General features: G+C 38.5%; 47 protein-coding genes and 1 pseudogene (1 of these 48 running past the window's edge). 47 read left to right on the top strand and 1 reads right to left on the bottom strand.

All coding sequences use genetic code 11. The annotated features are described in order from the left end of the window. From flgK to argH, 37 genes are all read left to right on the top strand, one after another. A protein-coding gene (gene flgK, locus QE450_RS17045) for a flagellar hook-associated protein FlgK (protein ID WP_273613757.1) crosses the window boundary here: on the top strand, nt 1-1,425 show its 3' portion. The gene continues 123 nt to the left of window position 1, outside the view; the window shows 1,425 of its 1,548 coding nt (coding positions 124-1,548); the start codon falls outside the window, past its left edge; it ends in the stop codon at nt 1,423-1,425. A 21-nt stretch (nt 1,426-1,446) separates the two neighbouring features. Next, nucleotides 1,447-2,355 carry a flagellar hook-associated protein FlgL gene (flgL, locus tag QE450_RS17040; protein WP_307300783.1) on the top strand — a complete coding sequence of 303 codons (909 nt, stop codon included), beginning with the start codon at nt 1,447-1,449 and terminating at the stop codon, nt 2,353-2,355. A gap of 77 nt (nt 2,356-2,432) precedes the next feature. After that, nucleotides 2,433-2,873 carry a flagellar assembly protein FliW gene (locus tag QE450_RS17035; protein ID WP_307300781.1) on the top strand — a complete coding sequence of 147 codons (441 nt, stop codon included), beginning with the start codon at nt 2,433-2,435 and terminating at the stop codon, nt 2,871-2,873. Further along, nucleotides 2,873-3,106 carry a carbon storage regulator CsrA gene (gene csrA, locus QE450_RS17030; protein ID WP_273613754.1) on the top strand — a complete coding sequence of 78 codons (234 nt, stop codon included), beginning with the start codon at nt 2,873-2,875 and terminating at the stop codon, nt 3,104-3,106. The genes QE450_RS17035 and csrA overlap by 1 nt, the downstream gene beginning before the upstream one ends. Before the next feature lie 154 nt (nt 3,107-3,260). After that, nucleotides 3,261-4,028, top strand: coding sequence for a flagellin N-terminal helical domain-containing protein (locus QE450_RS17025; protein ID WP_273613753.1), 768 nt, complete (start codon nt 3,261-3,263; stop codon nt 4,026-4,028). Between the two features lie 241 nt (nt 4,029-4,269). Further along, on the top strand, nt 4,270-5,037 hold the full coding sequence (locus QE450_RS17020) for a flagellin N-terminal helical domain-containing protein (RefSeq protein ID WP_273613752.1): 768 nt from the start codon (nt 4,270-4,272) through the stop codon (nt 5,035-5,037). A 239-nt stretch (nt 5,038-5,276) separates the two neighbouring features. Next, nucleotides 5,277-6,047 (top strand): flagellin N-terminal helical domain-containing protein, encoded by a 771-nt coding sequence (locus QE450_RS17015; RefSeq protein ID WP_273613751.1) that lies wholly within the window; start codon nt 5,277-5,279, stop codon nt 6,045-6,047. Nucleotides 6,048-6,289: 242 nt separating this feature from the next. After that, on the top strand, nt 6,290-7,057 hold the full coding sequence (locus tag QE450_RS17010) for a flagellin N-terminal helical domain-containing protein (protein ID WP_273613750.1): 768 nt from the start codon (nt 6,290-6,292) through the stop codon (nt 7,055-7,057). A gap of 241 nt (nt 7,058-7,298) precedes the next feature. Beyond that, nucleotides 7,299-8,066, top strand: coding sequence for a flagellin N-terminal helical domain-containing protein (locus QE450_RS17005; protein ID WP_273613749.1), 768 nt, complete (start codon nt 7,299-7,301; stop codon nt 8,064-8,066). A 173-nt stretch (nt 8,067-8,239) separates the two neighbouring features. Next, the gene (locus tag QE450_RS17000; RefSeq protein ID WP_307300780.1) at nt 8,240-8,620 is read left to right on the top strand and encodes a flagellar protein FlaG; all 381 of its coding nucleotides are present in this window, start codon (nt 8,240-8,242) and stop codon (nt 8,618-8,620) included. Nucleotides 8,621-8,632: 12 nt separating this feature from the next. Then, the gene (fliD, locus tag QE450_RS16995; protein ID WP_307300778.1) at nt 8,633-10,111 is read left to right on the top strand and encodes a flagellar filament capping protein FliD; all 1,479 of its coding nucleotides are present in this window, start codon (nt 8,633-8,635) and stop codon (nt 10,109-10,111) included. A gap of 16 nt (nt 10,112-10,127) precedes the next feature. Continuing rightward, nucleotides 10,128-10,511 (top strand): flagellar export chaperone FliS, encoded by a 384-nt coding sequence (gene fliS / locus QE450_RS16990; RefSeq protein ID WP_273613746.1) that lies wholly within the window; start codon nt 10,128-10,130, stop codon nt 10,509-10,511. Between the two features lie 2 nt (nt 10,512-10,513). Then, on the top strand, nt 10,514-10,861 hold the full coding sequence (locus tag QE450_RS16985) for a hypothetical protein (RefSeq protein WP_307300775.1): 348 nt from the start codon (nt 10,514-10,516) through the stop codon (nt 10,859-10,861). 119 nt (nt 10,862-10,980) lie between these two features. Further along, nucleotides 10,981-12,792, top strand: a complete 1,812-nt coding sequence (locus QE450_RS16980; protein WP_307300774.1) for a motility associated factor glycosyltransferase family protein — start codon at nt 10,981-10,983, stop codon at nt 12,790-12,792. 49 nt (nt 12,793-12,841) lie between these two features. Next, on the top strand, nt 12,842-13,861 hold the full coding sequence (locus QE450_RS16975; RefSeq protein ID WP_273613743.1) for a UDP-N-acetylglucosamine 4,6-dehydratase family protein: 1,020 nt from the start codon (nt 12,842-12,844) through the stop codon (nt 13,859-13,861). Then, a complete protein-coding gene (locus QE450_RS16970; protein WP_307300771.1) occupies nt 13,858-14,568 on the top strand; it encodes an acylneuraminate cytidylyltransferase family protein in 711 nt (236 codons plus the stop codon). Before QE450_RS16975 ends, QE450_RS16970 begins: the two co-directional genes overlap by 4 nt. Before the next feature lie 19 nt (nt 14,569-14,587). Next, on the top strand, nt 14,588-15,619 hold the full coding sequence (neuB, locus tag QE450_RS16965; RefSeq protein ID WP_307300769.1) for an N-acetylneuraminate synthase: 1,032 nt from the start codon (nt 14,588-14,590) through the stop codon (nt 15,617-15,619). Next, nucleotides 15,616-16,755 (top strand): UDP-N-acetylglucosamine 2-epimerase, encoded by a 1,140-nt coding sequence (gene neuC / locus QE450_RS16960; protein WP_307300767.1) that lies wholly within the window; start codon nt 15,616-15,618, stop codon nt 16,753-16,755. Before neuB ends, neuC begins: the two co-directional genes overlap by 4 nt. 12 nt (nt 16,756-16,767) lie before the next feature. Then, nucleotides 16,768-17,406: an acetyltransferase gene (locus tag QE450_RS16955; RefSeq protein ID WP_307300766.1), complete on the top strand. Its 639-nt coding sequence runs from the start codon at nt 16,768-16,770 to the stop codon at nt 17,404-17,406. Between the two features lie 6 nt (nt 17,407-17,412). Further along, complete coding sequence (locus QE450_RS16950) at nt 17,413-18,552, top strand: DegT/DnrJ/EryC1/StrS family aminotransferase (RefSeq protein WP_307300764.1); 1,140 nt, start codon at nt 17,413-17,415, stop codon at nt 18,550-18,552. A gap of 33 nt (nt 18,553-18,585) precedes the next feature. Continuing rightward, entirely contained in the window at nt 18,586-20,634 is a 2,049-nt protein-coding gene (locus QE450_RS16945; RefSeq protein WP_273613737.1) for a sulfatase-like hydrolase/transferase, read from the top strand. Nucleotides 20,635-20,686: 52 nt separating this feature from the next. Next, on the top strand, nt 20,687-22,285 hold the full coding sequence (gene aepX / locus QE450_RS16940) for a phosphoenolpyruvate mutase (protein WP_273613736.1): 1,599 nt from the start codon (nt 20,687-20,689) through the stop codon (nt 22,283-22,285). Further along, complete coding sequence (gene aepY, locus QE450_RS16935) at nt 22,285-23,418, top strand: phosphonopyruvate decarboxylase (RefSeq protein WP_307302739.1); 1,134 nt, start codon at nt 22,285-22,287, stop codon at nt 23,416-23,418. The genes aepX and aepY overlap by 1 nt, the downstream gene beginning before the upstream one ends. Further along, nucleotides 23,411-24,103, top strand: a complete 693-nt coding sequence (locus tag QE450_RS16930) for a class I SAM-dependent methyltransferase (protein ID WP_307300760.1) — start codon at nt 23,411-23,413, stop codon at nt 24,101-24,103. Before aepY ends, QE450_RS16930 begins: the two co-directional genes overlap by 8 nt. Continuing rightward, nucleotides 24,097-25,932 (top strand): 2-aminoethylphosphonate aminotransferase, encoded by a 1,836-nt coding sequence (locus QE450_RS16925; protein WP_307300758.1) that lies wholly within the window; start codon nt 24,097-24,099, stop codon nt 25,930-25,932. Before QE450_RS16930 ends, QE450_RS16925 begins: the two co-directional genes overlap by 7 nt. Before the next feature lie 220 nt (nt 25,933-26,152). Further along, on the top strand, nt 26,153-26,350 hold the full coding sequence (locus QE450_RS16920; protein ID WP_204827184.1) for a cold shock domain-containing protein: 198 nt from the start codon (nt 26,153-26,155) through the stop codon (nt 26,348-26,350). Between the two features lie 446 nt (nt 26,351-26,796). Beyond that, entirely contained in the window at nt 26,797-27,366 is a 570-nt protein-coding gene (gene hpf / locus QE450_RS16915) for a ribosome hibernation-promoting factor, HPF/YfiA family (protein WP_204827185.1), read from the top strand. A gap of 392 nt (nt 27,367-27,758) precedes the next feature. Further along, nucleotides 27,759-30,212, top strand: coding sequence for a preprotein translocase subunit SecA (secA, locus tag QE450_RS16910; RefSeq protein ID WP_273613733.1), 2,454 nt, complete (start codon nt 27,759-27,761; stop codon nt 30,210-30,212). A 199-nt stretch (nt 30,213-30,411) separates the two neighbouring features. Further along, a protein-coding gene (prfB, locus tag QE450_RS16905) for a peptide chain release factor 2 (RefSeq protein WP_273613732.1) occupies nt 30,412-31,525 on the top strand; the annotation gives its coding sequence in 2 pieces (ribosomal slippage) (nt 30,412-30,483 and nt 30,485-31,525; 1,113 coding nt in all). 255 nt (nt 31,526-31,780) lie between these two features. Beyond that, nucleotides 31,781-32,677: a YitT family protein gene (locus QE450_RS16900; RefSeq protein WP_137225366.1), complete on the top strand. Its 897-nt coding sequence runs from the start codon at nt 31,781-31,783 to the stop codon at nt 32,675-32,677. Nucleotides 32,678-33,457: 780 nt separating this feature from the next. Then, nucleotides 33,458-34,510: an N-acetyl-gamma-glutamyl-phosphate reductase gene (gene argC, locus QE450_RS16895; RefSeq protein WP_307300754.1), complete on the top strand. Its 1,053-nt coding sequence runs from the start codon at nt 33,458-33,460 to the stop codon at nt 34,508-34,510. A gap of 121 nt (nt 34,511-34,631) precedes the next feature. After that, nucleotides 34,632-35,858: a bifunctional glutamate N-acetyltransferase/amino-acid acetyltransferase ArgJ gene (argJ, locus tag QE450_RS16890; RefSeq protein ID WP_307300752.1), complete on the top strand. Its 1,227-nt coding sequence runs from the start codon at nt 34,632-34,634 to the stop codon at nt 35,856-35,858. A gap of 50 nt (nt 35,859-35,908) precedes the next feature. Further along, nucleotides 35,909-36,712: an acetylglutamate kinase gene (gene argB, locus QE450_RS16885; RefSeq protein ID WP_273613729.1), complete on the top strand. Its 804-nt coding sequence runs from the start codon at nt 35,909-35,911 to the stop codon at nt 36,710-36,712. Between the two features lie 607 nt (nt 36,713-37,319). Beyond that, nucleotides 37,320-38,573 (top strand): acetylornithine transaminase, encoded by a 1,254-nt coding sequence (locus QE450_RS16880; RefSeq protein WP_307300749.1) that lies wholly within the window; start codon nt 37,320-37,322, stop codon nt 38,571-38,573. 24 nt (nt 38,574-38,597) lie between these two features. Beyond that, complete coding sequence (argF, locus tag QE450_RS16875) at nt 38,598-39,566, top strand: ornithine carbamoyltransferase (protein ID WP_274171786.1); 969 nt, start codon at nt 38,598-38,600, stop codon at nt 39,564-39,566. Nucleotides 39,567-39,688: 122 nt separating this feature from the next. Next, nucleotides 39,689-40,939, top strand: a complete 1,251-nt coding sequence (locus tag QE450_RS16870) for an argininosuccinate synthase (RefSeq protein ID WP_307300747.1) — start codon at nt 39,689-39,691, stop codon at nt 40,937-40,939. Nucleotides 40,940-40,948: 9 nt separating this feature from the next. Next, nucleotides 40,949-42,355 carry an argininosuccinate lyase gene (gene argH, locus QE450_RS16865; protein ID WP_307300745.1) on the top strand — a complete coding sequence of 469 codons (1,407 nt, stop codon included), beginning with the start codon at nt 40,949-40,951 and terminating at the stop codon, nt 42,353-42,355. Between the two features lie 185 nt (nt 42,356-42,540). Here the strand turns inward: argH and QE450_RS16860 are convergent, their stop codons facing one another. Then, nucleotides 42,541-43,182 carry a pentapeptide repeat-containing protein gene (locus tag QE450_RS16860; RefSeq protein ID WP_307300743.1) on the bottom strand — a complete coding sequence of 214 codons (642 nt, stop codon included), beginning with the start codon at nt 43,180-43,182 and terminating at the stop codon, nt 42,541-42,543. A gap of 257 nt (nt 43,183-43,439) precedes the next feature. Between QE450_RS16860 and uxaC the strand changes: the two genes are divergently transcribed. The 10 genes and pseudogenes from uxaC to QE450_RS16810 all read left to right on the top strand — a co-directional run bounded on the left by uxaC (nt 43,440) and on the right by QE450_RS16810 (nt 57,597). Next, complete coding sequence (gene uxaC / locus QE450_RS16855) at nt 43,440-44,864, top strand: glucuronate isomerase (RefSeq protein WP_307300741.1); 1,425 nt, start codon at nt 43,440-43,442, stop codon at nt 44,862-44,864. A 238-nt stretch (nt 44,865-45,102) separates the two neighbouring features. After that, nucleotides 45,103-46,500, top strand: coding sequence for an MFS transporter (locus QE450_RS16850; protein ID WP_307300739.1), 1,398 nt, complete (start codon nt 45,103-45,105; stop codon nt 46,498-46,500). Between the two features lie 145 nt (nt 46,501-46,645). Further along, nucleotides 46,646-47,647, top strand: coding sequence for a LacI family DNA-binding transcriptional regulator (locus tag QE450_RS16845; RefSeq protein ID WP_307300737.1), 1,002 nt, complete (start codon nt 46,646-46,648; stop codon nt 47,645-47,647). A gap of 219 nt (nt 47,648-47,866) precedes the next feature. Beyond that, entirely contained in the window at nt 47,867-49,339 is a 1,473-nt protein-coding gene (locus QE450_RS16840) for a tagaturonate reductase (RefSeq protein ID WP_307300735.1), read from the top strand. Between the two features lie 57 nt (nt 49,340-49,396). Beyond that, entirely contained in the window at nt 49,397-50,902 is a 1,506-nt protein-coding gene (locus tag QE450_RS16835; protein ID WP_307300733.1) for a UxaA family hydrolase, read from the top strand. A 128-nt stretch (nt 50,903-51,030) separates the two neighbouring features. Next, a complete protein-coding gene (locus QE450_RS16830) occupies nt 51,031-52,581 on the top strand; it encodes an MDR family MFS transporter (protein ID WP_307300731.1) in 1,551 nt (516 codons plus the stop codon). Between the two features lie 485 nt (nt 52,582-53,066). Then, entirely contained in the window at nt 53,067-53,753 is a 687-nt protein-coding gene (gene ftsE, locus QE450_RS16825) for a cell division ATP-binding protein FtsE (protein WP_204827203.1), read from the top strand. Next, nucleotides 53,743-54,663 carry a permease-like cell division protein FtsX gene (gene ftsX, locus QE450_RS16820; protein WP_273613717.1) on the top strand — a complete coding sequence of 307 codons (921 nt, stop codon included), beginning with the start codon at nt 53,743-53,745 and terminating at the stop codon, nt 54,661-54,663. Before ftsE ends, ftsX begins: the two co-directional genes overlap by 11 nt. A gap of 141 nt (nt 54,664-54,804) precedes the next feature. Continuing rightward, nucleotides 54,805-56,100, top strand: coding sequence for a murein hydrolase activator EnvC family protein (locus tag QE450_RS16815; protein WP_273613716.1), 1,296 nt, complete (start codon nt 54,805-54,807; stop codon nt 56,098-56,100). Nucleotides 56,101-56,129: 29 nt separating this feature from the next. After that, nucleotides 56,130-57,597 (top strand): annotated as a pseudogene (locus tag QE450_RS16810) (S41 family peptidase). Nucleotides 57,598-57,671: the final 74 nt, after the last annotated feature.

Below are 57,671 nucleotides of genomic sequence, written 5' to 3'. Positions count from 1 at the left end.
GTGCACACAAGTGCTACAAATCCTTTAGAAGCAGTTGCTTTCAAAAATGCTACTTCTGCTGGTCAAATTGGTACTGGAGTCGAAGCAACTTCTGTACAGCGTGTACGTTCATTATTTTTGGATACTCAATTTCAAGGCGAAAATTCTTCATTAGGTAGTTGGGATATTCGTTCAGATACATTGAACAAATTAGAAACAATCGTAAATGAACCATCTGATACAGGTTTGCAAAAAGTAATCAATAATTTCTGGAGTTCTTGGTCTGACCTGAGCAATAATCCACAAAGTACGACAAACCAAAAGATTTTGAAAGAAAACACATTAGCTCTAACAGATGCTATGAACCAAATGAGCAAACAGTTAGATGCATTAAGCAACAACTTAACTTCAAGTGTAAGTTTAGACGCGACTACAATCAATTCTCTGCTATCTACAGTAGGGAGTCTGAATAAAAGCATTATGTCAGTGGAATCCCAGGGCAATGATGCCAATGATTTACGGGATAGCCGTGATTATGCTATAGATCAATTATCCAAATACGGAAATGTACAAGTTACTCAATTGTCAGATGGATACCAAGTAAACTTTGGTGGACAAAATGCGGTAACAGGTACTGCTGTAACTCAAGTAACAGCGGCTTCTTTGCAAGCTGCTTATGAAGGTGGCACACTTTCAAGTGGTGAAGTACATGGATATCTTCTTTCTAGAGATACGTATGTAGCTGATTACAAAACGCAATTGGATCAATTGGCTAATACATTAGCAAATGGTGATCTGACTGTTAAATTGCCTTCAGGATCTGTAATTCCAGAAGGAACGGTTCTGAATGGAGTTACTTATTCTACAGCTGCAGGTAATCGTACTCTAACATCTGACCTCACAGTTACCGTTAAAGGTATTAATGGGCTTCATCAATTAGGATACAACAGTGCAGGTAAAGCTGGTGGAGACTTCTTTGGTACAACTGACGGAAGTGGCACAGTCACAGCTGGAAATATTACAATGAACAAGACATTGCAAGATGATGCAAGTCAAATTGCTTTCTCTTTACGTACAACAGGCACAGGTACTAATGAAAAAGTAGTTACAGGTAATGGTGGTCTTGCATTGTTAATGACTGAACTTCAAAACACTAAAATGGATTTCGGCGGTACTACCCCTACAACAGTTCAAGATTATTTTAATGGTATTGTAGGTCAAATGGGTGTAGATTCTCAAGAAGCTACACGACAAGCGGCTAATGCAAAAACATTAACAGATCAAGTAGATGCAAGCCGAAAATCAGTTAGTGGTGTATCACTAGATGAAGAAATGACAGATTTAATTAAATTCCAACATGCCTATAGTGCTGCTTCCCGTTTTATGACTACTTTTGATCAATTGTTAGATAAATTGATTAACAGTACAGGTAGAGTCGGACTTTAATAATTAAGGAGTAGAGAATCTATGGGAATGCGTATAACATCAAACATGATGTCTTCACAGACAGTACGGAATCTGAATAACAATCTTTTAAATATGGATAAGCTCAGTAATGAGTCTTCTACAGGACGTAAAATTAACAAAGCTTCAGATGATCCTGTAGGTACAACGTATTCTCTTCGTTACCGTGCTGAATTGGCTGCTAATCAACAATATACAAGTAACACCGATGAAGCTAAAAGCTGGCTAGATTACTCGGATACAGTAATGGGTCAAGCAGGCGATGTAATGACTCGTATTAAAGAGTTAACTGTTCAAGCTGGTACAGGAACAACAGATAGCAGTGGACTAACAGCAATCAAAGATGAACTAGAACAGCTTAAAGGTCAGCTTGCTAATATTGGTAATAGTCAGCTTACAGGCAAATATATTTTTAATGGACAACAATTGGGTGAAGAACCTTATGCATTATCGGATACAGTTACAAGTCTAACTGATGTAGTAACAGATACAGGACAAGTGACTTACGGAGTGAGTGAGAATGTTTCACTAGGGGTAAGTACTTCTGGAAATGACTTTTTTGGTTCTAAAGCAGATAAAGATAATGTTTTTGCTACTATTGATCGCTTAACAGCTGCAATGGATGCTAATGATCATGCAGCGATTAGTGCAGAGCTACCAAACATTGAATCTAGAGCAACAAAAATGTCAGCTCTTCGTTCAGAAGTAGGAGCCAAAACTAACCGTATAGAACTAATCCAAAGTAGACTTGAAGATCGCGATTTGAATGTAACTACATTGCAATCTAAAGTTGAAGATGCGGATGTAGCTGAGACATTGATCAAAGCAACAGCTGCGCAAACAGTGTATCAAGCAGCACTTAAAACTTCAGCTTCAGCGTTACAACTATCTTTAGTTAATTTTATGGGATAAACTTATATATAACTCAAAAGGCTATGGACCATCCTGTCCGTAGCCTTTTTCTCAAAAAAAAGGAGGAATAGACTTACATGTCAGATTCACAGACGGCTACTAACCAACCTACTACTGAAAAAGAAGGAATATATACTTTTTCTAAAGGGATTCCTGGTTTTCATGAAATTACAGAATATATGGTTGTTCAACAAATTACACCATTTAGCTTATTGCAATCTGCTCTACATCCAGAGACTAGTTTTATTATGATTGATCCATTCGTATACTATCCTGATTACGAATTTGAATTGCCTCAAGAAGTTGTAGATGAACTAGCTATTACCAAAGAAGAACACGTTGTGATTCGTAATATTGTGTCATGGAATAAAAAAGCAGAACATCGTACTGTTAATTTAGTAGCCCCTATTATTTTTAATATCGATAATCATCAAGCCAAACAAATTATTTTACAAAATACGCAATATATAATTAGACATCCATTGCAACCAAATGTGGCAAAAGGGGGCGAATCCTAATGCTAGTATTATCACGTAAAAAAGGCGAGTCTATTATTATCGATGATCAAATCGAGGTTACTATTCTTTCTATTGACGGAGATACGATAAAGTTAGGAATTGCAGCTCCCAAAAATATTGATATCCATCGTAAAGAAATTTACGAAGCGATCCAATTAAGTAACCAAAGTGCAGCAGTAGGATCTGAATTTTTGAAAGATTGGTTAAACGAAAAGAGTACAGAACAAAAATAATGTAATAAAAGACTTAGAGCTATAATGAATTGTTAACTAAATGACGATATAAAGAGTAGAGCGAAAGAAGCACTCGAGGAGCGTACGGCCTTAAGCTTACTCGCCAAAAAAACCACATGGATGTGGGATAACCGAATTCAAGGAGGAAATAACAATGATTATCAATCACAATATTCCAGCTTTAAACACTCAACGTAACATGGGTCTGAACAGTGCAGCAGCCAGCAAAAACATGGAGAAACTATCATCAGGACTACGGATCAACCGTGCAGCCGATGATGCAGCAGGTCTATCGATCTCTGAAAAAATGCGTGGACAGATTCGTGGATTAGAGCAAGCACAACGTAACGTACAAGATGGTATCTCTTTCGCACAAACAGCAGAGGGTGCAATGAACGAAGTAAGTTCTATGCTTGGACGTATGAAAGAACTGAATGTTCAGAAAGCTAATGGAACATACAGCTCTGGCGATAAAGCAAACATCAATTCTGAGTTGAACCAATTGGGTACTCAAGTAGATAGCATTATGCAAAACACAACTTTCAATGGTATCAAAATTACAAGCAATGTTACAATTCAAGCAGATGATAAAGCATTCAAAATCACTGTTTCTGGTGTAAGCAGAACTGGCTTCTCTGGTTTGAATTCAAGCAGTACATTGTCTGCAATTAGTTCTGCAATCGAAAAAGTAGCAACACAACGTGCGAACCTGGGTGCTGTGCAAAACCGTTTGGAATACACTTCCAACAACTTGGGAACAACAGTAGAAAACTTAACAGCATCTGAATCACGTATTCGTGATACCGATATGGCTAAAGAAATGGTAGCATTGTCCAAAAACAATATTTTGGTACAGGCTTCACAATCGATGTTGTCCCAAGCGAACTCTTCACCACAGGGCGTATTGTCCTTGCTTCGTTAAGATTAGCTTCTGTTTTAAAGACCTTGCTCTAGCAAGGTCTTTTTTCTATTTAGTGAAGTATATAAATGAAAGTGAGCTAAAATATAACTTAAAATGATCCATATGCTATACACAATATTAAAACAGATGTCGATATAAAGAATAGAGCGAAAGAAGTACTTGAGGAGCGTACGGCCTTAAGCTTGATCGCCAAACTAAACCACATGGATGTGGGATAACCGAATTCAAGGAGGAAATAACAATGATTATCAATCACAATATTCCAGCTTTAAATACACAACGTAACATGGGTCTGAACAGTGCAGCAGCCAGCAAAAACATGGAGAAACTATCTTCAGGACTACGGATCAACCGTGCAGCGGATGATGCAGCAGGACTATCGATCTCTGAAAAAATGCGCGGACAGATTCGTGGATTAGAGCAAGCACAACGTAACGTACAAGATGGTATCTCTTTCGCACAAACAGCAGAGGGTGCAATGAACGAAGTGAGTTCAATGCTTGGACGTATGAAAGAATTGAATGTTCAGAAAGAAAACGGAACATACAGCTCTGGCGACAAAGCAAACATCAATGCTGAATTGGATCAATTAGGTACACAAATCGATAGCATCATGAGCAACACTACTTTTAACGGTATTCACATTACAAGTAGCGTTAAAGTACAAGCTGATGATAAATCATTCCAAATCACTGTTTCTGGTGTAAGTACAGGTGGTTTCAAAGGTTTAAGCTCTGGTACTAACCTTTCTTCAGTTAGCCAAGCGATTGAAAAAGTAGCAACACAACGTGCGAACTTGGGTGCTGTGCAAAACCGTTTGGAATACACTTCCAACAACTTGGGAACAACAGTAGAAAACTTGACAGCATCTGAATCACGTATTCGTGATACCGATATGGCTAAGGAAATGGTAGCATTGTCCAAAAACAACATTTTGGTACAGGCTTCACAATCGATGTTGTCCCAAGCGAACTCTTCACCACAGGGCGTATTGTCCTTGCTTCGTTAAGAATAAAAGTGCATTTTTTAAAAAGATTCTGCCATGGGCAGGATCTTTTTTTTGTATTGTTAATTAATATAACTTATATATTTTTAAAAATATAATCTAAAATACTATACATAAAACATAACCAAATGACGATATAAAGAGTAGAGCGAAAGAAGCACTTGAGGAGCGTACGGCCTTAAACTTACTCGCCAAAAAAACCACATGGATGTGGGATAACCGAATTCAAGGAGGAAATAACAATGATTATCAATCACAATATTCCAGCTTTAAACACACAACGTAACATGGGTCTTAACAGTGCAGCAGCAAGTAAAAACATGGAAAAACTATCTTCAGGACTACGGATCAACCGTGCAGCAGATGATGCAGCAGGACTATCGATCTCTGAAAAAATGCGTGGACAGATTCGCGGATTAGAGCAAGCACAACGTAACGTACAAGATGGTATCTCTTATGCTCAAACGGCTGAGGGTGCAATGAACGAAGTGAGCTCAATGCTTGGACGTATGAAAGAACTGAATGTTCAGAAAGAAAACGGAACATACAGTGCTGGCGATAAATCCAATATCAATGCTGAGTTGAACCAATTGGGTAAACAAGTAGATAGTATTCTAAGTAATACTACATTTAACGGAATTAGTATTGTAGGTAGTGGCGTTAAGATTCAAGCGGATGATAAAGCTTTTAGTATTACTGTTTCTGGTATCAAAACTAGTGGTTTTAAAGGTTTGTCTGCAGGTACTTCACTTACAGACATCAGTTCAGCGATTGAAAAAGTAGCAACACAACGTGCGAACTTGGGTGCTGTGCAAAACCGTTTGGAATACACTTCTAATAACTTGGGAACAACGGTAGAAAACTTAACTGCATCTGAATCACGTATTCGTGATACCGATATGGCTAAGGAAATGGTAGCATTGTCTAAAAACAACATTTTAGTACAGGCTTCTCAATCGATGTTGTCTCAAGCGAACTCTTCACCACAGGGCGTATTGTCCTTGCTTCGTTAAGATTAGTTATTACTTTAGAGACCTTGCCAATGGCAAGGTCTTTTTTCTATACACTTTTATAGCAGGAGCGAGAAAGATAAAATATATTTAATAAAGTACGAATATACTATACAGAAGGAAGATCAAGAAGTCGATATAAAGAGTAGAGCGAAAGAAGCACTTGAGGAGCGTACGGCCTTAAGCTTACTCGCCAAACTAAACCACATGGATGTGGGATAACCAAATTCAAGGAGGAAATAACAATGATTATCAATCACAATATTCCAGCTTTAAACACACAACGTAACATGGGTCTTAACAGTGCGGCAGCAAGTAAAAACATGGAGAAACTATCTTCAGGACTACGGATCAACCGTGCAGCGGATGATGCAGCAGGTCTATCGATCTCTGAAAAAATGCGTGGACAGATTCGCGGATTAGAGCAAGCACAACGTAACGTACAAGATGGTATCTCTTTTGCACAAACGGCTGAGGGTGCAATGAACGAAGTAAGTTCAATGCTTGGACGTATGAAAGAATTGAATGTTCAGAAAGAAAACGGAACATACAGCTCTGGCGATAAAGCAAACATCAATGCAGAATTAAGTCAATTGGGTAAACAAATTGACAGCATTATGAGCAACACAACATTTAACGGTATTCACATTACAAGTAGTGTTAAAGTACAAGCTGATGATAAAGCATTCCAAATCACTGTTTCAGGTGTAAATACAAGTGGTTTTACAGGTCTAGGTTCAAGTACTGCACTATCTTCAGTGAGTAAAGCAATTGAAAAAGTAGCAACACAACGTGCGAACTTGGGTGCTGTGCAAAACCGTTTGGAATACACTTCCAACAACTTGGGAACAACAGTAGAAAACTTAACTGCATCTGAATCACGTATTCGTGATACCGATATGGCTAAAGAAATGGTAGCATTGTCCAAAAACAATATTTTGGTACAGGCTTCACAATCGATGTTGTCCCAAGCAAACTCTTCACCACAGGGCGTATTGTCCTTGCTTCGTTAAGATTAGCTTTTGGTGTAAAGACCTTGCCTTTGGCAAGGTCTTTTTTATGTTTTATATCACAAATATAGTTGAGTATTACAATTAAAAAATAAGAAAATTATTAAAACTATAAAAAAATCATAAATTGATGACGATATAGATAATAGAGCGACAGAAAGACTCAAGAGTCGGCCGATCTTGAGCTTACTCGCCAAAAAAACCACATGGATGTGGAATAACTAAATTCACGGAGGAAATAACAATGATTATCAATCACAATATTCCAGCTTTAAACACACAACGTAACATGGGTCTTAACAGTGCGGCAGCAAGTAAAAACATGGAAAAACTATCATCAGGACTACGGATCAACCGTGCAGCGGATGATGCAGCAGGACTATCGATCTCTGAAAAAATGCGTGGACAGATTCGCGGATTAGAGCAAGCACAACGTAACGTACAAGATGGTATCTCTTTCGCACAAACAGCAGAGGGTGCAATGAACGAAGTGAGTTCAATGCTCGGACGTATGAAAGAATTGAATGTTCAGAAAGAAAACGGAACATACAGCTCTGGCGACAAAGCAAACATCAATGCTGAATTAAGCCAATTAGGTACACAAATCGATAGCATCATGAGCAACACTACTTTTAACGGTATTCACGTTACAAGTAGCGTTAAAGTACAAGCTGATGACAAAGCATTCCAAATTACTATTTCTGGTGTAAATACAGCTGGATTTAAAAACTTAGGTTCAGGTAGCAAATTATCTGCAATTAGTAATGCAATCGAAAAAGTAGCAACACAACGTGCGAACTTGGGTGCTGTGCAAAACCGTTTGGAATACACTTCCAACAACTTGGGAACAACAGTAGAAAACTTAACAGCATCTGAATCACGTATTCGTGATACCGATATGGCTAAGGAAATGGTAGCATTGTCTAAAAACAACATTTTGGTACAGGCTTCACAATCGATGTTGTCCCAAGCGAACTCTTCACCACAGGGCGTATTGTCCTTACTGCGTTAATACGAAAAACAAGTACTCAAGACTCTGCCTTTGGCAGGGTCTTTTTACTTATTTATGCGATATATCTTAAACAATTGCCTGTAAAGACCGATATAGATAGTAACATACTAAACAGACCACTAATAGAATAAACTACAACTTACACATAATCATATTGAATAAGGAGGTTCTGCATGGATCCAATTACATCTTCAGGAAATATGGGAAGTACAATACCAACTCAACCTACCATCGTTAAAAAAGAAGTAAGTACTGAGCCTAAACCTAATATGGCGATTGAACAAGCTATTATAGCAGCTTCTCAACCTACTCAAGCGACCAAATTACAAAATCAGGAACAGGCTATCAAAGATTTGCAAAAAACGATTGATGCTATTCAGGGGCCACAAAAAGCATTTGAAATCTCAGTGCATCAAGAAACACATGCAATTATGATCAAAGTAAAAAATAAAGAAACAGGCGATTTGATCCGGGAAGTACCTTCTGAAAAAGTTTTGGATGCCTTAGCAAAATTAATGGAAGTTACAGGATTAATTGTCGATAAAAAGGTGTAGGAGGAAAACGATATGGTTACAAGAATTACTGGATTAGCTAGCGGTATGGATATAGATGCAACAGTTACAAAGTTAATGACAGCCGAAAAAGCTCCTCTTACTAAATTAACTCAACAAAAACAATTGGTTGAATGGAAGCGTGAAGGTTATCGCGATGTTAGTACTAAATTAGTTTCTTTTTTAAATGATAAATTAAATAATTTGAGTCTGAGTAGTTCGATTAATGCTCAGAAAGCAACAATCACAGGTAATACCTCTGCTGTTTCTGCTACAGCCACGGGTGCTGCTAGTGGAGGAGTACTGAATGTTTCTGTACAAGGACTAGCTACTGCTACCAATGTGAAATCAACTACTGGAGCAGGTGCTCATGCAAGTACAGATGCTTTATCTACAGTATATAGCGGAAGTGAAACTTCGATTACACTAAATGGTACTTCTATTTCATTTAGTCCTTCAGATTCAATTGATTCATTTATGCAAAAAATAAATTCGAACAAAGACGCTGGAGTTACAGCAGTATTCGATCCTTCAAGTGGTAAAATGTCATTGACTAATAAGGCTACTGGTAATTCTAATCTTACCTTTAGCGGTGAAGCATTGGCAGCATTTGGATTGGATAATACAGCTACTGTAGCTCAAGGTGCAGATGCACAACTTACAGTGAATGGATTGTCGGTTACGCAAAAATCCAATACATTTGCTATGAATGGTGTAACGCTTACACTAAATTCTGTAACACCTACAGGACAATCTACACAAATTAGTGTTTCTGCAGATACAGATAAATTAGTAGCAACTGTACAGTCCTTTGTAGATGCTTATAATGATGTGCTATCTACTTTGAATACGAAAGTCGGCGAAGAGCGTTATCCAAAGTATGCTCCTTTGACTGATGAACAGAAAAAAGATTTGAGTGATGACGAGCAGGCACTTTGGAATAAAAAAGCTAAAAGTGGTATGCTCAAAAATGATGATATGTTACAAAATACTATTTCAAGTATGCGTACAGCTATGATTCAAGGCGTTACTTTAAGTGATGGCAATAAAGTGAGTTTTGCTCAACTTGGTATTACAACTGGAACTTATGAGACTAGAGGTAAACTGACTTTAGATCCTGATAAGCTTAAAACAGCTTTAGAAAAAGATCCTAATATTGTAAATAACTTTTTTGGATCTCAAGACAGTACAGCGCTAAACACGAATAAATATACCGATCAAGATGGCATACTATCTAGAATGAAAAAAGTAGCTAAATCTTCTTTGGAAAGCTTGGCTAGTACTGCAGGTACATCTAAAGTAAGTAGTGATGCTAACTCTACTTTTCTAGTTAATAGTTTAATGGGAACACAAATAACAGGCATGGAAAGACGTATTTCTGATTGGAACAGTCGTCTAAATACTATTGAAACTAATTATTATAAGAAATTTACTGCGATGGAAACTGCTATCAGCCGATATAATACTCAGTCAACTAGTCTTTCGAGTCTTTAAATAAGGAGGTGATAGAGTGATTAAATCACCCTATCAAAAATATCAACAAGCGCAGGCACAGACAGCTTCAAAACCAAAACTTCTAATTATGTTATATGATGGTGCTATTCGATTCGTAAAAGCAGGTATTGAAGGCATTGAAGAAAAAGATTATCAGAAAGCAAATAACAATCTTTGTAAAGCTCAAGCAATTGTACATGAATTAATTTCTTCATTGAATTTTGATTTTCCAATTGCTCATGAATTAATTGTTATTTATGAATATATGTTGCACAGTCTTATTGAAGCGAATATCAAGAAAAATGTTACTCTAGCTGAAGAGGTATTAGTACATTTAGCAGACTTGCGAGAAACTTGGGTAGAAGCAAGTAGAATGCCAGAAGCAGCTAGCGGTGTATAATGATGAGTGCTACTGATCACATTCAAATCCATTTGCAAAAGTTGGAAGAGATCACAACTAATGTAGTGAGTCGCATTTCTATAATAAGTGAAGAAGAACTACTTGATTTTGTCAATGAACGTGAAGTGATTATTGCAGAGATGCAAGCTCATCGAGAATATATCACTGATACCGAAAGACAAGTTATTCAGAAGTTATTAGATTGTGATCCTTTAATTATGCAGAAGTTAAATTATTTTAAAGATGAAGCAGGCCATTGGTTGGAAAAGCAAGGTAATATTCGTAACCAGCACACGGCGTATCATCAAAATTTTGTGAATGATAGTTTTTTTATAGATCGTCTCAAATAAAACACATAAAAATCCACCTAGTTGTTCAGCTAGGTGGATTTTTATGTTAAATGTTCACTTCAATCCTTTTGATTCCGATATACTACATATAGAAAGTAAATTTACGAGCGAATGGTGGTATGATAGTGTCTAATTTAGAACTGAATCAAACCGTACTAGAGCAACGTTTTAACAATGTCGCTCATAAGACTCTTACAATAGACCTTGATTATAATAAAGACAAAGAAATAATCATGGAACCGTGGGATAAAGATGAGGCATGGCTTGAGGCAGTACGAGGATCAGTAGGAGATTTAAATCTTATTTTTGTCTATGGATTCGGACAGGGTCTTGGTATAGCTGATCTTTTGGAAATGTATCCTAATCGTTGGTTATTTGTATATGAGCCTGATGAAGAAGCTTTTATGGAATCAATGAAAAATTACGATTTTAGAGAACTGTTAACGCATCCTAACTTACACTGGTTATCTGTAGGGGAATCGCAACTAAATATGTTATTTTATTTAGTATGTAGCTATATGCAACAAGAGATGGCTTTTGTAGCATTAAGACATTATCTAGATCATGATATGGAAATACTGCATGATATTAAAAAGAAATTTACGGAATATAGTTTTACATTTAATTCAAATAAAAAAACAGAAGAGTTTTTCCGCCAAGATTGGGTGCGTAATAGTCTTTACCAAATGCCAAATATGTTAGCTTCTCCTTCGATTGAACAGTTATTGAATTCTTTTGAAGGAGTCACTGCGGTAATTACAGCTTCCGGTCCTTCCCTGCAAGAAGATATTGAATGGATTGAGCGATTGAAGTCACATGCATTAGTTATTGCAGCAGGTTCAAGTATTCAGGCATTAGTTAAACATGATATTCAACCCCATATGACAGTTATTATGGATGGTAACGAAATTAACAATAAAGTATTTAAAGATCCCAAAACATTAGAAGCCCCTCTATTTCATACGTCGTCAGCGTATTATGAAATATCAGGTAGAAAGCATCATGACTTGATTTATAGCGTAATGGGTAATGATGAATTCTCTCAATATTTAATGGGTTTAAAAAAGGAACAAATTGCGATTTCTTCTACGCCTACTGTAGCAGGAACAGCTATTCAAGCGGCTATTCGTCTGGGTGCTACTCGTATTATTATGATGGGACAAGATTTATCATTCCCGGATAATAAGTATTATGCAGATGGAGTAGGACACGTTGAAGTTAAACATACTGATGTTACAGTCCAAACAGCTACACAAAAGATTTTAAATGTAAAAGGAACTTATAATTTAACCGATTCTAGTTTTCTATTTATGAAGGATAGTTTGGAAGATATCATTAATGCTTATCCATCGGTAGAGTTTATAAATACTACAAAAAATGGTGCAGTTATTGAAGGCACAACATGGATGTCTATAGAAGAAGCTTTTGATATGCTTGCTGATCAGCATATTGAACCACATCCTGTTGAATCTTTGATTGCAAAATCCAAATCAGAAATAAATGGCGATACAAAAGCTTATGTACAAAATAAAATGAATTATGTTATCAATGATCTCAAAGAAATGAAAAAAGAAATATCAGAAATCCAAAAATTGATGAATAAAATTGAAGAGCACAGTCGCACAAAGCCGATGAAAGCTCAAAAAACATTAGAACTTATTGAGCAAAAATGGGGAACAATCGCTAATCGAGAATGGTTTGAACCTATTTTTAACACAGTTATGCCTACAGATTTGAGAGAATTTGATCAACAATTACCTTTTATTGTCACAGAAAAAAATCTGTCTATTAAATGTAAATTAATCAATCAATATTTAGGAAAATTGCTTAAAGATTTAATAGAAAAAGAACCGTTCCTTGAACAATTATTTAGCAAGTCTTTAATTAAAATCAGTGAGATTAGACCGGATCAATTTTCTCAAAGTCACTAATATATTTCTTACATGTCTTACATCCAAGTTAAAGAAATAGGAGAAAAATATGTTCAAAAACAAAGTTGTTTTAGTCACCGGCGGAACTGGATCTATCGGAAGTGAAATTGTTCGTAATATATTATCGCAAGAGCCAAAAGCTGTAAGGATTTATAGCAGAGACGAAAGCAAACAATTTGATATCCAGCAACAATTAAAAGAATATTCTAATGTACGTTATTTGATTGGGGATATTCGTGATCAGAAACGTCTTAGTTATGCGATGGAAGATGTGGATTATATTTTCCATGCAGCTGCACTAAAGCATGTTCCTTCATGTGAGTATAATCCAATGGAAGCTGTTAAAACGAATGTGATTGGTGTACAAAATCTGATCGAAACGGCTTTGGAGCATAATGTTAAAAAAGTTGTAGCAATCAGTACGGATAAAGTGGTGAATCCTACCAATACCATGGGTGCAACCAAACTATTATCAGAACGTTTAATTTCAGCTGCTAATATGTATAAGGGAAGCAAAGATACTGTCTTTTCCTGTGTTCGGTTTGGCAATGTAATGGGATCGAGAGGTTCGGTTATTCCTTTGTTCCGTGATCAAATTGTTAAAGGAAATGCTGTTACAGTTACACATAAAGAAATGACTCGATTTATGATGTCTATTCCACAAGCTGCTCAGTTAGTTATTGATGCGGCAACGTATTCGCAAGGTGGAGAAGTATTTGTTCTAAAAATGCCTATTCTTAAAATTACTGATTTGGCACAATGTCTTATCGATTCTTATGAAGAGGCTTCAGGTATTACATTTAAAGGTTCTATTAATGAAACAGGTATACGCCCTGGTGAGAAGCTGTATGAAGAATTGATGACATTGGATGAATCAGAGCGAGCAATGGAAAATGAAAAAATGTATATCATTCCATCTCTATTTGATACAACAGAATCAGTATATAACGGATTTCAAAAAGCGAAGCATCAAGAGTACTCTTCACATACAGCACCTCAACTATTTATGCCAGAAATAAGATCATTGATTGATCGCAATGGATTAGGATTTGAAAGAGGAGTATTATGAGTTCAAGTACAGGGTGTCTGGCTATTATTCCAGCTCGCGGAGGTTCAAAAGGATTACCTGATAAAAATATACGATTGTTAAATCATAAGCCACTGATTCAGTATAGTATCGAAGCTGCTTTGCAAAGCACTTGTATTACAGAAGTAATAGTGACTACAGATAGTCCCCGGATTGCAGAAGTTGCTCGTGATGCTGGTGCAACTGTTCCTTTTTTGCGTCCGGAAGAACTATCAACAGATGAAGCTAAAAGTATTGATGTATTAGAACATGCAGTAGACTTTTGTGAACAACAGCTTAAACAGTATTATCCATACATTATGCTGTTGCAACCAACTTCTCCTTTGCGGCAGGTGCAAGATATTGAACAAGCATTTGCTACTTTTCTGCAATATGAAGCTGATTCTTTGCAAAGTGTTACTTTATCATCTAGTCATCCTTATTTATTAAGAGAATTACAGGACGAACAACTAGTCCCTTATCTAAAACATCAAGATTCTCATTTACGTAGACAAGATTTACAAGATGTATATGCGCTTAATGGTGCTATTTATATTATGAAAAGAGATGTATTATGTATCGATCATTCTTTAGTAGGCGCTCGTAATTATGGATATATTATGCCAGAGGAACGTTCTATAGATATTGATACTGATTTTGATTTGAAGTTAGCTCAATTTATGCTAACAACAAATGATCGATCGAATTGAAAAAAATGGGGGTGTGATAATGTCGGTACAAAGCCTTTTTTCGGATAGTAATACTTCTACTTACATCATTGCCGAGATAGGTGTTAACCATAATGGTTCTATGGATTTGGCTTTACAATGTATTGATCAAGCTGTAGAGAGCGGAGCAGATGCAGTAAAATTTCAGACTTTTAAAAGCGAACATCTAGTGACCAAACATGCACAGAAAGCTGATTATCAGACAAACAATACATCATCTACAGAAAGCCAGCTAGAAATGTTACAAAAGTTAGAATTAAGCTTTGATAATTTTATTGTGCTTAAAGAGTACTGCGATGAGAAAAATATCGATTTTTTATCGACTCCTTTTGACGAAGAAAGTGCTACATTTCTAGATTCTATTGGTATTGATGCTTTTAAAATTGGTTCTGGCGATATGAATAACATTCCTTTTCTAGAGCAAATTAATAAGTATAAGCGACCAGTCTTATTATCTACAGGAATGTCGAATTTGGAAGAGGTTCGTGAACCATTAGCTACCCTAAAGGATTGTTCTGTAGCCATTCTTCATTGTACTTCAGACTATCCTGCTCCTTTGGAAGATGTGAATTTAAATGCGATCCGCACATTACACAAAGAATACCGTCAAGTAACTGGTTATTCAGATCATACTTCGGGTATTGAAATTGCAATAGCAGCTACTGTAATAGGCGCGCGTATTATTGAGAAGCATTTTACATTAGATCGTTCTTTACCAGGACCTGATCATAAAGCTTCGCTAGAACCATCTGATTTTGCAAAAATGGTTCAGGCTATACGCAATGTAGAACAAGCACTGGGAGACGGAATCAAAAGATGTATGCCTTCAGAAGAAAATACCAAAATTGTAGCTAGAAAAAGTATTGTAATGGCTAGTGCTCAGCAAGCAGGACATATCTTATCTTCAACTGATCTTGCTATCAAACGTCCGGGTACAGGTATTGAACCTCGATTTTATCAAAAATTAATTGGTAAGCAATTAACGCATGATGTGCTAGAAGATCAATTATTACAATGGGATGATCTCAAATGAAAAAAGTACTTGTAGTAACAGGAACAAGAGCGGACTATGGTATATATTTTCCTATTTTACAAGCAATACAAGAAGAGCCTGAGTTAGATTTGCAATTGCTAGTCACAGGTATGCATTTATCTCCACAATACGGATATACCATAAGTCATATTGAAAAAGATGGTTTTACAGTATCGGCCAAAGTAGATTGTCTACTCCAATCACCGACTCACGCCAATATGGCTAAGTCTATTGGGCTTGCTATTGTAGGTATGAGTCAGGCGATAGAAACATTATTACCTGATTGTGTTCTTGTATTGGGAGATCGAGGTGAAATGCTAGCTGCGTCTATTGTTGCAACACATATGAATATTCCTCTTTTTCATTTACATGGTGGGGAAGTTTCAGGAACGATTGATGAGTCTGTCAGACATGCAATTAGCAAATTAGCTCATATTCACTTAGCAGCTACAGAAGGTAGCCGTGAGCGCTTAATAAAGCTTGGTGAAAATGATTGGCGTATTCATGTTGTAGGAGCCCCTCGAATTGAAACTATGCTAAATACACCTTTGCCTGATTTCGAACAGGTTAAAATTAAATATGGATTAGATCATATCAGCCAATATCTATTGTTTATTTATCATCCAGTAACAACAGAACAAGCAAATATAAAAGAATTAGAACGTATGCTGGAAAAATTGGTAGCTACCTCGAAAGATATTGTTTGCGTTATGCCTAATTCAGATGCAGGTACAGATCAGATTATTCAAGTTTATCAAAAGTATCAACATAATCCTCACTTTTATCAGATTACGAGTTTTGAACAACTAGATTACTTAACGATGTTGAAGCATGCTGAAGCCCTTATAGGTAATTCTTCTTCAGGAATTATCGAAGCTGCTTCTTTTGCTATCCCTGTTATTAATATAGGTAGTCGTCAAGAAGGCAGAGAACGCTCGGCAAATATTATTGATATTTCTGAGAGTGCTGAACAACTGGATCAGGCTCTTCAACACGTTTTATCAGATTCTTTTAAACAGAACTTAAATTCTACCGATAATGTATATAGCAAAAAAAATACCAGTATGAACATTGTAAATCTATTCAAACAATTTTCTAAATCCGATGCATTAATTCAGAAAATGATTACGTATTAAGGAGTGTAATTTTTGAGTTATATCATCTATGGAGCGGGTGGTCATGCAAAAGTAATTATAGATATCTTGCATGCCAATCACGAAATGATTATTGGAGTTGTCGATGATCATTTTAAGGCCAAGGAATTTAAAGGTATTCCTGTACTAGGAAAAAGTGAAGATATCAAACGAATTGTTAAAGATTATCCAGATGCTCGATTTCTAGTAGCTATCGGGAATAATAATATTCGAATGAATATTGTTAAACAATTAGAATATTTCAATATAAAATGGGGAACAGCAATTCATCCTAGTGCAATTATCGGTTCTGAAGTCACGATTGGTGAAGGAACAGTTATGATGCCCAATGTAGTAGTAAATGCAGATAGTGTAATCGGCAAGCATACTATTTTAAATACTGCGACTACAGTAGATCATGACTGCTCTATTGCAGATTATGTTCATTTATCTCCTGGTGTTCATACTGCGGGTGGAGTGTCTATTGGTGAACGTACACATATTGGTATAGCTGCTAGTCTGATTCCAGGTGTTCATGTCGGTAAAGATACTATTGTAGGCGCTTCTTCGTGCGTTCTTTCTGATTTGCCAGATGAGATTGTAGCAGTAGGGTGCCCGGCGAAAATGATTAAAAATTTAAAGGATAAAGGATGAGTAAGTATGGCAGATCGTGAAAGAATTTACTTGTCTTCTCCACATATGAGTGGACTGGAACAACAGTATATTACAGAAGCTTTTGATAGCAATTGGGTTGCACCACTTGGTAAAAATGTAGATTCTTTCGAAGAAGAGATAGCGAGTTATGTAGGCAGTGCAGGAGCAGTTGCTTTGAGCTCAGGTACAGCAGCTATTCACCTTGCCTTAATTTTACTAGATATAAGCAGAGACGATATCGTATTTTGTTCTTCGCTTACTTTTATTGCAAGTGCTAATCCTATTTTGTATCAGTCAGCTACACCTGTATTTATTGATTCAGAGCCAGATAGTTGGAATATGTCGCCAGTAGCATTAGAACAAGCTCTTACAGAATACGCAGCTAAAGGCAAAAAACCTAAAGCTGTTATTATTGTGAATCTATATGGACAAAGTGCAGATTATGATCGTTTGAAAGCGATATGTGATGCATATGAAGTTCCAATTGTAGAAGATGCCGCAGAATCTTTGGGAGCTACATATAAACAGCAAATGAGTGGAACTTTAGGTAAGTTCGGTATTTTCTCTTTTAACGGCAATAAAATTATAACCACTTCGGGTGGAGGTATGTTGGTTTCGGAAGATTTATCACTGCTAGAAAAAGCAAGATTCTATGCTACTCAAGCTAGAGATCAAGCGAAACATTATCAGCATAGTCAACTTGGATATAATTATAGACTTAGCAATATCCTTGCTGGAATAGGTAGAGGTCAGCTTCAAATATTAAATGAACGGATTGTACAAAAAAGGAATATATTTGACTACTATCAAAATGAACTATCAACAATTCAAAGTATTCAATTTATGCCAGAAACCTCTTTTGGAAAATCTACACGTTGGTTAACTACTGCTTGGATTGATCCGAAGCAATCGTCTGTGTCAGTCAGCGATATTATTACTCATTTAGAGACCTACAATATTGAGTCTAGACCTGTATGGAAACCATTACATCTACAACCTTTATTTCAAGAGTGTGCTTACTATACACATCAAGAACAAGATATCAGTGCCACCTTATTTAATCAAGGGATTTGCTTACCTTCTGATACTAATATGTCTTTACAACAACAAGAATTTATTGTGCAACAGTTGAAAGATATTTTCTAAGCTATATATTGAGAAGAATCGAGATGAGAAGTTATGAGAAAATATCCAATTCAACAAAGTATTCATTATTTATCTGCACTATATCAAGATATCAAAACAGATTTTGAAAACAACAATGTAGTAAATTTACAAAATAATATCGAAAAATACGAAAAATCGAACAGTGATGCTCATCTAATCTCAATCAAAAGTAACGCTTATTTTCAATTAGGAGAATATCAAAAAGCTGAAGCTGTTCTTCTACAAGGCTTAAAAGAATATCCTTTTCATTTTGATATCAATTTGAATGCAGGGATAGTCTACGAAATGCAAACCAAATTAGAGATGAGTCTCTGCTATTACATTCAAGCTCATAAATTCTCCAAAACTAAAGAAGAGCGTGATCTTGCTGAAACTTATATCAATCGTATGAACTTGCTATTAAAAGAAGTATATGAAAATGAACCTAATGAATTAGTAAAAATTTTCAATCTAGGTAATCGTCTGCTTCAAGAAAAAGATTATCGTTCTTTTCCTTTAGATGCTTATCAACAAAGTACAATACGCCAATTGATGGCTTCAGACACTGTTAATCCTTACATGACTAATATGTATAAGAGCTTCAATATTCATAATGTGGATCAAAAAAATAGATTTGATTATGCTACAGAAACACTTCCGGGAAATGTGTACTCCTCCCATCACGAGATTATATTAGATCAACCTACTATTTTGCCTGTTTCTGTTTTAGATACACAGACTAGCCTTAGTTTTGAACTTAATAAAAAAGTATATTCTTTTGCAAATAACGATTTATTTTACAATTCACATCAATATTTAAGATTTAATGAGACTGGTACTTTGAAAATAAAAACGGATAAACCTGTCTTTATTGGGAAACCTTTATCTATCACAGACAGTCCTCTATCTAAAAAATTAGTTGTTAATATCTTTGTTGATGGTGTATCCGGTGCATTTATACAGAAACATCACTTATCAGAATTAATGCCTAATACGTATAACTACTTCAAAAATAGCTTTATCACCAATGATTGTTACGCTACTAGCGAATGGACATTTCCAAGTGTAGCGAGTATGTATACAGGAAAATATACAACCAATCATCATATTTTTCATCCAGATTTCAATTATGATTTTGCAAGCAACAATAAAATGATGCAAGAGTATTTTAAAGAAGCTGGTTATATGACGACTCAAATCGGTGGAGATTGGCGTGTTACTCCAGCACATGGTTATCATAAAGGATTTGACCGTATTATTTATAAAAACTTTATGAGTGGTGGTATGGATACTGCCAATATTGTTAGTGAAACCTTAGAACATCTGGAAGCATTTAAAGGAAAAAATAATTTCTTGTGGATATCACTTGCAGATCTACATCATGTTCCTGATGATATTGATCAAAACTTAATGACTCAAGTACAGCTTGATATTAGTGAAAGAGTGAAACGAGATACTAAAGGTCCAACAACAGTACTTACTCCTTTTGACACCAATAAACATGATAAATATATCAATGAAATCAAACGAATTGATTTTTATTTGAATACATTATATGAGTACTTTAATAACAATTATCAAGATGAAGAGGTTTTAATTGTTTTACATTCAGATCATGGACAGTCTTTTTTAGAAAATACAGATATTTTACTTAACGAAAGTAGACGCAAAGTTCCATTAATGATCAAAGGTGGATCTACACCAGTTGGAACATCTAATGAATTGATGGCTACAATAGATATTTTACCAACCCTGCTTCATTTAGCTCAATTGCCAGCTGCAACAGAGATTGATGGTCAATTGCCTGTCATATTCGGTGGCGATAGCGCTCGAACATTTACTTATACAGAAGCGATTCATCCAAATCAGACCTATAAAGCAGCTTTGACCGATGATACGCATCATGTTTACTTTGAGAACGGAACGGCTATTCAAAACGATGGCTTAATTGATCTTAATCAGTACACTCTTCGATTGATTAACAAAGTGACAGGGGAAGACGAAACAGAAGCACTTGCAGATCGAGCAGATTATTATGAACAGATCATATGGGAACATGTTCAGAGCAATGCTAAATTTTAATCAGATATTGTTTGAGACTTACCACTAACTTAAAGACAAGGATGAAATAACTATGAAAAAAACGCAAATGCTCAAACAAATGATTACTAGCTCTGAACTTGATTTTATTATGGAAGCTCATAACGGAATATCTGCCAAAATTGTAGAAGAAGCAGGATTCAAAGGGATCTGGGGAAGTGGATTGACAATTTCTGCTTCTCTAGGTGTACGGGACAACAACGAAGCTTCATGGACGCAAGTTCTTGATGTAATGGAATATATGAATGATGCAACATCTCTTCCTATTTTACTAGATGGTGATACCGGTTATGGTAACTTCAACAACATGCGCAGATTAGTACGTAAGTTAGAACAACGCGGAGTAGCTGGTGTATGTATTGAAGATAAATTATTCCCTAAAACCAACTCTTTTATTTCTGGAGAAACACAACCTTTAGCAGATATCGAAGAATTTTGTGGCAAAATTCAAGCGGCTAAAGAAACACAACTTGATGACGATTTTTGCGTAGTCGCACGTTTAGAATCTTTTATTGCTGGTTGGGGATTGGATGAAGCTTTACGCCGTGCAGAAGCGTATCGGTTAGCAGGAGCAGATGCAATTTTGGTACACAGTAAAAAGGCGGATAGTTCAGATATTGAAGCCTTTATGAAAGAATGGGGCAATCGCCATCCCATCGTGATTGTACCGACCAAATATTACTCAACACCTACCGATCAATTTAGAGATATGGGGATCAATATGGTAATCTGGGCGAACCATACTCTTCGTTCTGCTATTCAATCGATGCAACAAACAGTCCAACAAATTTATCGCGATCAATCCTTGATCAATGTTGAAGGCAAAATTACAACTGTTTCTGAAGTGTTCAGCTTACAAGGAGCAGATGAATTAAAAGAAGCAGAAAAACGATATTTGCCAACATCCGGCAAAAAGATTAATGCTGTTATTTTGGCAGCGAGTCAAGGTAGCCTGGGTGAACTGACCAAAGATACACCGAAAACGATGTTAAAAGTGAATGGCAAACCTATATTAAGTAGACAAATTGATGATCTTAACAAAGTAGGTATTAAAGATATTGCTGTCGTGCGTGGATTTGCTAAAGACCAAATCGCGTTAAATAATATCGCCACGATAGATAATGATCACTATGCTTCTACACAAGAGTTGAGTTCTTTATATCTCGCTAAAGACAAAATAGCAGGTAGCGCTACTCTAATCAGTTACGGAGATATTATCTACAAAAATTATATTTTAAATGATCTATTGAATGATGAAAATGATATTACGATTGTAGTCGATGCTGATCCTGAATTGTCTGGTAAGCCTCAAGATTTGGTAGTGTCTGAAAAGCCGTACTCACGTAATATGTATTCGACTGCTGTGAAGCTTGTTAGTATTAGCGAGTCTAACGATTACAACTCATTTAATGGAGAGTTTATTGGATTATGGAAAGTCTCGCAAAAAGGTGCTGAAGCGGTTAAAGCCATATTAGATCAATTAGCACAACAATCGAATTTTAATCAATTAACAGTAGTAGATCTTTTTAATGAATTAGTTAAAGAGCATCCTATAGCTATCAAATTTATTAAAGGGGATTGGCTGAATATTGATAGCATTGTTGATTTGCAAAAAGCGGGTGAACTGCTGTGATCGAAACAAAAGTTTTTGGTGAAGAGTTAAAGCGATTGGGGTTCGATTTTTTTACAGGTGTACCTTGTTCTTTTCTCAAAGACCTCATCAATTATGCGATTAATGAATGTGATTATGTAGGAGCTGCTAATGAAGGTGATGCTGTTGCTATTGCTAGTGGAGCCTATTTGGGAGGACGCAAAGCTGTCGTATTGATGCAGAATTCAGGTCTAACCAATGCAGTCTCGCCGCTTACGTCATTAAATTATACCTTTAAATTACCTGTGCTTGGATTTGTCAGTCTGCGCGGAGAAGCAGGAGTAGCCGATGAACCTCAACATGAGTTGATGGGACAGATTACTACTCAAATGCTAGATCTTATGCAGGTGAAGTGGGCTTATCTTGCTGATGAATGGGAAGAAGCGCAAGTTCAATTGCAACAGGCAGATAATTATATTGCTCAAAATCAGACCTTCTTTTTTGTAGTTAAAAAAGGAACGTTTAACAAAGAAGCATTAAAACAATCTACACATGTCTTAACTCATCAACCTAGTACTGTAAATCGTCCTACTGATACGGAGTCTCCAAGACTCACTCGATTTCAAGTATTGGATACTATTAATCGCTTAAAAGATGCCAGTTCGATTCAATTAGCGACTACTGGATTTACAGGTAGAGAACTATATGAAGTAGAAGATTCTGCTCAAAATTTGTATATGGTAGGTTCAATGGGCTGTATCAGTTCACTCGGGCTAGGAGTATCATTAGCACAACCTTCCAAAAAAGTGATAGCTATCGATGGAGATGGCGCTTTATTAATGAGAATGGGTAATCTAGCGACTAACGGACAATACGGGCCTTCCAATATGCTACATGTTGTATTGGATAACCAGTGTCACGATTCTACAGGTGGTCAAGATACCGTATCAGCGACGATCGATTTTGCTGCGATCGCTGCTGGATGTGGATATGATCATGTTGAAGTGGTCTATACCACTGAGCAATTAGAAACAGCGATTACATTATGGCAACAACAGCCGCAACTTACATTCATCTATATACCAACGATCAAAGGTGCGAAAGATAATTTGAGTCGTCCGAGTATTAAGCCTTACGAAGTGAAAGAAAGGCTGGTGAAGTATATCAATGGCTGATTGGAAAGAGATTTGGTCACGTACCCGACAACTTCCAGCAGAAAAACAAGATTTACAATTTTTAATTGAAGCAGATGGTTTTAATTCAGGTGCAGGCAAAATTGCTGCGCCTGATTGGCTAGCTTATACGGCATATGTCACTCAATTAGCACAGATTTCTCCTGATGATTCGATTTACGAAATTGGTTGTGGTAGTGGAGCATTTTTGTATCCTTTTTATCAACAAGGACATGCTGTAGGTGGAATCGACTATTCTGCTAGTCTGATCGAAATTGCAAATATGGTAATGCCAGCGATGAACTTTGAGGTTCAAGAAGCTTTACAATTGGATCTAACTCACGCCTATGATGTTGTGATCGCGAATAGCGTTTTTCAATATTTTCCTTCGTTAACGTATGCTACAGAAGTGATTGAACGTATGTATGCGAAAGCGAACAAAAGAGTGATTTTACTCGATCTGAATGATATTGCTTTTGAAGAGGAAGCATTAGCGATTCGTAAAGGTGCTCTATCTGAAGGAGAATACGAAGAAAAGTACAAAGGGTTGGATCATTTGTTTTACGATCGCACTTTTGTAGAGCAACTTATGCAAGGTAAACATGCCAGTGTTCAATCTAGTGATCAACAGATTCAGAATTACGGTAACAACAAATTTCGATTTAATGTGGTGATTGAGAAATGGTAAATACAGCCGTTATTGTAGCAGCAGGGTTAGGTAGCCGATTAAAAGAACGTACAACTCATCAACCTAAAGGATTTGTTGAAATCGACGGGCTTGCTATAGTCGAACGTTCTATCCAACAATTAATTGCTTCCGGGATAGAGCATATTGTGATAGGAACAGGATACCTTTCGGCGTTTTATGAAGAATTGGCTAGGAAATATCCTCAAATCAATTGTGTCCACAACAAAGACTATCAAGATAGCGGTAGTATGTATACGTTATACCAGATGAGAGATACGCTAGACTCAGATTTTCTATTATTGGAGTCTGATTTATTGTATGATCCATCAGGATTAAAATATCTACTGCATGATTCTACGCAAGATATTATTCTAGCTAGTGGCACAACTCATTCCAACGATGAAGTCTATATTGAATATGATCATAATCATTTTCTTGTTAATATGTCTAAACAGTTATCTGTATTAAAAAGCGCTGATGCTGAACTTGTAGGTATTTGCAAAATTTCAATAGATACGTACAAACGCATGTGTCAGTGGTCAGCAGAGGTATTTGCCCAGCACTGGAAATGGGATTATGAACAAGCACTAGTGGCTGTAAGTAAAAACAAACCATTGCTAGTTCAAAAAATAGAGCATTATGTATGGTGTGAAATTGATACCGAAGAACATCTAGTGCGTGCAAAGCAAGACATTTACCCTAGATTACAACATATCACAGAGCAGTCTTTTCCAGTTCGGCGCAATATTTTACTTAATCCAGGCCCGGCGACTACAACGGATACTGTAAAATTAGCTCAAGTGATCCCTGATATTTGCCCGCGTGAAACCGAATTTGGTGAATTGATGAAGTGGACAGCAGATCAATTGACTTCTTTTGTCGCACCTACAGATCAATTTACGACTGTATTATTTGGTGGATCTGGAACTGCTGCTGTAGAAGCTGTGCTTAGTTCTGTTGTAGGTGAAGGTAAATTGTTGATTATTAGTAATGGTGCTTATGGTGAACGTATGGCTGAGATTGTAGGCGCTTATGGAATCGATCATGAGGTGTTCGCTAGTTCTCCTATTATGCCATTAGCTTTTGACGAGATTGAACAGGTATTACAACATAACTCTAATGTATTTACACATGTAGCAGTTGTGCATCACGAAACAACCAGTGGCATTTTAAATGATATCCATAAGCTGGGTCAACTATGTGCACGTTATAATATAGATCTGATAGTGGATGCGATGAGTTCGTATGGTGCTATTCCTATTGATATGCTTCACAGTCATATTTCGTTTTTGATATCCAGTTCGAATAAAAATTTGCAAGGAATGGCGGGTATTAGTTTTGTGATTGCGAACCGGGCCAAACTGCGAGCGTTACAAAACCATACTCCTCGTAACTATTATCTCAATTTATATCGACAATACGAATATTTTGAAAAAACAGGACAGATGCGTTTTACTCCACCTGTGCAGACCTTTTATGCATTGAAGCAAGCTATTATCGAGACACAACAAGAAGGTGTAGCAGAGCGATATCAGCGGTATACACGTTCATGGGAAACGTTGATTGCAGGCTTGGATCAATTAGAGCTTCAATATCTAGTGCCATTAGAGCACCATTCCAAAATTATTACGACGATTCAAGAACCGACTATAGATGGATACGATTTTGATCAAATGCACGATTATTTATATCGTTATGGGATTACGATTTATCCAGGTAAAATTGGTAAATTATCTTCTTTCCGTATTGCTAATATTGGGGAGATTGATCATCAAGATATCACTTATTTCCTCGAAAAGTTAAGCGATTATTTGAATACGATTCGTTAAAAATAAACGGGTTGCGTAATAGAACTATTTACGGATAATAAGCAATCATGTATATTCAAATTATAAAAACACGTAAATAACAATCAAATGTTTAAAATGTAATAAAATACCATGAAAGTATTTACTTTACCAATTGACATTTACCCACCAAATTTGGTATATTTAGAGGCGTAGGCAATGTCTTACTCTACTTATTTGATAACGAAGGGAATGTTATTGCATGAATGGTAAAGTAAAATGGTTTAACGCAGAAAAAGGATATGGTTTTATTGAGACTGAAGAAGGCGGAGACGTATTTGTACACTTTTCTGCGATTCAAACTGAAGGTTTCAAAACGTTAGAAGAAGGTCAATCCGTAGAATTCGATATCGTTGAAGGCGCGCGTGGACCACAAGCAGCTAACGTTATCAAATTATAATCATCCTTCGGCATTTGCCAACCTACATAGGTATTATTGATGGTTACACATTTGAATAATCAGCTAAGGCTCCGGAACACTCCGGAGCCTTTTTCTATAGTATGACTATTGTATGAATAGTTTACTTAGTTACTGAATAATAAGTTTCGGATATCTGTCACATTGTAAGCGATTGGATTAAGGTCAGATTGGTTAATGGAACACAAGGGCGGCATAATAGATGAACTATTTTCGACTATGTATTTATAGGTAGAAGAGAGTAGTTTTGAGGATTTTGCAAGCGTTTGACAGAACTCTATTTATATTTGTAAGACTAAAATATAAAGTCAGACGCGGGTACTCTGACGGCTAGATTTGACAATAGATTGTCACTGCTAATTTGCACCAGTATCCTTTTTACATGCCGTTAACATCTATGTTATAATTCCCTAAAGGAGGAGTGCCTTATGAACTTTGTTATACGTGGTCAACAAATCGATGTTACAGATGCTATGAAAGATTATGTGGACAAAAAGTTAGGCAGACTTGAAAGATATTTTGATTCACCTCCCGTTTCTGACGGAACGGTTACACTTAGTGTCAATCGTGGACAGCACACAGTAGAGGTTACAATCCCTCTCCCTGGACTTATTTTACGTGCAGAAGATCGCAGTGAAGATATGTATTCTTCGATCGACTCTGTAGTAGATAAGCTGGAACGTCAGATTCGCAAACATAAAACTAAATTAAATCGTAAATTCCGCCAAGAGGGAAGCTTGAAATCCTTCTTCGTAGAAGATCCTACGGCTGCTGCACTTGCTGTTGCTGAGGATGCGGATATTGAAAATGAATTAGATGAATTGGAAGTTGTACGTAATAAACGCTTCCTCCTAAAACCGATGGATGTAGAAGAAGCGATCTTGCAAATGAATATGATTGGACATACATTCTTTGTATTCTCCAACGTAGACACTCAAGAAGTAAACGTTGTTTATCGTCGCGACGATGGTAAATACGGATTGATTGAACAAGAATAAGTGATTATTGATATACAACCAGAGCCTTATCCTTCGGGATAGGCTCTTTTTACGTGCAAAAATTGTACAACCCGCTCTACAGTGCGGTATAATAAGACTTGAACGATTTAAGAAACATTTTGTATTCTTTTGCGTAATAATGTAGAAGAGTTCTCAAAAAATGATGACGAACATCATATGGATATAGTCAGGCACGGGATATAGTGATCTTGTGTCCTATTGAAATTTTATCATATACCAAAAATGTATAGGAAATGCGCTGTTTTGTTGCGGCTTTTCCCTGAAACTGGTACAATTTATTGCAACTGAGGTTATTGAATAATCCCCCATAAGCGTTACGGTAATTGCATTATTCAATAATCTATCTCTGTTTTGCGCGAAAGGGGTAAACCATGCTAGGACTTGTGAAGAAAATTTTTGGCGATACCAATGAACGTGATGTTAAACGTCTATTGAAAACCGTCGAGATCATTAATAAAATGGAACCGGAATTTGAGGCATTGTCTCATGAGGAAGTACAAGCCAAAACGGCTGAATTCCGCGAACGTCTGGAAAAAGGAGAAACACTGGATCAACTATTGCCAGAAGCATTCTGTACTGTACGTGAAGCTTCCAAACGTGTGCTAGGCATGCGTCATTTTGACGTACAATTGATCGGTGGTGTCGCTCTGCATGAAGGAAGAATCGCAGAGATGAAAACAGGTGAAGGTAAAACACTTGTAGGAACACTTCCTGTATATCTAAATGCACTTGCTAGTAAAGGTGTGCATGTCGTTACAGTTAATGATTATTTGGCTCAACGTGATAGTCTACAAATGGGTCGCATTTATAACTTCTTAGGCATGACTGTAGGGGTTAACCTGAACGGTATGCAACATGACGAGAAGCAAGCGGCTTATGCTTGTGATATCACTTATGGTACAAATAATGAATTTGGATTTGATTACTTGCGTGACAATATGGTGTTGTACAAAGAACAAATGGTACAACGTCCATTGTACTTCTGTATTATTGATGAAGTGGATTCGATCTTGATCGATGAAGCACGTACACCACTTATTATTTCAGGGCAAGCACAGAAATCAACTGAATTGTATTTTGCAGCAGACCGCTTTGTAAAAACATTGAAAATGGAAGAAGATTTCAATGTCGATATCAAAGTAAAATCTGTAGCATTAACTGAAAAAGGTGTTGAAAAAGCGGAGAATTTCTTCGGCTTAGAAAACCTATATGACAACAAAAATGTAACGATCAATCACCATGTAGTACAAGCGCTAAAAGCAAACACAATCATGCGTCGTGACGTGGATTATGTTGTGGCTGATGGCGAAGTATTGATTGTAGATGAATTTACAGGTCGCTTAATGGCGGGTCGTCGTTATAGCGATGGTCTACACCAAGCGATCGAATCGAAAGAATCTTTGAAAGTACAAAACGAAAGTATGACACTGGCAACAATCACGTTCCAGAACTACTTCCGTATGTACAAAAAGCTTGCAGGTATGACAGGTACAGCGAAAACAGAAGAAGAAGAATTCAAAAAGATCTACGGTCTAGAAGTACTTCAAGTACCGACTAACCGTGTGAATCAACGTGAAGACTTTGCTGATGTTGTCTATAAGAGCGAAGAAAGTAAATTCCGCGCTGTTGTTGACGAAATCGTTGTACGTCATGAGAAAAACCAACCGATTCTTGTCGGTACAGTATCGATTGAGAACTCTGAACGTCTTTCTGAAATGCTAAAACGTAAAGGTATTAAGCATCAGGTTCTCAATGCAAAATACCATGCAGAAGAAGCAGAAATTATTGCACGCTCCGGTCAACCAGGTACAGTAACGATCGCTACTAACATGGCTGGACGTGGTACAGATATTTTACTTGGTGAAGGTGTAAAAGACACAGGCGGCTTGCATATTATCGGTACAGAGCGTCATGAATCTCGCCGTATCGATAATCAGCTTCGTGGTCGTGCCGGTCGTCAAGGAGATCCAGGCTCTACCCAGTTCTATCTTTCTCTAGGTGATGAACTAATGAAACGCTTTGGTGCAGATAATGTCATGAATATGATGGAAAAATTGGGCTTTGAAGAAGACCAACCGATTGAAAGTCGTATGATTACACGTGCTGTAGAATCTGCTCAAAAACGTGTTGAAGGTAGTAACTTTGATATGCGTAAAATCGTATTGCAATATGATGATGTGATGAACAAACAACGTGAAATCATTTATAAGCAACGTCGTGAAGTATTGGAATCTGATAATATTCGTGAAGTTGTATTGCAAATGATCAAACCTTGTATTGAACGCATCGTAGAAGTACATTGTAATGACGATATCCCTGAGAACTGGGAACTTCAAGCGATTGCAGATTATGTGAACAATAACTTCTTGCAAGAAGGTACAATCACAGAACAAGAACTACATGAGCAAGAAAAAGAAGAGATGGTTAACTATCTGTTCGAACGTGTAGAACTACGCTACTTGCAACGTGAAAAAGAAATTGGCGAAGAAATGGTTCGCGAATTTGAAAAAGTCGTTGTTCTTCGTGCAGTTGACCGTAAATGGATGGATCATATTGATGCGATGGAACAATTGCGTCAAGGTATTCATCTTCGTGCTTACGGCGGTACAGATCCTTTGCGTGAGTACCAATTTGAAGGATTCGAAATGTTTAACCAAATGATCGCTGAAATTCAAGAAGAAGTAGCTACTTATGTTATGAGAGCACAAATTGCAAGTAACCAGGAACGCGAAGCGGTTGTGGATGAAAGCAAAATGAGCACAAGTGGTGGCGAAACGGCTGAAAAACGTCCGTCTCGTGAAGAACGTCGTCGTAGACGTAAATAATAAATCAATCGTCTGAAATGAATATAGATTGTTGTATCCCAAGAGACACTCACCATTATCGTGGGTGTCTCTTGTTGGATCAATCATCTTGTATACGGTATAACAGTTATATATGTATGCATTATTAAAGTGACCAAAAGAATGTTAAAGATTTTTGCTAAGCAAAATATCTATTTATTATGAAGAGGTGAGCGTACCAATGATCGATCCTAGTATAAAACATGATTTACGCGAAATGGCTACCAAATTATCTAACCTTAGGGGGTCTCTTTGACTTAGACCTCAAGCGTGAATTGATTGCTAACTTTGAAGAGAAGATGTCTGCACCAGGATTCTGGGATGACAATGAATCAGCTCAAGAAGTCATTTCTGAAATGAATGCTGTTAAAGGTGCTGTAGATGATTATCTAGAACTTCAACAAGAGCATGATGATGCAAGTCTTATGGCTGAGTTAGCAGACGAAGAAGATGATGAGTCGCTAGCAAAAGAAGTAACAGAAAGTGTGAAAAAGCTTGTTCGCAAAATCGAAGCTTTTGAATTACAGTTACTATTAGATGAACCGTATGATAGCTTAAATGCTATTTTGGAACTTCATCCGGGTGCAGGTGGAACCGAGTCGCAAGACTGGGGCGAGATGTTGCTTCGGATGTATAAACGTTGGGCAGAGAAAAGTGGCTTCAAAGTAGAAGTGATGGATTATCTAGCTGGTGATGAAGCAGGGATCAAAAGTGTTACGTTGCTGATCAAAGGGCATAATGCTTATGGTTACCTCAAAGCTGAAAAAGGAGTACATCGTCTTGTACGGATTTCTCCTTTTGATTCTTCAGGCCGTCGTCATACTTCGTTTGTCTCCTGTGATGTTGTGCCAGAGATTACGAATGATTCTACGATTGAAATTCGCACCGAAGATTTGAAAATTGATACGTACCGCGCTAGTGGCGCCGGTGGTCAGCATATCAATACAACCGATTCTGCGGTTCGGATTACGCATTTACCTTCTGGTGTAGTAGTAACCTGTCAAAGTGAACGTTCACAGATCAAAAACCGTGAGCATGCGATGACGATGTTACGTTCCAAATTGGTAGAACGTAAAATTGAAGAAGAACGTAAGCAATTGGATGAGATTCGCGGAGAGCAATCGGATATTGCTTGGGGCAGTCAGATTCGTTCTTATGTATTCCATCCGTATAGTATGGTCAAAGATCACCGTACTTCTGTCGAAACAGGAAATATCGGTGCAGTCATGGATGGAGATTTAGATCCATTTATCGATGGCTATTTACGTAGTAAGCTCAAAATCGAAGTCGAATAATAATCAATTTTTTAAAGTCTGGTATGAGAGTTATCTTTCATATCAGGCTTTTTTTGTGCTTCGATAACAAGAAGAGGTCTATATCTAGCCTGTAGCAAGAGAAGCCTAACTCTATTTCATCCAAAAGATTGTTATAAAGCAAAACATCTCTGCTATACTACGGTGCTGTATGTTCTTTTCAAATAAATAGTGTTGCGTTAGAATAAGAAAGCTATGAGACTTTATGCAAAATAATGAGTACAGGAGAATATCAAAATGATCATGCAACCTCGTACAGGGCAACGCAGACGCAAGCCGCCAATGATTCCATTAACAGGACCTCTTCGTAACAGTTGGGATATTTTGTTGATCATCGTAGGCGCTTTTATTATGGCACTGACGTTTAACCTGTTTTTATTACCCAATCATATCGCTTCAGGAGGGGTCTCCGGGATATCAATTATTGTCAATCAACTACTCGGGATTGAACCGGCGTATATTCAGTGGTTACTTAATATTCCTTTATTTATTGCAGGCGTGATATTACTGGGTAGACAATATGGAATGCGTTCATTGATTGGGACGATTGTATTACCGCTATTTGTTTATCTGACAAGTAGTTTTCCTGTGCCTACGACTAACCCTTTATTAGCAGCATTGTATGGAGGAATTGGAGTAGGATTGGGACTTGGGATCGTTTTCCGCGGACGTGGTTCTACTGGTGGACTATCCATATTAGCGCAAATCATTCAAAAGTACACTGGATTCAGCATGTCTTTCTGTGTCATTTTGACAGACGGTAGTGTTATTGTATTCGCAGGGTTATTATTGAAGCCAGAGCAAGCATTGTATGCGTTAATCAGTCTGTATATTACCAGCAAAGTGATCGATGCTGTTGAGCTTGGATTCAGCAATTCCAAAGTTGCTTATATTATTACCAATGATATTGAACAAATGCAAACCGCGATTCTAAATGATCTGGATCGTGGATTAACAAAGCTTAACGGTGAAGGCGGGTATACAGGTGACGAACGAACTGTATTAATGGTCGTTATCGGGCAGAATGAAGCCAGTCGTCTCAAAACGATTGTACGTTCTGTTGATCCAGATGCTTTTGTTATTATCAGCAATGCTCAAGAAGTATTAGGTAAAGGATTCAAAATGACTGGATAAAATAAAAAAATCCTTTTCGCCATATCAGCTTAGAACTCATTAGGTAAGAGTTGAGCGCTGAGAAGCGAAGAGGATTTTTTTATAATGTATCGGGTCAGAGAAATACATCACAAAGGTGCTAGTTGCTATAGTTCTAATCATCTGTAATCTTATAAGCTAAAACTATTTTTGTAGTATGTATTAGTTAGCTTTTCTTTTCAAAAGATAAATGACGGTATAACCAATTGCTAAAATAGCTACACTGGCTAGACAAACAAGTACAAGCGGAATAGTAATAGTTCCAATTAATGAGTAACCGACAAGCAATCCGGTGAGAAAAGCAGAAATTAAATTAATTGCTATATTCCTCATCTATCCAATCCTTTCCCTTTATCAAGTATAGATCAATAGTAAAATGAAATGGTAAATAATGGTTTGTGGATATCGTAGCACGAAACAGATGCAAAATAAAGAGAATAGATGAGTAAGTTAAGCCGACTGATATAATTAGTAATATTAGTAAAAAGTAACGATTAAAAGTAAAAAAGACCTTTTCTGAAATTTAATCAGTTAAAGGTCTTTTATTCGTATATAATACAACTAAAACAGATAAGACGATGTATAGATGCATAAAAGGAATAAATTTATTCATAAAGTTGTATTTATATTAACATGGATGTATAATAATACACATCTTATTTATTCGGACTGAAATGGAAATTGTCGTTAGTAAAATGGAAAATTGCTTATACATGGATACAGTAGATTAATGATCTTATTTGAGTACAGGAGGAGTTCAGCTTGAATCCAACTAAACAAAGAGTAGCTATTGTAGGTTCCACCGGCTATGGCGGGGTGGAACTGATTCGTTTTTTACAGCATCATCCGCATGTCGAGATTACTTCGGTTATTTCTGCATCAAGCAGTGGAGCACCGATGTCAGATCAATTTCCCCATTTAGATAGCATTATTGATATGGAATTAGATGGAGTCGATGCAGTGGCAACGGCTGCCAAAGCAGATATTGTATTTACCGCTACCCCTTCAGGAGTGAGTAGCACTTTAGTTCCACAATACTTAGAAGCAGGCTTGAAAGTGATTGATTTATCCGGTGACTTTCGCCTCAAAGATAGCAGTACTTATGAGCAATGGTATAAGCACGATGCACCTGAAGCTAATTATTTGGCAGAAGCAGTGTATGGGTTATGTGAGCAAAAGGGTAATGATGTACAGGATCAGCGTTTAATCTCGAATCCAGGTTGTTATCCTACGGCTACGTTGCTCGGATTAATGCCTGGTGTCGAAGCAGGTTGGATTGATCATAGTTCGATTATTATCGATGCGAAGTCTGGTGTATCCGGTGCTGGACGCGGAACCAGTCTAACCAGTCATTATGCAGAAATGAATGAGAATTTTAAAGCGTATAAATTAAACAAACATCAACATATTCCAGAAATAGAACAAGTATTGTCCGGTGTAGCAGGTGAGCCTGTTGTTGTTACATTCAGTACACAGTTAGTGCCCATGACACGCGGTATTATGTCTACTATGTATACAACGATCAAAGGGCAACATAGCGAGCAAGATTGGATTGATCTTTATCGTGAGTATTACAGTGATCGCCCATTTGTACGTATTCGCAAACAAGGTAATTGGCCTTCGACTAAAGAAGTAGCAGGTTCTAATTATTGTGATATCGGATTTGCTGTAGATGAGCGTACAGGACGCATCACGATTGTGTCTGTTATTGATAATCTCGTCAAAGGCGCAGCAGGACAAGCGATCCAAAATTTAAATCGTATGATGGGCTGGGAAGAAACATTAGGTCTGAAAATGGTCCCTGTTTATCCATAACGCTTGGCAGTATAAGCACGACCACATTTTAATAAGAAAAAGATTTTTGCAAAGCAAAATATCTATTCCATGTATAGCATTTAGAGTAGTCATTGTCGATCAGGAAGTGAGAGGAGATATCATGGCAGATCAGGGATTCAAAGTAGTTGAGGGAGGTTCTATTGTAACTCCTCAAGGATTTCAGGTAGGTGGATTGCATTGTGGTCTCAAAAAAACAGAGCGTAACGATCTTGGGGTCATCGTCTGTGATGTACTGGCCAATGCAGCGGCAGTATATACAACGAATCTATTTCAAGCCGCACCGCTTCAAGTGACTCGTGAAAGTCTAGCACATGGCACATTGCGCGCAGTAGTAGCTAATAGTGGAAATGCAAATGCATGCACAGGCAAACAAGGTGAGCAAGATGCATACACGATGCGTGCTCAGACCGCGCAGTATCTAGGTGTAAAGGAACACGAAGTAGCTGTAGCTTCAACAGGTGTGATTGGTGAATTGCTCAAAATGGATCGTTTATCTGCTGGAATCACTCGCCTTCCTGCACATATCGGCAAAACAGAAGAACATGCAGAAGCATTTTGCCAATCGATTTTAACAACCGATTTGGTTAAAAAAGAAATCTGTGTATCTGTAATGGTAGATGGACAAGAAGTGCATATTGCTGGAGCAGCTAAAGGATCTGGAATGATTCATCCGAATATGGCGACGATGCTTGCTTTTATGACTACAGATGCTGTGATCTCTTCCAGTGCATTGCACCAATTATTAAGTCAAACGACAGATCAGACATTTAATATGATTACTGTAGATGGAGATACAAGTACCAATGATATGCTGGTAGCGATGGCAAGTGGATTTGTACAACATAACGAATTAACGCCGGAACATCCAGATTGGAATCATTTTGCTGCGGCTTTCCGTAAAGTCTGTGAATATCTAGCTCAAGCGATCGCACGTGATGGTGAAGGAGCAACCAAATTAGTAGAAGTGGTTGTAACTGGAGCGATCAGTGAATTATCGGCTAGAGCGATTGCTAAAACGGTAATTGGCTCAAGTCTGGTTAAATCAGCAATGTTTGGAGCAGATGCGAACTGGGGACGTGTTATAGCCGCTGTAGGGCGTGCAGGCGAACCTTTGAATGTAGAGACAGTAGATATTCGATTAGGCGATATCGTCGTGCTGACAGGCTCTAGACCGGTTACATTTGATGAAGAAGCAGCATTAGCTTATTTGCAAGGGGATAAAGTCGAAATCGTGGTTGATTTGCATTATGGTGAAGGACAAGCTGTAGCATGGGGCTGTGATTTGACGTATGACTATGTACGTATTAATGCCGCTTATCGCACATAACAATAGTATTGGATTATTCAAGTTCAAATAAAGGCTAGGTGATACAAACAATGAGCGGATCAACTACACGTACTTTTGTAATGAAGTGCGGAGGAAGTACACTTGCAGCATTACCTGATTCTTTTTTCACCGACTTGAATGAGATTCAGTTATCAGGTATCCAACCCGTTATCGTACATGGCGGTGGACCAGCAATCTCTGAAAATTTGAGCAAATTGGGTATTGAAACTGAATTTGTAGGTGGATTGCGTAAAACGACAGAAGAAGTATTAGATGTTGTAGAAATGGTACTATCAGGCAGTATCAACAAGCAGATTGTGCGACGTATCCAGAGTACAGGTGGCAAAGCGATCGGTATTTCCGGTGTAGATGGCTCATTGATCCAAGCCAAACCCGTAGCGAATTCTAGCGAAGTCGGGCTAGTCGGTGATGTAACCTATGTTGAAGCTTCTATTATTCAAGGAATTGTTGATCTAGGTTATATGCCGATCATTGCGCCTGTTGGAAGCGATGCTACAGGACAACGTTACAATATCAATGCAGATACTGCTGCCGGTGCGGTCGCTTCTTTTCTAGGTGTACCCCAAATGATAGTTGTTACCGACGTACCCGGAATTATGCGAACAATAGATGGCAACAAACAAGTATTGCCTCAAGTATCTATTCAAGATATCGAGGATATGATCGCTACCGGAGAAATCTACGGCGGCATGATCCCTAAAGTCAAAGCAGCTATCGCCTGCATTCACGGTGATGTCCAAGAAGTAATCATCGTAGACGGCACCGAACCCCAAGTACTCAGCCGTGTACTCAAAGGCGAAACCATAGGCACACGCATTGTACGTAAAAATTAAATCTACAATCAAGCTAAACCAACCATTACATCTATAGTTCAGATAGATGATAAACAGTATCTATTATTAAAAATTCCTGTTTATTTTGATTAGTATCTTAAAGATATTCAATCTCATACAAAGTATATGTAACCATATTATTATGTATCTGTGTATCTAACTTCAATAAATCTTGCAAAGACTAATTATATGTGCAAAAGTACGAATCCAGATTAGCGTATTTTAACTAATCAGCTTTTAAACTATTAAATCTATTTCATTAATCCAAAATTCAAGAACTAAATCTAAAAACTAAATTGAAGAACTTGAACTACCCTGCCACCCACCGGTAAATTCAAAAACGATCTTAAAATGAGGTTATATGCACAGAGTGGAAAAAATGGATTTGATTCTGAAAGAGCTACAAGCTTTCTTCAGAAAGCTGCTTCGTAAGCATTGACTTTAAGCTCGCCTTTGAGGTGGTATCCCTACCGCAAAGCGGAATCAAAAGGATACCACCTCAACAGCGACGACAAGAACAAATCCATTTTTGGAACGGTGTCCAGCATATCCCCCCATTTTCATTCGTTTTTCAAATCACACACTAATTATGAGGAGCGTGACCAGCATGGCTAATCCGATCAGCAGTCAATCTGCACAACCAACACAAAACGAGCAATCTGAAAGTTCTTTATTTCCGACGTATGCGCGTTATCCTATCGCTTTTGCTAAAGGAAAAGGCAGTTATCTATGGGATACCGATGGTAAGAAATATCTCGATTTCATGTGCGGAATTGCTGTGACGAATCTAGGTCATGCACCGGACGCTGTGATTGATAAACTCAAAAACCAGTTGGATCAACTGTGGCATACATCGAATCTGTTTCATATTCCGAATCAAGAGCAAGCTGCAAAATTAATTACCGATCATAGCTGTGGCGATGCAGTATTTTTCTGTAACAGTGGAGCAGAAGCGAATGAAGGGGCAATCAAGTTAGCTCGCAAATATCAACAAAAAGTCAAAGGTGAAGAACGCTACGAAATTATTACGTTCGGGCAATCATTTCACGGTCGTACGCTGGCTACATTGACAGCTACCGGACAAGATAAAGTCAAAGAAGGATTCCATCCATTGCCTGCTGGATTTGTGACTGTACCTTTACATGACCTGGATGCACTGAAGTCAGCTGTTAACGAACATACAGCAGCGATTATGATCGAAATGATTCAGGCTGAAGGTGGCGTCTATCCAGTAGAACCTGAATTTATGCAACATATTGTAGACCTGTGTAACGAGCATGGATTGCTACTCATTATTGATGAAGTACAGACAGGTATGGGACGTACAGGCAAAATGTTTGCCTATGAGCATTATGGAATCGAACCGGATATTTTCACATTAGCTAAAGGGCTAGGAAGTGGTTTCCCGATTGGCGCATTGGTCGGTAAAGCTTTTCTGAAAGAAGCTTTTGTCGCAGGCAGTCATGGCTCTACATTTGGAGGAACACCTCTAGCTACAGCCGCTGTTATCGCTACAATCGAAACGATGCAAGAACATAATGTGGTAGAACAAGCCGCTACAATGGGAACGTATTTACAACAACAATTACAAGAGAAGATCGGTCATCATCCATTTGTTAAAGATATTCGTGGGAAAGGATTATTGATCGGTATCGAATGTGATGGGCCTGTTGGAGAATTGGTTGTCGTTGGGCAAGAAAAAGGATTGTTGTTTATTACAGCAGGACCTAATGTGATTCGCCTGTTACCTAATCTATTGGTCACTAAAGAAGAAGTTGATCAAGCAGTCAATGGAATTAAAGAGATTATCGAAGCCTATGCGCCGATTGTAAATAGTCAGACCCAACTCAATGGTAAATAAACAGAAGGATGGAGGTTCATACCAATGACAGATACAGTATCGAAAAACAGCTCATTAGAGCTTAGTCATTTTAAAGGCAAAGATTTTGTAGAATTAAGCGACTATACGGCAGAAGAAATTCATTTTTTGATCGATCTAGCGATAGAATTGAAACGCAAGCAAAAAGCAGGAGAATCGTATCGTCCACTCGAAGGTAAAACAGTCGGATTAATTTTCGAGAAATCTTCGACACGTACCCGGGTATCTTTTGAAGTCGGTACTTTCCAACTTGGAGGACATGCGTTGTTCTTGAGTAAAAACGATATCCAGATGGGACGCGGAGAGATTATCGCTGATACAGCGCGTGTAATGTCTCGTTATCTCGATGGGATTATGATTCGTACGTTTGGACATGAAAATGTAACGGAACTAGCGAAATATGCAGATATTCCTGTGATTAACGGACTAAGCGATCTAGGGCATCCTTGTCAGGTGCTTGCTGATTTCCAGACGATTGTCGAAAGCAAAGGCAAACTCAAAGGATTGAAATTAGCTTATATCGGAGACGGTAACAATATGGCACACTCGCTGATGATCGGTGGTGCGCGTGTAGGTCTGGATGTGTATGTAGCTAGTCCAGAAGGCTATGAGCCTGATCCTGAAGTGGTGAAACAGTGCGAAGCCTTAGCGGCTGAAAGTGGAGCAATCATCAAAGTCGTACGCGATCCGAAAGAAGCGGTGCAAGATGCAGATGTAATCTATACCGATGTCTGGGCAAGTATGGGCTTTGAAGAAGAGCAGAAGATTCGGGAACAAGCTTTCAAAGATTATCAGGTCAATGAAGAATTGGTCAGTCATGCCAAATCCGATTATATCTTCTTGCATTGCCTTCCTGCTCACCGCGGTGAAGAAGTGAGTGCAGGTGTGATTGATGGACCGAACAGTGTCATTTTTGATGAAGCTGAAAATCGTCTACATGCACAAAAAGCGATTATGGCGGCTTTGATCGGATAACAAAAACGAAGTATGTTTATCGTTACTTAGAATTTGGAACAATAAAGCAAGATCATTGAAGATGAAAAAGAAAGAAACAACTGCGATTTTGACAAGAAGGAAAATGGAGGGAACACATTACTATGGCTAAAAATAAAATTGTACTTGCATACTCGGGTGGACTGGATACGTCTATCATTTTGAAATGGTTAAAAGAAACGTACGATGCAGAAATTATCGCATTTACTGCAGATATCGGGCAAGCGGATGAACTGGATGGATTGGAAGAAAAAGCGTTAGCAACAGGTGCTTCCAAAGTCTATATTGATGATCTACGTGCAGAATTTGCCGAAGACTTTATCTATCCTATGTTCCAAGCAGGAGCGCTATACGAAGGTCAATATCTTCTAGGTACAAGTATTGCTCGTCCACTGATTGCGAAGCGTATGGTTGAGATTGCGCGTGCTGAAGGTGCTATGGCTATCGCTCACGGTGCAACAGGTAAAGGAAACGATCAGGTTCGATTTGAATTGAATGCAGCGGCTCTAGCTCCTGAGATCAAAGTTATCGCTCCATGGCGCTTAGAAACATTCCGTGATCAATTCCCGGGACGTGCAGAAATGATTGAGTATGCTGAAAAACATGGTATTACTGTCACAGCTTCAGCAGCGAAACCATATTCAACAGATCGTAACTTGCTACATATTAGTTATGAAAGTGGTGTGCTGGAAGATCCGAACTTTGATGCAAGTGCAGAAAGCAACAAAGATATGTTCTTACTCAGCGTGTCTCCAGAAGATGCACCCGATCAACCCGAAATGTTAGATTTGGAATTTGAAAATGGGAACTGTGTTGCGCTTAATGGAGAGAAATTAACTCCGCTAGCAGCGATGGAGAAATTGAATGAGCTTGGTGGTAAACATGGTATCGGTCGTGTCGATATGGTGGAAAACCGTTTTGTCGGTATGAAGAGCCGCGGCGTATATGAGACACCGGGCGGAACGATTCTGTTCATAGCTCACCGTAAATTAGAATCATTAACAATGGATCGTGAAGTGATGAGTCTGCGTGATTCGTTAATTACACGTTATAGCAATCTAGTATACAATGGCTTCTGGTTCGCACCGGAACGTCTTGCTCTTCAAGCGCTTGTTACAGAAAGCCAAAAAAATGTAACAGGTACCGTACGTGTGAAATTATACAAAGGCAATATTATTGCAGCAGGTCTAAGCAGTCCATACAGCCTGTATAACCCTGAAATTGCAACGATGGAAGCTGATCCAACCAATGCTTATGATCAAGGGGATGCAGCAGGCTTTATCCAATTGAATGCTCTTCGTCTACGTGTAGGCGCAGGTGTGCGTCAAGCAGCTCAAGCGGATAAAGGAGAGTGAGTCATCGATATGAGTAAATTATGGGGCGGACGTTTTACCAAGCAAACGAATCATCTGGTTGAAGAATATACAGCTTCGATTAATTTTGATAAAGCTTTGGCAGAAGAAGATATTCAGGGCAGTCTGGCACATGTAAGTATGCTAGGCAAATGCGGAATTGTTCCTGCTGAAGATGTAGAAATCATCAAAAACGGACTGAACAAAGTATTGGAAAAAATTCGTGCAGGCGAGATTCAATTCTCTGTCTCTGACGAAGATATTCATATGAATATTGAAAAGCACTTGATCGAAGAAGTAGGCGCTGTTGGTGGTAAATTACACACCGGACGTAGCCGTAACGATCAGGTGGCTACAGATATGCATTTATATTTGCGTAAACGTGTGGTGGAGTTAACAGGACTACTGCATGCGTTACAAGAATCGTTGATTACACAAGCGAAAAGCAATATGGATACGATTATCCCGGGATATACGCATCTACAACGGGCTCAACCGATCCTTTTCCCTCATCATCTGATGGCATATGTCTCGATGTTTGAGCGTGATATTGATCGTCTGAAAGATAGCTACAAGCGGATCAATGTATTGCCATTGGGTGCAGGTGCACTTGCAGGAACGACTTTCCCGATCGATCGTCATTATGTAGCAGAGCAATTAGGATTTGATGGAGTCTACGAAAATAGTCTGGATGCAGTAAGTGATCGTGACTTTATCGTTGAATTTCTCGCAGGGGCTTCATTAATTATGACGCATCTTTCTCGTCTATGTGAAGAGTTAGTGTTATGGAGCAGTACTGAATTTAGCTTTGTTGAATTGGATGATGCGTTCTGTACCGGTAGCAGTATTATGCCACAGAAAAAAAATCCAGATGTTGCTGAATTGGTACGTGGTAAAACCGGTCGCGTGTATGGTAATCTGATCGGATTATTAACTGTGCTCAAATCGTTGCCACTTGCTTATAACAAAGATATGCAAGAAGACAAAGAAGGTATGTTTGATACCGTAGCGACTTTGGAAGGTGCACTTCAATTATTTGCTCCGATGATCGCTACGATGAAGGTCAATACAGGACGGATGCGTGAAGCGGTTAATAAAGACTTTTCCAATGCGACTGATATTGCAGATTTCCTGGTAGGCAAAGGGTTGCCTTTCCGTCAAGCTCATGAAGTGATTGGTAAAACGGTCTTATACTGTATTCAAGAAGGCAAATACTTGCTAGATCTAACACTGGAAGAATTCCAAAACTTCTCTCCATTGTTCGATGATAGTATCTACGCGGTGTTGCAACCAGAAGCTGTCGTGAATGCACGTAATGTATACGGCGGTACAGCAACTGTACAGGTAGCAGCAGCTATCGAACGTGCAGAAGATAAATTAACGCACACTGTAACATGGCTAGAAGGTCATGTACAGTAAAATAAATGATCGATAGGTAAGCGAGTAATTGCTTAATAATTTTCGCATAGAATAGAGCAGTATTGGAGTATGGATGATGTCTCGTGTTGCTCTTCTCTATTCTTATTGCTTTTAACCTATCATTTCAAAAAAGTCATCTCAAAAAAAAGGACAACCATGCTGATGCTGGTTGTCCTTTTTGAATATTACGATTTGATCACCAGTCCCATTAGCCCTACAAATGAAGAAGCTTGATAAGGCGATATAATACATCCGCGTAAATCTTCAATCTCAATCTGCAAACTTGTAAAATCACAGGTGCTTAGATCAACTGTATCTAACGAAGTGCCTGACAGCATCGCTGTATCTAATTGACATTGTTCGAAAAAAACAGAGTTAAATACCGATGAACAATAATCAGCACCAAGCAATGAACAATTTTCAAAAAGAACACGCTTGAACTGGGAAAAGCGAAATACAGAATAATCAGCAACACAATCAGTAAAACGAACATTTTGCAATCGACTTTGAGCAAAATCAGTACCGATTAATTTGCAGTTGCGAAATTCAGTACGATGTACAAACGAGCGAGGAAATGGAATATTAGACAGATCACATTGATCAAATATTACATCGGTCAGTTCGATTTCAGCTAAATGAGACTCGATCATATCTACGTGTTCAAAGATTGTTTTGTCAAAAGAAACACGCTGTGCTTCCTGACGATCAATGGTGAAATGTTCTATTCTGGCATGGCTGAATTCGTCTTTGGATTGCAATGTGTATAAAGGCTCATGTAAAGTTTCTAAATGCTGAGGAATTTTAGGTGCTTCGATTGAGATATTCATATGTACATGTACCTCCTGAATTGGGATTGTTATTATTGTATATCAATGATAAGTAGTTATTCTATGACTCGGTGCCTAGATTATGATTTTGCTGTGATATCTGTTACAATAACAGCACTTCTTAGTTCATATAACTGTAACAATAAAAATATCGAAATCCTATTGCGTATTCTACAAAAAGAGATACAATAAGACTGAAAATGTTCACGTTAACAAAATGAATAAACATTGATGAATCAACGAAAGGAAGGAATACAATGACTGCTAAATTTTTGGATCAAAACTTTATGTTACATAGTGATACAGCGATCCAACTGTATCATCAAGTAGCCAAAGATATGCCGATTATTGATTACCATTGTCATTTAAGTCCGCAAGAAATTTTGGAGAACAAAACGTTTAAGAATATTACAGAAGCATGGTTGTACGGCGATCATTACAAATGGCGGGTTATGCGTGCAAATGGTGTAGAAGAAAAATATATTACAGGCGATGCCGATGATTACGACAAATTTCTAGCGTGGGCAAGAACAGTACCGCAATTGATTGGCAATCCACTGTATCACTGGACTCATCTTGAATTACAACGCTTTTTCGGAGTAGAAGAATTATTAAGTGAAAAGACAGCTCCGCAGATCTGGCAAAAAGTAAATGAACAGTTACAAGGAGAAGGATTCGGAGCACGTGATCTGATTACCAAATCGAAAGTAACTGTAGTGTGTACAACCGATGATCCGGTGGATGATCTTGGTTATCATGCACAGATTCGTGGATTGAACGATTTCTCTACAGCGGTGTTGCCAAGCTTCCGCCCGGATAAAGCATTAGAAATTAATCGTGCGACATTCCGTCCGTGGTTAGAGCAATTAGTAGCGGTGTATGGTTCAGATATTCGCACTTATGATGACTTTTTGAAAGCGCTTGAGCAAAGAGTTCGCTTTTTCCATGCGGCAGGTGGACGTGTATCTGACCATGCACTGGATACGGTTGTTTTTGCAGAAGCGACGCAAGCAGAAGTGAATGAGATTTTTGCCAAAGCATTAGAGCAAGGACAAGTAAGCAGTGAAGAAGAAGCGAAGCACAAATCGTATACACTTGTATTTTTAAGTCAATTGTATGCTGAATTGGATTGGGCGATGCAGTTCCATATTCATGCGCTACGTAACAACAATACATCGATGTTCCGTAAGTTAGGGCCGGATACCGGTTATGATTCCGTAAATGATGGATTGATCGCCAAACCATTAGTATCGTTACTAGATGCGATGGAATCGGCAGGAGCATTACCGAAAACGATTTTGTATTCACTGAATCCGAATGATTACCCTGTATTAGCTAGTGCAGCAGGTAGCTTCCAGAGCGGTGGAATCGCTGGCAAAATTCAGTTTGGTACAGCATGGTGGTACAACGATCATCGTGATGGTATGCATGAACAAATGAAATTGTTAGCCAATATGGGTGTGTTAGCACGTTTTGTAGGAATGCTAACCGATTCACGTAGCTTTTTATCGTATACCCGTCATGAATATTTCCGCCGTCTATTATGTGATCTATTAGGAACATGGGTAGAGCAAGGGGAAGTTCCTGATGATATGGAATTGTTAAGCGGTATCGTTGAAGGCATTTGTTATACGAATGCAGAGCAGTACTTTAATTTTCCTGCTGTAGTGTCTGTGCAATAAAAAGATACAAAAATCGCTTTGGCTGACTGTTAGAATAAGTGATCTATTATAGTAATGTTCTAGCGTATGCAGTCAAAGCGATCTTTATTTTAAAAGATTATGTGATTAATTTCACAATATATGAATGTGTGATAGCAAAGTTATTATGAATGCCATAAGTATAACAACGCGTAGTAGAGGAGCCAAATCGTATCCATATTGTAAGCGGTTGATTTTATCAAATCAAGGGGTGTGTCACATGGGAGTAGCTACATTAAAAGGGGTTAAAGCAGAAGAAAATGTAATTGACGGCAAGATCAGTCTTAAAGAAAAGATTTCATACGGTATGGGGGACTTTGGGAACGGATTTATGTTTGATCTAGGGCAATTGTATCTGCTTAAATTTTTTACAGACGTTGCCGGTATTCCTGCAATCGCAGCAGCAGGTATTTTTCTAGTCAGTAAATTATTTGCAGCGATCTGTGATCCGATTGTAGGTTCATCGATTGATTATCGCAAAAACATCGGGAAGAACGGTAAATTTAGACCGTATCTGATCTATGGAAGTATTATTCTTGCGATTCTTACAGTGTTTACGTTTATCTCACCTAATCTATCGGTAACCGGTAAATTAATTTATGCGTATGTGTCTTATATGATCTGGGGAATTGGCTATTCATTTGTTAATATTCCTTATGGTTCACTTGGAGCATCGATCACTCAGAATACGATTGAACGAGCGTCGTTATCTTCATTCCGTCAAGCGGGTTCGCTTGGAGCACTATTTGTAACCAGTGTTATTGTGATGCCCTTGATTGTGCATTTTGCTAATCCATCTGTAGGATTTCCAGTGGTTATGGGAATTATGTCTGTGATTGGAGTACTTGCTTTTATTGTCTGCTTCCGTGGAACCAAAGAACGGATTATTAGTCAGGCAGCTCCTTCTGAAAAATTATCGGTTGGCAGTGTAGTCAAAACGTTTGTCAGTAACAAACCACTGTTAGTGCTGGTATTGATGACGGTGTTTACCATTTCAGCTTACAATATCAAATCAGCGATGTTGATTTATTTTGCTCAATATAATCTTGGTAATGTGGAATTAATGGCGTATATGAACTTTATTATTATCGGATCTTCCTTTATCGGCGTGTTATTTTTACCTAAACTGGTGAAAAGATTCGGTAAACGCAAAACAGCAATGATCGGGCTTGGAATAAGTGTGGTAGCAGATACGATCAACTTTATTGCACCATCGAATGTGTATCTTTTCACAATCTTAGCGAGTATTGCTTTTATCGGTATTAGTATTCCGAATGGTGTTACATGGGCGTTTGTATCCGATATTATCGATTACGGAGAATGGACTTCTGGCGAACGTAAAGAAGGAACTACTTATTCGTTGTTTAACTTTTCACGTAAATTGGCACAATCATTATCCGGTTTCTTATCAGGGGTAGGTCTGGCTGTAATCGGTTATGTACCGAATGTCGTGCAGACAGTAGGCACACAAATCGGGATCAAAGCATTACTTTGTCTGTATCCTGCGATTGCACTAGCGATTGCGATGTTAATTATCGGATTAATGTACAAATTAACAGATAAAAAGCATGAACAAATCGTCGAAGAATTACAATTGCGTCATCAACCTTTAGAGTAAATACGAGTGAGAACAATCGCATAGCGTCCGGCAACCATCCGTATTATGGTGAGTAGATCATAATATGTTATTCTTAGGAGAAGAGGAACGACCGTATCCTCTATTCTGTTCTATTGGACAAGCTGGAATAAAGGAAGGTATGCATATGGCAGCCACAATTAAAGATATCGCAAAGCTAGCGAATGTTTCTCATACGACTGTTTCTCGTGCACTTAATAATAGCCCTCTTATTAAAGAGGTCACCAAACGTAAAATTATGCAAATTGCGCAAGAAGTTAATTATATCCCTAATTATAATGCGAAAAGTCTGGTGTTACAGCGGTCGCATACGATCGGTTTGTTTTTTACCAGTATCTCTAATGGTACAAGTAGTAGCTTTTTTGCCGCTACGATTCGCGGGGTGAATCGTGTGATCGGGATTGAATACAATTTATTTGTACGCGGAATAGATGATTATTTGGATTACAGTTCTATTCATCATAAGCGATTTGATGGCATTATTTTGATGAGTCAAAGTGAAGCTGATAACGACTTTATCAATCATGTGCTAGAGCAAGAGATTCCAATTGTTGTTCTTAATCGTCTACTGCCAGATGCGAATCTAGTCAATATTGTATCTAATGATAAAGAAGGCTCGTATCATGCTGGTCATTTTCTAATACAGCAAGGTCATACGCAGATCGCGATTATAGAAGGAATCAAAAGCTTCAAATCGACAGAACAACGTCGATTAGGATTTTTACAAGCGCTGGAAGAAAGTCAATTATCGATTCCAGCAGAATATATTGTCGGTGGAGAATACGATACAGAGAGCGGTTATCAAGCGATGCAACAATTGTTAGCATTATCATCACCACCTACTGCTGTATTTTGCTCCAATGATGATATGGCGATTGGTGCGATGAATGCGGCATTTGAACAAGGATTGAAAGTACCACAGGACTTGTCGATTGTTGGCTTTGATGATATTAATTTCTCGATGTATACCAATCCTGCATTAACAACAGTAAAGCGTCCGATCGAAGATATTAGCGCACGCGGAGCAGAGAAAATATTAGAACAGATTCGTGAGAAAGAAACCCAACAAGAATTGATCTTTGTCGAAACTGAATTGATTCAACGTAAATCAACAGCAGTTCGTTCGTGATAAAGGTTCAAAATATATTCATCAGCTAGGCTAGAAGGAGGATTCCAGAGCATCAGTAGACGCACAGGAATTCTCTTTTTAATAAATAATAAGATTGTGATCTAATTCACTTTGTTAACGTGTGCATAAAATTATAATCATTAGTAAGTACTTTATAAATGAACGTAAGATTCGTTCACGATAGACAGTTCAACAAATCAACGATCAGGAGGATCTATAATGAACACACTGAACCGAACCACATACCATGCTACAACCTATACTGAAAAAGTAGTGCAATTTGGCGAAGGTAATTTTTTGCGAGCTTTTACCGATTGGCAGATTCATCAGATGAACAAAAAAGCGAACTTTGATGCAGGAGTTGTTATCGTACAACCGTTAGCTACAGGGATGGCTGAACAACTCAATGAACAAGATGGATTATATACGGTATATCTAGAAGGTATTCAAGATGGACAGCCTTCTCAGACACATGAAGTGATTGAGTGTGTAACACGCGGAATCAATCCTTATGAACATTATGAAACCTATGAAGCTTTAGCCTACCAACCAGAACTTCGCTGGATTATTTCCAATACAACAGAAGCAGGCATTGCTTTTCATCCAACAGATCAGTTAGCAGATCGTCCACAGCAAAGTTATCCGGGTAAATTAACATCGCTACTGTATCGTCGGTTCCGTCATTTTCATGGAGAAGCAAGTAAAGGGTTTATTATTCTTCCATGTGAATTGATAGATCATAATGGAGATGAACTAAAAAAAATCGTGTTGCAATATGCAGACTTGTGGAACTTAGAGCCTGAATTTGTTGCATGGGTACATCAAGCAAATACATTTTGTAGCAGTCTGGTAGATCGGATTGTTCCCGGTTATCCCAAACAGCGTATGCCTGAGATTACAGCAGAGCTTGGATATGAAGATTCATTTGTTGTAGTAGGTGAACCATTTCACTTACTTGTGATCGAAGGGCCGTCTTGGATTGAGCAAGAATTGCCGTTTGCCCAAGCAGGTTTGTATATCAAAGTCGTAGAAGATATGGCTCCGTATCGTACACGTAAAGTACGTATTTTGAATGGTGCTCACACCGCTATGACCCCTGTTGCTTATCTGTATGGTCTAAATACAGTTGCAGAGACGGTCGATCATCCGGTGACAGGTGCTTTTGTACGATCATTGATCCAGGATGAGATTATACCTACGTTAGATTTGCCGGCAGAAGAGCTAGAGCAATTTGCTGAGGCTGTAATGGAACGGTTCCGTAATCCGTATGTACAACATTTTCTAATGAGTATTTCACTAAATAGTATTTCCAAATTCAAAACGCGTGATCTACCAACACTAACTGCTTATATCGAACAGACCGTCAAATTACCACAAAAACTTGTTTTTTCCCTTGCAGCTTTGATCGCTTTTTATAAAGGAGAACGCAGTGGAGAACCGATTGCGTTAAACGATGATATCGCTGTATTACAACAGTTAGCTGAATTATGGAAAGTATGCGATAACAGCCAACAAAGTCTACATCAACTCGTTACGGCTGTTTTGGGAGAATTATCTTTCTGGGGAATGGACTTGAACCATTATAGCGGCTTAACCGAGCAAGTGACGAACGATCTGTATCATATTCAACAACAAGGCATTGTCGTTGCTTTGCAAGCGTTGATGGATCATTCTGCAACACCTACTTCTTAATGGATACGCGGTACAAATCAGTGGATAGATACATCTTATGAGGAGGCATAATTAACCATGCTTGAATATATACAGATTCATCCTAATGACAATGTCGTCGTTGCATTGCGTGATTATCAACAAGGCGAAATGATTACACTGGATACACCAACTGCTTTTCAGCAACAGATTACAGTTACAGAAGATATCGCTCGCGGTCATAAAATTGCGCTTCAACCTATTGAGATCAATCAACATATTATCAAATACGGCTATCCGATCGGACATGCGATTCAACCGATTATAGCAGGTAGTCATATTCATACGCATAATGCCAAAACCAATCTAACCGGTATCGAAGAATATCATTATCATCCCAAAACGTTATTCAATCCGTATACGCTTGAAAATCGTACTTTTCAAGGCTATCGACGTAGCAATGGTGATGTAGGAATTCGAAATGAATTATGGATCGTACCTACTGTGGGCTGTGTGAACGGAATTGCTGAATTGATTCTAAGCGAGTTCCAGCGTGAAGTAGGTGATATCGCTCCTTTTGAAAATACATTAGTACTCAAACACAGCTATGGTTGCTCTCAGCTAGGGGATGATCATCAATATACAAGAACTATTTTGGCAGATGCGGTCAAGCATCCGAATGTAGGTGGTGTGCTTGTACTTGGACTGGGATGCGAAAATAATGAAATGGATCAATTCAAAGTAGCGATTGGTGAATACGATGAACATCGGGTCAAATTCCTTGTCTCTCAAATGGTATCAGACGAAGTAGAAGCAGGCGTACAACTGCTTAAAGAGATATTTGCCCATGTACAGGGTGATCATCGAGAAGATATTCCTTTATCCGATCTTAAAATCGGACTGAAATGTGGCGGTTCGGATGGATTATCTGGGATTACAGCGAATCCACTATTAGGTAAATTATCAGACTATATGGCGGCGCAAGGCGGGACAACAGTATTGACCGAAGTACCTGAGATGTTCGGCGCAGAACAGATATTGATGGAACGAGCAGCAGACGAACAAGTATTTGGCAAAATCGTACATCTGATTAATGATTTCAAGCAATATTTTATGGATTACAAACAGCCTGTATATGAAAATCCTTCTCCTGGTAACAAAGCAGGCGGAATTACAACATTAGAAGATAAATCACTGGGTTGTACGCAAAAGTCAGGCATTTCGCCTGTACAAGATGTTCTATTATATGGAGAACGATTGCAGACACGTGGACTGAATTTGTTAAGTGCACCGGGCAATGATCTGGTAGCTTCGTCTGCACTGGCGGCAGCAGGTTGTCAGCTGGTGATTTTTACTACCGGACGAGGAACACCTTTCGGTTCCTTTGTACCTACGATGAAAGTGGCTACCAATTCCCCTTTATTTGCGAACAAACCGCATTGGATCGATTATAATGCAGGCACACTGGTTGAAGATGTAACGATAGAAGATGGATTACAAGATTTTATTGATTACATTATTGAAGTTGCCAGTGGTCGCTGGGTGAATAATGAGAAAAATAAATTCCGCGAACTTGCGATATTTAAAAGCGGAGTTACTTTGTAAATATAAGTACGCGTTTGGCATCTTGAACGCAATATATGCTATACTCATTCCATTGTGACCAACGGGTCAGTAACTGATCGATGCTTTGCAGAAAGATCATGTTATGATTACGACAAAGGAGTGAGTGTATGTCAGCGTCTGTGGCTGCAAAAAATCAAAAAGCTTCAAAAACAGGCTGGATCGTTGCAGGGTTGTTGCTCGGTATTTTTATTGCGGCGATCGATAATACGATCGTAGCTACAGCGATTGCGACGATTGTAGGTGATCTTGGAGGATTTGATCAATTTGTATGGGTAACTTCAGCATACTTGGTCGCTTCACTCGCAGGTACACCTATTTTCGGCAAACTATCGGATATGTACGGTCGTAAGCGATTTTTTATTTTTGGTGTTGTTGTCTTTATGCTTGGTTCTATTTTGTGTGGTACAGCAGACTCGATCGTACAACTTAGTATTTATCGAGCGATTCAAGGGATTGGTGGCGGTGCGCTGGTACCGATTGCTTTTACGATTGTATTCGATACATTCCCACCGGAAAAACGCGGTAAAATGACAGGTTTACTGGGCGCTGTATTTGGTATGTCCAGTTTATTTGGCCCACTGTTAGGCGCTTATATTACCCAATATATGAACTGGCGCTGGGTGTTCTATATCAATGTTCCGTTTGGGATTGTTTCGTTTCTATTGGTTATGATTTTTTATCATGAATCGATGGAACGTTCGAAGCAAAAAATCGATTGGTGGGGCGCAGCGTTATTGATCGGAGCTGTCGTGTCCTTGATGTTCGCTTTAGAACTAGGCGGAGATACGTATGCTTGGAATTCAGGTGTGATTTTAGGATTGTTTGCAAGCTTTGTGATATTGCTGATCGGATTTATTTTTGCAGAACAGAAAGCCGCAGAACCTATTATTTCATTTCCGATGTTCAAAGATCGACTGTTCAGTAGTAGTACATTAGCCGCTTTTTTCTATGGAGCCGCTTTTATTACAGTCGCGCTCTATATTCCGATTTATATTCAAGGGGTTAGCGGTGGAACAGCGGTTAATTCAGGGCTTACTCTAATGCCGATGACGATCGGGTCTGTGATTGCAGCGATGCTTGGCGGGATACTGGTAAATAAATTAACATTCCGCCGAATTATGATGATCTCTGGATTTTTATTTGTACTAGGGATGGCATTGTTAAGCCGGATTACACCGGATACACCTGCATTGCTATTATATCTGTATCTGGCTACAGCAGGCTTCGGAATTGGATTTTCTTTCTCAGTGCTGAATATCAGCGGAATTCAGAACTTTGATTTCCGTCAACGCGGAGCAGCGACCTCTACATTAACATTTGTTCGTTCGCTGGGGATGGCACTGGGTGTTACGATATTTGGATTGATCCAACGTAGCTTATTAAGCAATCAATTAGAAGCAGGGATAAATCAGAGTGGTGGTGAAAGTGCATTACCAGCAGGACTTGATCTGACTCAGCTTGATCCGCGTGCCTTGCTATCCGATGATATCAAATCTCATTTGCCAGCTCAGGTGATTGAGATGATTCAGGTAGCATTAACAAGTTCGATTGCAGGTACATTTATGTGGGCAGTCTTACCAGCTATTGGAGCCCTTATCGCTGTTTCCTGTATGGGAAAAGAACGTGCTCTTCAAACAAATAAGCCTACTCAAAAGTAAGTAATAACGTGATTGCAACACAAAGTAGTCATAGCAGGTATCCATAACAAACCCCAAAAAGATCGTTCATCTTCAGGTCAGTCTGAGATGGAACCGCTTTTGAAGGACGTTAGCAGAAGAAAGTCTGATTTCAGCATTGCGCTGATTTCAGGCTTTTTTGATTATGGAGTGATTTTCGAGTTATTATAGTACTCAAATGGTAACGAATTTGTTACAATAGAGATTGTTGAATCTGTCTTTCAAACATATGGTGTTTTGCTACATCCAGTACAAAGTACCTAATCGTATATTGGTTTACTTGATAAGAACCAACCTACCTATACTTAATGTTGTCTGTGAAAACGAATAGTAACCGTATAAGAAGAAATGGTGAGTCTAAATACCATGTACCACATGCAATCAACAAAACCATTCAGACATCATCTCTGATAACAAAATGTTGTCTATGATAAGGTGAATGATCTGATTATTTAGGAAGTGATAATTTGATAGAAATGCAGGATGTCTGGAAAACTTATCCGAATGGAGCTCATGCTCTTCAAGGTGTATCTGTGAAGATTGATCGCAATGAATTTGTATATGTGGTCGGTCCTTCTGGTGCGGGTAAGTCTACCTTTATGAAATTAATGTATCGTGAAGAAACACCAACAAAAGGTCAAATTTCTGTAAATGGATTTAATTTAGGCAAATTAAAACAGCGTAAGATTCCACTGTTGCGCCGTAATATCGGAGTTATTTTTCAAGATTTCCGTCTACTACCGAAATTAACAGCTTACGATAATGTTGCTTTTGCAATGGAAGTTATTGAAACGCCGCGAAAATTAATGAAAAAGCGGGTAATGGAAGTACTTGATCTGGTAGGGCTTCAAAGTAAAGCAGGGCGTTACCCTGAACAAATGTCCGGTGGTGAGCAACAGCGGATAGCTATTGCACGCGCAATCGTCAATAATCCGGCTGTGATTATAGCGGATGAACCTACAGGAAACCTTGATCCAGAGACTTCATATGGGATTATGCAATTGCTAGACGAAATTAATTTCCGCGGAACAACGATTATTATGGCTACTCATAACAGAGATATTGTTAATTCGATGCGTCGTCGGGTATTAGCGATCGAAGACGGTATGATCGTCAGAGATCAGATTAGAGGGGAGTACGGTTATGAATTTTAATACCTTCTTGCGACACTTGCGGGAAGGTTTTAGAAGCGTATTCCGCAACGGGTGGATGTCAGTTGCATCGATCACCTCTATTATTGTGTCTCTGTTTATTTTGGGTGTATTTATTTTGTTAGTTTTGAATGTGAATCAACTTGCCGATCAGGCAGATAGCGAAGTAGAGATCAACGTCTTTTTGGAACTCAATGTCGATCAATCATTGCGACAAGAGTTGCAACAAGAGATCAGCGCTATGACAGAAGTGAGTACTGTTACATTTGTTCCCAAAGCGCAAGGGTTACAAGAATTACGTGATCGTCTAGGTGAAGGTGGAGAATCATTCTTGCAAGGGTATGCGCAAGATAATAATCCATTGCCTGATGCTTTACGTATCCAAGTTATTGAACCAACTACCGTTCCTTTTGTCGCTCAGAAGATAGAAGCATTAAATAAAGAACATCCTGAAAAACCTATCCTTAAAGTTCGGTATGGTGGAGATACAGTACAGACGTTGTTCAAAGTGACAGCATTGATCCGCAATATTGGTCTAATTCTGGTTGCTGCTCTTGGATTGATGGCGATGTTCTTGATAGCGAATACGATTCGAGTGACTATACTCGCGCGTCGTCGTGAAATTAGTATTATGAAGTTAGTGGGAGCCACCAATCAGTTTATACGATGGCCTTTCTTTATTGAAGGTGCATTGTTAGGCGGTATTGGTTCACTCGTAACGATCGCTATTTTATTTATAGGGTATCAGCAATTGGTAGCCGCTTCGGTTCGTTCATTCGGAATAGCGTCTGTGATCACTTTGATTCCTTTACAGCAAATCTGGCCGTTATTGGGCAGTTTACTACTAGGACTTGGAGTATTGATCGGAATATGGGGCAGTACACTCTCAATTCGTCGCTTTCTTAAAGTATAAAATAAATTATTTTCGTAAATATGCAAAAAAAGCTAAGATATCTGCAAAACATTGCCGATAATCATACTTGATGCAAGTGCTGAACGCCGGAAAACGACTGTTTCAAAAACCTACAAACGGTAAAAGGATGGGGAGAAAAAGTTGAAAAAAGTCGCATCAGTTATGGCTGTTATTTTATTGGCAGTCTCAGTGATCCAACCACAACAAGTACACGCCGCCAAATCGGTTAGTGATATCCAGAGTCAATTAAATGCTGTGGAGAAAAAAGCACAGGAAGCAGCCCAACAGAAGAAAAAAGCTGCTGCTCAAAAGAAAAAATCGCAAATGCTAAAAGCTAGAACACAAAAAGATCTAGGTAAAGTCTTGCAAGCGATCAATGAAGTGAGCAGTCAGTTGGCTCGCGTTTCTAGTGATATTTCACAAACGGAATCAGGTCTTCGTCAGGCGAAAAAAGATTTGGCTGAAACCAAAGAACGTATTCATGCTCGTGAAGGTATGATTGATACTCGTGTACGAATGATGTATACCGACGGATTAATCTCTTATATGGATGTGTTAATGGCTTCAACGAACTTTTCCGATTTTGTAGAACGTGCGGATTCATTGCGTATGATTGTAGACCAGGATCAGGACATCTTGGCTCAACATGAAAAAGACAAACAATTCGTCATCGTGACACAGAAAAAATTAACCGCTTCGTATGCGAAAGCGAAAAGTCTATACGCTGAAAAAGCAGAGCGTAAAGGCGAATTAGATGCAAAAGAAAATGAAAAACAAGTACTCATTTCTAAATACAACACACAGATTGAAAATGCGGATGATATCACATCCGAGCAAGAACAAGCGTTGTGGGATTTAGCAGACAAACGTGCTTCTCTGTATCAAGAGAAAACAGCACTAGAAGCACAAGAAAGAGCAGCAGCGGCGGCTCGTGCGGCAGCAGAAGCTCAAGCAAGAGCAGAAGCAGCAGCCAACAATCCTCCATCGTCTGATGATGGTGGCGGTTATACTCCACCAAGTACAGGTGGATATCAAGGTAGCGGCAATGGAAGTATGGGTCTACCGGTGAATGGTGCGCGTATTTCTTCTCCTTTCGGATATCGTAATCACCCGATTCAAGGGGTATACAAATTGCATACAGGAGTCGATTTTGCAGCTCCACAAGGAACCGATATTCATGCTGCTCAAGGTGGAACGGTAGTCGTTGCTCAATGGCAAAATGGATACGGAAATACAGTTATTATCGATCATGGAAATGGGATCAAAACATTATACGGACATATTCGTGATGGCGGTATTGCTGTTTCTGTAGGTCAGACAGTAAGTCAGGGACAGAAGATTGCAGAAGTAGGTTCTACAGGGAACTCTACAGGCCCTCACTGTCACTTTGAAGTACGTGTGAATAATACGCCTGTCGATCCGATGGGTTATCTGTAATAGCGTTAAGCTCAGAGAGGCGGTAACACATGATGAGAAAACGCACCGTAGCACTGCTTGTTATTGCCATGATGGTGCTAAGTAGCGTGCTTACACTGGCTTTTACCAGTCTGCCAGGAATTGCTCGTAATGCTGTAAATGGACAAGGATTGCTCGCTGCACTTAGCGGTGGAGGTCTAAGCGATCAACAACAGAGCAAACTCAGTACAGCTGCTTAAATTGATTGAAAGTAATTATTACCAAGATGTAGATAGTAACAAGCTTGTAGATGGTGCAATCAATGGGATGATGGAAGCGTTAGGTGATCCTTATTCCAGTTATATGGCTCCTGAGACAGCGACTCAGTTTTCTGAATCGATCGCAGGATCATTTACAGGAATCGGTGCAGAAGTATCGCAAGAAGATGGCAATGTCGTGATCGTTTCGCCGATCAAAGGTTCACCTGCGGAAAAAGCAGGATTACGTCCGAAAGATATTATCGTATCCATCAATGGCGAATCACTAGCTGGTGTGGACTTGAATGATGCTGTGAATAAGATTCGTGGCAAAAAAGGAACAACGGCTACAATTGAAATTAAACGTTCAGGCAGTTCCAATAATTTGACGTTCAAAATTGTCCGTGATGATATCGATGTCGAGACAGTCACTTCGAGAATGACTGCTGACAAAATCGGTGTGATTACCGTAACGCAGTTCTCGATGAATACCGCAGAGCGCTTTGATGCTGAAGTCAAAAAGCTTGAAGGCGAAGGTATGAAAGGTCTTGTGATTGATGTTCGTAACAATCCAGGTGGCGTTCTGTCTGTTGTAATTGATATGGCTGAACAATTTGTCCCGAATGGCAAATTGATCGTACAAGTCGAAGATAAAGCAGGTAAACGTGATGAGACCAAGTCTACCGGCAAAGGGGTTAAGTATCCGATTGCTGTCGTAACAAATGGTGGTAGTGCAAGTGCTTCTGAGATTCTAGCAGGTGCATTGAAGCAATCTGCGGGTGCTACATTATATGGTGAGACTACGTATGGTAAAGGTACTGTGCAGACAAGTATGGACAATATCTTTAACGATGGTAGTTTAATCAAAATTACGATTGCTAAATGGTTGACTCCAAATGGAGATTGGATTCATAAAAAAGGAATCAAACCGGATGTGAAAATTGCTCCGCCCGATTACTTTACCGTGACTCCAATCAACAAAGAAAAAACACTCAAATATGATATGAACAATAGCGATATTAAGAGTGCTCAAATTATGTTAGATGGTCTTGGTTACAGTGTCGATCGCAAAGACGGTTATTTTGATCGTGATACCGAGAGTGCAGTGAAATCATTCCAGACCAAGCAAAAGCTGACGGTGACAGGTGCGATTGATGAGAAAACAGCAACTGCCCTTGAGATTGCATTAGTGAAGCATATTCAAGACCCACAATATGATGTTCAAATGAACAAAGCGATTGCTGGGGTTGAAAAGCAAATTTCTACAGCGAATACCAAATAATTTAAAGCTAACACTCCTATATTCATATGTATTTCCAAAAAGAAGGCTGTTATAGCCTTCTTTTTTTATGTAGA

This window comes from Paenibacillus sp. SORGH_AS_0306, assembly GCF_030819345.1.
GTDB lineage: Bacteria > Bacillota > Bacilli > Paenibacillales > Paenibacillaceae > Saccharibacillus > Saccharibacillus kyungheensis.
The sequence above is the reverse complement of the archived record's forward strand: the minus strand, read 5'-3'. Positions and strand labels throughout refer to the sequence as shown.

Bases quoted from the DNA above. Each gene is read 5' to 3' on its own strand.
- QE450_RS17010 (WP_273613750.1), top strand. From the start codon at position 6,290: ATGATTATCAATCACAATATTCCAGCTTTAAACACACAACGTAACATG.
- neuC (WP_307300767.1), top strand. From the start codon at position 15,616: ATGAAAAAAGTACTTGTAGTAACAGGAACAAGAGCGGACTATGGTATA.
- QE450_RS16835 (WP_307300733.1), top strand. From the start codon at position 49,397: ATGCTTGAATATATACAGATTCATCCTAATGACAATGTCGTCGTTGCA.
- argB (WP_273613729.1), top strand. From the start codon at position 35,909: ATGAGCGGATCAACTACACGTACTTTTGTAATGAAGTGCGGAGGAAGT.
- ftsX (WP_273613717.1), top strand. From the start codon at position 53,743: ATGAATTTTAATACCTTCTTGCGACACTTGCGGGAAGGTTTTAGAAGC.
- QE450_RS17015 (WP_273613751.1), top strand. From the start codon at position 5,277: ATGATTATCAATCACAATATTCCAGCTTTAAACACACAACGTAACATG.
- QE450_RS17020 (WP_273613752.1), top strand. From the start codon at position 4,270: ATGATTATCAATCACAATATTCCAGCTTTAAATACACAACGTAACATG.
- argH (WP_307300745.1), top strand. From the start codon at position 40,949: ATGAGTAAATTATGGGGCGGACGTTTTACCAAGCAAACGAATCATCTG.
- QE450_RS17025 (WP_273613753.1), top strand. From the start codon at position 3,261: ATGATTATCAATCACAATATTCCAGCTTTAAACACTCAACGTAACATG.
- QE450_RS16980 (WP_307300774.1), top strand. From the start codon at position 10,981: ATGATAGTGTCTAATTTAGAACTGAATCAAACCGTACTAGAGCAACGT.
- hpf (WP_204827185.1), top strand. From the start codon at position 26,797: ATGAACTTTGTTATACGTGGTCAACAAATCGATGTTACAGATGCTATG.
- QE450_RS16870 (WP_307300747.1), top strand. From the start codon at position 39,689: ATGGCTAAAAATAAAATTGTACTTGCATACTCGGGTGGACTGGATACG.
- QE450_RS16860 (WP_307300743.1), bottom strand. From the start codon at position 43,182: ATGAATATCTCAATCGAAGCACCTAAAATTCCTCAGCATTTAGAAACT.
- argJ (WP_307300752.1), top strand. From the start codon at position 34,632: ATGGCAGATCAGGGATTCAAAGTAGTTGAGGGAGGTTCTATTGTAACT.
- csrA (WP_273613754.1), top strand. From the start codon at position 2,873: ATGCTAGTATTATCACGTAAAAAAGGCGAGTCTATTATTATCGATGAT.
- QE450_RS17000 (WP_307300780.1), top strand. From the start codon at position 8,240: ATGGATCCAATTACATCTTCAGGAAATATGGGAAGTACAATACCAACT.
- QE450_RS16850 (WP_307300739.1), top strand. From the start codon at position 45,103: ATGGGAGTAGCTACATTAAAAGGGGTTAAAGCAGAAGAAAATGTAATT.
- QE450_RS16925 (WP_307300758.1), top strand. From the start codon at position 24,097: ATGGTAAATACAGCCGTTATTGTAGCAGCAGGGTTAGGTAGCCGATTA.
- QE450_RS16975 (WP_273613743.1), top strand. From the start codon at position 12,842: ATGTTCAAAAACAAAGTTGTTTTAGTCACCGGCGGAACTGGATCTATC.
- QE450_RS16840 (WP_307300735.1), top strand. From the start codon at position 47,867: ATGAACACACTGAACCGAACCACATACCATGCTACAACCTATACTGAA.
- neuB (WP_307300769.1), top strand. From the start codon at position 14,588: ATGTCGGTACAAAGCCTTTTTTCGGATAGTAATACTTCTACTTACATC.
- QE450_RS16900 (WP_137225366.1), top strand. From the start codon at position 31,781: ATGATCATGCAACCTCGTACAGGGCAACGCAGACGCAAGCCGCCAATG.
- flgL (WP_307300783.1), top strand. From the start codon at position 1,447: ATGGGAATGCGTATAACATCAAACATGATGTCTTCACAGACAGTACGG.
- QE450_RS16880 (WP_307300749.1), top strand. From the start codon at position 37,320: ATGGCTAATCCGATCAGCAGTCAATCTGCACAACCAACACAAAACGAG.
- QE450_RS16985 (WP_307300775.1), top strand. From the start codon at position 10,514: ATGAGTGCTACTGATCACATTCAAATCCATTTGCAAAAGTTGGAAGAG.
- uxaC (WP_307300741.1), top strand. From the start codon at position 43,440: ATGACTGCTAAATTTTTGGATCAAAACTTTATGTTACATAGTGATACA.
- fliD (WP_307300778.1), top strand. From the start codon at position 8,633: ATGGTTACAAGAATTACTGGATTAGCTAGCGGTATGGATATAGATGCA.
- QE450_RS16945 (WP_273613737.1), top strand. From the start codon at position 18,586: ATGAGAAAATATCCAATTCAACAAAGTATTCATTATTTATCTGCACTA.
- QE450_RS16920 (WP_204827184.1), top strand. From the start codon at position 26,153: ATGAATGGTAAAGTAAAATGGTTTAACGCAGAAAAAGGATATGGTTTT.
- QE450_RS16970 (WP_307300771.1), top strand. From the start codon at position 13,858: ATGAGTTCAAGTACAGGGTGTCTGGCTATTATTCCAGCTCGCGGAGGT.
- argF (WP_274171786.1), top strand. From the start codon at position 38,598: ATGACAGATACAGTATCGAAAAACAGCTCATTAGAGCTTAGTCATTTT.
- secA (WP_273613733.1), top strand. From the start codon at position 27,759: ATGCTAGGACTTGTGAAGAAAATTTTTGGCGATACCAATGAACGTGAT.
- QE450_RS16930 (WP_307300760.1), top strand. From the start codon at position 23,411: ATGGCTGATTGGAAAGAGATTTGGTCACGTACCCGACAACTTCCAGCA.
- aepX (WP_273613736.1), top strand. From the start codon at position 20,687: ATGAAAAAAACGCAAATGCTCAAACAAATGATTACTAGCTCTGAACTT.
- QE450_RS16845 (WP_307300737.1), top strand. From the start codon at position 46,646: ATGGCAGCCACAATTAAAGATATCGCAAAGCTAGCGAATGTTTCTCAT.
- QE450_RS17005 (WP_273613749.1), top strand. From the start codon at position 7,299: ATGATTATCAATCACAATATTCCAGCTTTAAACACACAACGTAACATG.
- QE450_RS16830 (WP_307300731.1), top strand. From the start codon at position 51,031: ATGTCAGCGTCTGTGGCTGCAAAAAATCAAAAAGCTTCAAAAACAGGC.
- QE450_RS17035 (WP_307300781.1), top strand. From the start codon at position 2,433: ATGTCAGATTCACAGACGGCTACTAACCAACCTACTACTGAAAAAGAA.
- QE450_RS16950 (WP_307300764.1), top strand. From the start codon at position 17,413: ATGGCAGATCGTGAAAGAATTTACTTGTCTTCTCCACATATGAGTGGA.